Below are 57,671 nucleotides of genomic sequence, written 5' to 3' on the forward strand. Positions count from 1 at the left end.
TCTCGGGTGAGAAGCTCGCACGCCTCGTTGGGCGGCTGGAGTGCGAGACGTGGAGCCTGGCGTTACCCCGCCTCGTGGAGTTTGCGCAGGACTTGGAGTTTGACTCGCCTGCAGTTCGGGCGTATCTGAGCGAGGAACTGGCTAAATTTGAGCTCGCGCGCCTTGGCTCGCTGGTGCTTGGTTGCACACATTTTAACTATTTCAAGGACGTTTTGCGCGAAATTTTGCCTCCGCACGTGCGCATCATCGACGGTATCGACGGCACGCTAAACCGCCTAGCTAGCGAGCTGGGCGGAGGGCTAAAGCTTGCACGCGGCGAGGATTTGCCCTCGCGGGCGGCTAAATTTAACGCGGGCGGCGACGCAAAATTTGATACGAATTCATCGGCGCAAGCCCACAAATTTGACGCGGAAGGGCGAGACGCAGGCGGCAGACAGAGCATAAAGGGTAAGAGCAAGCAAGACGAGGGGGTCGATAAAAGCGCTCGCAGCGAGCAGGACGCAGGAGGGGGCAACGAAAGCTATGTCGGCAAAAATAATGCAGAAGAGTGCTGCAAGAGCGGCGGAGGGTCGGCAGGCGATGCGCACGACGTAGAGCAGTGCGGCGAAGACAAACGCCGCATGTCGCCGCGCGCCGTAGATGCGAATTCGCAGCTCAAGCTTTATTCTCGAGGCGGCGCGGATTTGTCCTTGGAATTTAAGCCGAGAGGCGAAGGAACGGGCATTTCGCGAGTGAATTATCCAAACGGCAACAGCGTGGAATATTTTTGCTCGGGTAGGGCGCTAAATGCGGCGCAGTTACGCAAGGTAGAACTATTTTTAAAGCGGCTCGATGCGATGCGAGGGATCGGCTAGGCTACGCGCCCGTGCGTCGTAGATCCGTAGCGCAGTGGAATTCCAGTGCGTCATAAATCACGTCAAATTAAAATTCCTGTTCATCGCGGATCGCACCACGCAAATTAAAATTTTAATTAAAATTCTAGTGCATCGCAGATCGTGCCTTGAAAGTTAAAATTTTGGCGCATCGTAAATCGTAGCGCAGACTTAAAATTTCGCCGTTTCGTAAATCGTGCCGCATAGACTAAAATTTCGGCGCGCTAAAAAATTTAACTCGGCTTGATGATTTAGAAGCGGCTTAGCGCAGCGCGCAAGCAATAGTGCCTAGCCGTCGTCCGACGCGCGAAAGTTAAAATTTTACGGGGCAAATGCTGCCTTCCGCTGTCCGGCACGTAAATTTAAAATTTAACGCACAACGCCGCCGTACGACTTGAAACCGCATAGCGCAAGCCAAGCGCCGCCGTTGCCACTAATTCTTTGAATTTCATAGCGCGAGCCGAGATCGCTGTTTGCAGGAGTTGCCTCACGCCGCACGAACTGTCGCCGCAAATTTGAAATTTTAAATTTAGACTAGGGCGCGGATAAAATGCGCGCGCGAGTTTAAAATTTAGCGCGCCGCGCAAACCGCCGCCGAGAAAATTTGACTAGCGGCATGTGAGATCGTGAAATTTAGCATGCCGCACTGCGAAATTTCACCGCCGCCGAGTGAAATTTAGACTAGCCGCGCGGCGTAAATTTTAAAATGATTAAATTTCAAGGTGTCGCGAAGCCCGTAAGTCTTTTCTGCGGTAGTCAAAAGCTCGCAGGCTTTAAAATTTGAAATTCCAAAATCCGTAAAGCAAGATTTTGCGCCGTATCATTTCGCAGGCGAGATTTTTACCACAAAATTCAGCGCCGTGGAGGGCAAATTTACTCTGCACCGAAGGCGCAGATTTTAGTTTGAACGTGGAGCATCCGGTATTACCAGACGATTCTTGGATCTGCTCAAGAAAACAGCGTCGTGGGCATGCCTTAAATTAACAGCTTCGACACTATTTTCATCGGCTGGAACTTTCTCTTTATATTTTTCTATGATAGCCTTAGCTTCGTCTAAATGGCTCCTATAATACTCAACCGAATACGCCATACTCTTTTCCTCTACGACCGTTTTAGCGTTCACGCAATTCTTATATGAGCTACTTCCGTCTTTAAGGGTATTGAAATCACACTTCGCTAAAACCTCTTTGGCTTCGTCCAGATGCGCGTCGTAATACTCCTTAGTCTTTACCTCGGTATCGTCACCGCAGCCTACTAATAAAGCAGCTAACACCCCCCCCCCCCCCCAGAGGAACATCTTAGGATTTTTCATTTCATTCTCCTTGTTTGAAATTTATCGGTATTTTACTACCCGTTTACTTTAAAAATTTTAAATTGCGGGCGCACGCGCCGTTTTAACGCAGCCAGTTAAAATTCAGCTTTTAAAATTTGCTCGCGCTTTTTGAAATTTCGTTTTAAAATTTTACTTGCGCGGTGAAATTCTGCGGAGTGAAATTTCGCGAGGCAGATTAGAATTTTGCCTAGTAGAATTCCGCATCGCTGCGGAATTCAAAATTTAAAAGCAAATTTAAAATTTGCGGGAGCTACTCCTCTATCTTTTTACCTGCAAATCGCACGAGAGCCCACGTAACGGCAAGCCCCATCGGCAGCGCGATCCAGACGCTAAGTCCTAGCGCTACGGGTAGATAGCCCGCTACCACGGCGACCGCGCCGACGGATAGAGCGTAAGGCATCTGTGTCTTTACGTGCTCGATATGATCGCAGCCCGCGCCCATCGACGAAAGGATCGTGGTATCCGAAATCGGCGAGCAATGATCGCCGAAAATCGCGCCCGTAAGTACGCCCGAGATATTTACGATCATATAGGCGTGAAGCGCATCGCCAGAAAGCCCGTAGTGAAGTCCCACGGCGTTTGCCAAAGGTATGGCTAGCGGCATTAGAATTCCCATCGTGCCGTAGCTAGTGCCCGTCGAAAAGCTAATGAACGAGCCCAGTACGAAAATCGCTACCGGAAGCAAAAATTTCGGCGTATTTTGGCTTAGCATATCGACTAGATAGCGCGACGTGCCGAGCTCTTTGATGACCGAGCTGAGCGACCATGCAAGCAGCAAGATCACGATCGTGACGATCATCGTCTTCCACCCCTTGATCCACGTAGAGATCGCCTCTCTGACGTCAAAAATTTTACGATAAACGCTCATAAATATAGACACGACCGTAGCAAGAAGCGCCGCTTGGAAAAGCGCGACCGACGAGTTTGCGTTGCCGAACGTCGCCTGAAGCGTCGCAAAGCTTAGCGGAGAGGCTTTTGCGGCCGCGAGAGCATCGCCCTCAAGCTTGCTTAGCCCGCTAAAATAAAAGCTCGCAAACGCACCGCAGATTAGCACTATAAGCGGGATAACGGCGTTTGAAGCTTGCGGCTTGATCCCCTCTTTGGGCTCTAGCGTTTTATCTTCGAGCTCGGCGATGTTAGAATTTTTGGAGTGAATTTCGCCGCTCGCCGCGCGCCTTTCGGCTGAGAGCATCGGTCCGAAATCTCTACGCATGAACGCTACGTAAACCACGAAAGCGAGCATGAAAAGATTGTAGAAGCGATAGGGCATGGTTTGCACGAAGATCGAGAAAGCATTTACGTTTTGCACGCCGATCTGATCATATCCCGCTCTTATCAGAGAGACTTCAAGACCTACCCAGGTAGAAATTAGCGCGATACCGGCAATCGGCGCGGCGGTAGCGTCGATGATGAAAGCGAGCTTTTCGCGGCTAACTCTAAATTTATCGGTAATCGGCCGCATAACGGGGCCTACGATCAGAGCATTTGCGTAGTCGTCGAAAAATACGAAAAGGCCCATAATCCACGTTGAAATTTGCGCTGAGATACCAGTTTTCGCGCGCTTGCTAATCCAAAGCGCTACGGCTTTCGTGCCGCCCGTCCTGCTAATCAGAGCGACCACGCCGCCAATACAAAGCACCTGTAAAAGCACGCCCGCGTTGCCTTTGCTAGCCATCGAGCCCACCACGCGCGCGACCAGATCCGTAAAGCTGCCCACAAGCGCGGAGATCGGATTGTTGCCGACGACTGCAAGCATATAGGTGCCGCTAAAAACGCCGATGAAAAGCGACAGGATCACCTCTTTGGTGATAAAGGCAAGCGCGATCGCCACGACGGGCGGCACCAGCGTCCAGATACCGAAAAGCTCGGCGTTATGCTGCCTGGTCGCGTCATCCACCGCAAACGCGGCAACCGATAAAAACATTAGTAATAGAATTTTTTTCATTTTCTAGCCTTAAAATTTAATGCTTTTCGATAAAAAGCCCGGCCCAGCTCTGCTGCGTCGCCATCGCCTCTACGACATTGATATTTACGCGATGGGGCATCGCTAGGCAGCTTAGCATAATCTGCGCGATGTCCTCTGGCAGGATCGCATCGACCCCCTCATACACGGCCGCGGCGCGCGCTACGTCGCCTTTAAAGCGCACCTCGCTAAACTCGCTCTTACAGATTCCCGGCGCGATCTCCGTCACGCGGATGCCCGTGCCGCGCAGATCGTTGCGGATATTGCGGCTAAACTGCTTGATAAACGCCTTGCTCGCGCCGTAAACGTGGCTACCCGGATAGGGCCACGCGCCCGCAGTCGAGCCGAGATTGAAGATATAGCCGCTTTTGCGCGCGATCATCAGCGGCAGCACCGCCTTGGTCGAATACAGCACGCCTTTGATATTCGTATCGACCATCGTCTCCAAATCCTCTACGGGCGTCTGCGCGATCCCCTCAAGCCCGAGCGCGAGCCCTGCGTTATTTACGAGCACTTCGACGTCTTTGAAATTTTCAGGCAGCGCGCTTACGGCATCAAACACCGCAGCCTTATCGCGAATATCCGCGGCGATAATGTGCGTATTGCCTAGCTCGCCGGCTAGCTTTTGTAGCCGCTCCTTGCGGCGTCCAAGCGCAACGATCTTATAGCCTTGCGCACTAAGCGCCCTAGAAATCGCCTCTCCAAAGCCGCTCGTAGCGCCCGTGATGAATGCCGTATTTTTCATATAATCCCCTTTGCGTAAAATTTTAAATTTAGCGCAATGATAACGCAAAACGGATTTAGAATTTATGAATTTTATCTTGGGGCGCGGACGTGGATAAAATAATGCGAAGACATTAGCGGGTTCTCTTGCGCATGAGCTCGCGATCGGCAGTGGATTCGGCGAGCGCACGGCTAAATTTAAAATTTTGCGCCGTTCGTTTGTCGCAGTTTGCTATAATCACTTAAATTTAGGAAAAAGGCAAATGAGCAAATTTATACGATTTATCTTCGTTAGTATCTGTGTTTGCGCCACTTATGCGGGTCTGAAACATGCTTTTATGCTCTTTATCACGTGGCTCATGTTTAGTGGGGTATATTTTGACGGGCCGGGTGCACTGCTCGCCATACCGCTCACGTTTCTAAGCTCATCAGTTATATTTGATTATTATTGTATTGCGCTGGGTTCTCATCTGCTCTTTTTATCGCTGCTTAAAGGGCGTGGCGTGAAAACGCGGTGGATTTTGCCTTTATTTTTTCTCATAACGCTCGCGTTTTGTAGTTTTTGCGTCTTAATCGGGCATGAAGATTATCAGCGCATAAACGCGCTTTTTGCACTCTTGCTTATCTCTCCTTTTACGCTCATTGCATACGCCATCGTTACGACCGTAATCCTTGCCAAAAATAAAATTTCGGATTATTATCCGATCTTAGTCGCGATAATTTTTGTGCCTATTCATGCCGCCAGCATAGGGATATGGGGATTAGAACGGATATATTTTGGAGTATTTCTAAACGCGACGATACTGGGGATTTTTTATTTCACGGCGAAAATCGGGCGCGTAAATTTGATCGCACACAGACCTACACCCGACAAAATGCAAAATTCTAAAGACCGCGTTATCAAAACGATACAAAGCAGCGCAACATTATTAAACAACGATATTTTAAAGAAGCGCTAAATTTTATCCTTTTTTAGGAATTCTAAATAACACTTTCGTCGCGCGCTACAAGCTTTATATGCTTCCCGATAGATCTGTGCTTTGCCAACAAAACCTTCAAAAACTGCGCCGTTTTGCCTCTTGACGCATTGACGTCGCTATTTGATCAAATTTAGACCCAGCGCGATCTCGTCGTTTTTGGTCACGCCGATACTCTTATTTAGCACATTTGAGCAATCTGCTTAGCTTCAGCTAGCGAGTGCATCGCGAAGGTGCCGCATTGAAATTTATTCAGCTCGGGGATCTCTGCTTGAGAGCCCACGCCTAGAATATATCCCTTCATACTCGCGCTCCACGCCGTCGTGATGTTAATATTTGGTTTTAATAGCAACTACTCCAATAAAATTTCATCTGTCACGCACAAGGTCTTTTGCGTTTTTCGATTTAAAATTTGAGTCGCGAGAATTTCATTCGTCGTTTACGGATACTCAGAATAAATATTGCGGTTATTTTATACGTGCAGAGTAAGATAAAATTTGTAGTTCTCAGGCGTGGCAAAATCAGCACGCCCCGTTTTACAAGCGATAAAATAAAGCGCGTTGGAATCGGCCTTCACTTGAAATTTTATTTAAAAAGCAAATCGGATTTTAGCTTGAAATAAACCTGCTCGCCTTTTAGCTCGCGGACGATTTGTAGTGCGAATTCCATCGCAGTAGCTGGACCTTTCGAAGTCATTATATTTTGATCTTTTACGACATTCGCCGCATTTGTATAGCCTGGGTGAGCGATCTGATTTTCAAAGCCTGGATAGCAAGTGTAAGAGCTTTTTAGCACACCTGCAGTAGCTAGCGCCCACGGAGCAGCACATATTGCGCCAATTTTTGTATTATTTGCATCAAAGTCACGTAGAATCTTACCGAGCTTCTCGCTTTTGGCTAAATTCTCCGCACCGGGCAAGCCTCCCGGTAAAACTATCATAGAAAATTCAGACACCTTAATATCATCCAAAATTTCATCCGCCACAAGCTCAATGCCGTGCGTACCGTGAACGCATTTTTTCTCTAACCCCACAGCTAGAGCATCAATATCTGCACGTCTTAAAATATCAATGATGCTTATCGCCTCGAGCTCCTCAAATCCGTTAGCTAAAACTATTGCCACTTTCAATTTGCACTCCTTATTTTAAATACGAGCCCTGCTCGCTAGGGGCAGTCGAAATTTCAGTGTTGCCACTAGCACGAGATGGACTATCATATAAGAATTCATCGTCGCCCTTTAGATAGCCGATGATATAGCCAACTTCTTCAGCGGTGGTTTTGGCAGCGATAGGCTGCATAATATACTTCATCTTTTTGCCATATTGCCCGTCAGAGGTGTAGCTTGAGATCGCGATTGCAATCTCCTTCGCGCTTAGATCTTTTAGCTTACGAGAGCTGCCATAGGCGCGCTTCTGTCCTTCTGAGCCGTGGCAAGAAGCACAGTTAGCATCGTAGATTACCTTACCTTTTTCCTTGATATAGTTGATGTTACGATTTATTTTTGTGCCACCGCCTATAATGTTGCCTTTGGCATTGGGGGTATTTTTGTAGATATTTACGGTTACATTTTCATCTTTAGAATGCTTTTCGATCAGGGATTTTAGCTCTTTGGCAAACTCACCTTTGGCTTCGAATACATACGTGTCATCACTTGCTTTATCCGCGGCATTTAAACTAAAGGCAAAAAAACATGCTAAAAAAGAAATTTTAAAAATTTTCATAGAAAACCTTGATTTAGAATTTAAAAAGGGCGAAGCAAAAGCTTCGCCCTAATTTTACCCGTATAAGGTAAATAATTAGAAGCTGTATTTAGCCTCAAATCTGATGCGATCTTTTTTCTCATCAAGACCGCCAGCAGCATCGTCAATCTTATAGTGAGAATACCAAGTTTTGAAGCTTAGCTTTTCATTATATTTATAAGAAATTCTACCTACTACCTCATATGCATTATCACCATCTGCTTTACCATCTAGGTAATCGGCACCGATTCTGATACCAGTATCAGGGATAGTATAGCCTGCTACTACATACCAGTAGTGATTTTCGCCACTAAAGTTTCTATAGTCTAACAACTCTTCACCCGGGCTAATGAAAGAGCCTTGATCTTCAAAAGATACAAAAGAAACTTTATCTTTATCATCAGGTTCAAATTTTAAATAACCTGCAGCTAAATCAACGCCAAAGAAACCAGCATTAGCCTCTGCTGCCCAGAAGTCTGCATCACTAGCACCCGCATCTTTATAATCGCCGTCAAAATCAGAGAATGCGTACTGACCTTTTACACCGAGATTGAAATCATCAGAGATATCAAAGTTTAGAGCTAACTCTGCGGCGAAAAGCTGTGCTACGTCCTCTAGAGCATTATACCATAGCTGGAAAGACACTGGATCGTATGAGCCCATAAATCCTATACCGTATAGATTATGATCAGTAGTTAGTTTATTATCTACCGCTGCGCCCCAATCAAGGCTTGAAATATCTCCATCATTCTCTAAAGAATCCATCCAAAAGCCGCTAATTGTCAAGCCCTCGATATCGGTGCTAGTAATCTTAACACCGTCTCCATACATATCATCGGTAAAGAACGAACCTATGCCCTGGCGACCGACTGCAATAGTGGTACCGCCGATAGTGTATCCTAAATAAGCTTTAGCGATATCGAAATCAGAATCTTTGTCGCTTGGATTTTGTGCACCATGATATTGGCTATTTGAAGAAGAAAGCGACTCGCCATTATCTCTATCCAAGAACCTAACGCCCACTACTCCAAAGAAGTTATCATCGATTTTAGCTTTGAAATCTACTTCGGATTTAAATTCCCAAACGCCCTTATTGCTATTTGTTTCATTTTTAAGGTGGTCATGGGTATATCGCATACGAGCGTATCCATTTAGATCCACGTCCTTGATAGCTTCCTCTAACGGAACAGCACTTGCACTCATAGCAAGAGCACCTGCAGCGACTGCTGCCGCTAAACTAAGTTTAACTAGTTTCATTTTGAACTCCTTTAAAAGTTTGTAAGCGCAATAGTAGCACAAAATGACAAATTATATGCTTAAAATAGGCTGAAAAATACTAAAATTTTACCAAATTGTTACCGAGTATTTACCGAAAATCCAAATTTAACGGGCATAAAAAAAGCGAGACCCACACAGGTCTCGCCGATTATTGAAAGGAGTTCTAATTTCGATGTGGGGATTATATCAGGCTGCGGTAAACAGACGGCAACACCTCTTTCTTGTGGGGGAAATTTCATAAAATTTTACGACGTGAAATTTTATGGATAAAATTTCAAGACACAAAATTTGCAAAGCGTGGGTTTTAAAAATCCACGCAACATCTTATCGGTAGAGAATACAGGCACTTAGAACAGGCAGTACGCGAAAAACAGCGAGAAAGAAAATTTATAAAAATTTCGCAATCAAAATTCTAGCGCCAGCTGTATTTCTATAAATATAAAATTTGCGGACAAAATAGCGTTACGCAGTAAGAAATCTTAAGCACGAAGCAAGCGAATAGAAAATGCTAACCTAGCCATATAAGTAAGATGTGCAGCGCAGAATTTCGTGAAATATAAAATTCCACAACTTTTAAAATATAAAATTTATGCAGGCAATCGCGCAAAGAATCAGCGGACTTTAAAGCGCAAGCAAATCGCGCAAGTCCGCTAGATTGAAAACAGGAGCCATTGCCTTCGTAAGAGTAGAGAACAAACACAAAAGCGTTTCACAAAGTAAAAGCAGGCTCGCTTACCTTAAAGGGCGCAGCGGCTAAAAATCGCGTGGGATTAAAAGCTGATATTTTCGCTCTCTGGTACAGCAATAGCGTCGTTTTTATGCATTTGTTTGGTCTCGATTTTACCAATATCATAAGCGCGCGGAGCAACGGAACCCGCTTTGCGCGAGATGACTCGCATATCGGTGATAGCGCCTGAAGCGGTACTTATGTAGGCAGTATCTCCCGCAGCCGCATAATATCTGCTTGCGTGAGCGGTGTAGAGCTCGCCACTGGATAGGTCTTTAAACGTATAGACGTAAGCTGTGGAGCTTTGGCGAGTGTAGTTTACGATCTCGGATTTTAGCGAGCGCAAGTTGCCTGCAGGCGTCGGAGCGGTGTTTACGGCGCAGCCTGCGATGCCAAGAGCCAAAAGCGCGGAAAATATGAAATTTTTCATTCAGTATCCTTATTTGTAAAATTTGAACTTTTAGAGTAGTAGGTTTGGGCTTAAAGTTTGCTTTTTTGAGAGGCATCGAATTGGAATTTAAACGACGATGGATGCGCTTGCGTTGCTGGCATTTGTTTTTGAGAGGCATCGGAGCGGAATTTAAAGAGATCTCTCTTAGCGTTAGGCGAAGCGAGAATGCGCTTTTGGCGATTTTTCTATATATGTGGGGTAGAATTTAGCAGTAATCGCGAGCGAGACTTGGTAGTCGCGTCTAAATCAAACACGGCAGAACCTTAGCTTCTTTTACCTGGCTAGCTTGCATCAGCGCTCTTTGCGGCGCTGACTGCGATATTTGCAAAAATCGGGCTTGAAGGGATCAACTCTCACTTCGCGACTTTTATTCGCACGATCATCATCGCCCTGTGTCTCGCCGTATTCCTACGCTACGCTAAAGCCTGGCAGCCGTTATCGAGCCTAACCCCTCGCAACTGGGTATTTTTGATACTAAGTGGGCTGGCGACGGGTGCATCGTGGCTAGCATATTTCAAAGCCCTACAAATCGGCAAAGCCTATCAAGTAGCACCGATCGATAAACTAAGCGTAGTGCTCGTTGTGATCATAGCCGTGATCTTTTTAGGCGAGCGCCCGAGTCTGCGTGAATGGCTTGCGCTAGCACTCATCGGCGCAGGTGTGATGATGCTGGCGTTTAAATAGGGTAAAATTTGCTTAAATATACTCTTATGGTCTTTTTAGCCGCTACGCTCGCACTACGCTATACACTTTGATCAGATAAACCCACTGCCGCTTCTGCAAAATTGCCGTCCTAAACCGCTATGATCTCTTATGGCTTGACATTTAGCCTACACGATTTCTAGGCATTACCTGAAACGCGCCGGCAAATCGATTTGCCGATACCTTGCTGTAGTTAGGCGGTCTTTAGGGTAATTTTAGTTCTATTTAAAAGCAGTGAGATTAAAAATTTATGAAAAATCAAGAATTTACACTTTAAAATTCTAAAAAATATAGGCTCGCCGTACCATAAAATAAAATCGCATCCGCAAGTTTAAATCGAACTGTAAACTTCTAAATCTACAGTATAGTCGAGCAAGCTAATTACGCAAGATGCGAATTGAAATCTTGCACACTTCCATAGCTCCGCCTAAATTTATACGCTTGCTACGTAGATCATACATTCGCCGCAAGCGGCAGGCTTGTAAAATAATAAGCTAAGGTCGGGAGAAATTTTACTCTCCCTTACCCTTCTTACCCCTCTTACCTTTAGCCTTAGACGATCCCTCTTCTTTAGCTTCGTCTTTCAACTTAGCCGTAGAGTTTTTTACTTTACCATCCTCATTCATAGCTTTATCCATGCTATCATCCATTTTCTCTTGCATCTTTTCCGATTTGGTATTTGCTTTAGCTTTAGCAGATTTGGCGGTATCTTTAGCTTTTTTACTTGCTTTTTGCTTTACGGATTTTAGATCACTTATATCAGTAGTGCCGCTTACGGCAAGATCATCTTTAATAAGCTCAAATCTCTTATCGCCTATGCCTTTAATGTTTTTGATATCCTCGATATCTTTAAATTTATTATCCTTGCGGTAATCTATAATAGCCTGAGCTTTTGCCTCTCCGATACCGGGAAGCGCCATAAGCTCCTCTTTGCTTGCGGTGTTTAAATTTACGGCTGCTAGCATAAATGCAGGAAGCGATAGAAATAATGCGGATTTAAATAGGTTTTTCATTAAAAGTCCTTTAAGATTGAGATATTTGTATTGCCAAATAAAACGTCTCTATTAGCATTGAGAGCTTTTACATACCTATCCCATGTCTATGCTTTAGAATGGATATACCGCCCATATAGCTATTACGCTATCTTGCAATACGGTAAGGATTATATTTGTAGCGGGCTTAAAGGGAGATAAAATTTAAGAGATATATTGAAATTTTATCTGCTCCGATCGTTTTATTAAATAAATACGTTAAATTTTAGCTTGATCTTAAAAAGCGGATAGGCGATAAAGCTAGATAGATTAAATTTAATACTGGGTTGCTTTTTGGCAGTCGCTCCACCGCTAACGGATAAAGCTAGATATATTAAATTTATACGACTCTATCGGTTTGAAGCATGCTTTTTATAGCTTGGATAAAGCTAGATATATTAAATTTATACTGCAAACATTGAAACGAGATTTGGATTTAAATCATGTAAAAAGCTAAGCGGCGGTATTTATGAAATTTAGTCCTACCTTACCGCACACGGAGGCTTTACGAGCGATGTTAGACGCATACGGCGAAGGGATGCTGGTGTTATGAGAGGCACGAATGCTTTACGTGCAAAGCTAGACGAACAATCTTCATAAAATTTAGCCGCATTCATAAGCTTCTTTTGTGTGGCATGCTTTTTACGGGCTTGATTTTTAATAGGGTTTTATCTGCTTATGGGACGTTTCATTATATTAATTAACAATGCTTGCCAAAGCTTTATTTGGCATCTAGTTTAAATCATACACAAAGCTTTATAAGTGCCGGCGGCTTCATAATTTAGATATAAAAGTGCAGCAATGTATTAAAAACGAACGAACGTATAAATCATAAATGAGGCTAAGAGAGGTTAGAATAAAGATCGCACCATAGAAGTTAAAAAGCAAACGCAACAGATAGTATTAAAAAACGATACGAACAAGCAAGTATTATAGAAAAATTTCAATCCGTATCATTTTTCACTCAATATAAGTCAAATTTAATGCAGAGTTTTGAGATTTTGTATTGATGGAGGGCTAGATTTAAAATTTGTATTTACAGAAGGTTCTAAAATCCTAAAGATATTATAGAATTTTAAATTTATCAAGCAATATTTATTGGCTAAAAGAAGCGATAAACTAAAGATGCCGGAATAGAATTTAAATTGAAAATTGTATGGAAAGTTATGGAATTTTAACAAAGCCTGCAGCGACCTACTTTCCCCGTCCGAGTAACGGATAGTATCATCAGCCAGGACGAGCTTAGCTTCTTGGTTCGAGATGGAGCAAGGCGTTTCCTCGTCTGTATAGCCACAGGCAGTGTTAAATAAGGGATTGTCTTATTGTTTGATAGTAAATATCTTGCGAATACGTTACGAGCTTTAGCCCTGTTGTATACGAGCCTTACTCGCTCCTGCCTGTTCGCCTCATATCAAAAATACTTCGTAATCTAACTTGGATTAATCGTAGATTACGGATATCTTTTATAATCTCTTATTTAACACTGCGTTCATCGTTAAAGTCAGATCTTGTTTTATAAAAACAAAGGTTGATAAGGCATAGTAAAAATTTACTATTTCGAATTGAGAACTAATTTTTTGCTAGGCGAGGCAAACGAGCAAAGACGAGGGAGCATACGTATGGTATGTGACCGAAGTCTGCAGCGAAGTTTAACGAAGCATAGTGAAAAATTAGGAATCAATTTTATCCTTAACAAGGAAGTAATGCTTAAAAGATAAGCAAACGAGCTATTAGTACCGGTCAGCTAAAGGACTTTCATCCATTACACATCCGGCCTATCAAACTAGTAGTCTACTAGAGCTCTTAAAAGAAGATTCATCTTGGAGTCGGCTTCGAGCTTAGATGCTTTCAGCTCTTATCGCATCCCGACTTAGCTACCCGGCGGTGCTCTTGGCAGAACAACCGGTACACCAGTGGTCGGTTCAACCCGGTCCTCTCGTACTAGGGTCAACTCTCCTCAATCTTCTTACGCCCACGGCAGATAGGGACCGAACTGTCTCACGACGTTCTGAACCCAGCTCGCGTACCGCTTTAAATGGCGAACAGCCATACCCTTGGGACCTGCTCCAGCCCCAGGATGCGATGAGCCGACATCGAGGTGCCAAACCTCCCCGTCGATGTGAGCTCTTGGGGGAGATCAGCCTGTTATCCCCGGGGTACCTTTTATCCTTTGAGCGATGGCCCTTCCACACAGAACCACCGGATCACTAAGACCGACTTTCGTCTCTGCTCGACGTGTATGTCTCGCAGTTAAGCTGGCTTTTGCCTTTATACTCTGCAAGCGATTTCCAACCGCTTTGAGCCAACCTTTGTAAGCCTCCGTTACATTTTGGGAGGCGACCGCCCCAGTCAAACTACCCACCAGACATTGTCCTACCTAAGGATAACTTAGGCTAGTTAGCTACCCGAATAAAGAAGAGTGGTATCTCAACAATGGCTCATCGTAAACCGAGATCTACGACTCAAAGCCTCCCACCTATCCTGCGCATCTTTATCCAAGTAGCAGTGTCAAGCTATAGTAAAGGTCCACGGGGTCTTTCCGTCTTGCCGCGGGTAGGAGGAATTTTCACCTCCACTACAATTTCACTGGATCCCTCTTTGAGACAGCTCCCATCTCGTTACGCCATTCATGCAGGTCGGTATTTAACCGACAAGGAATTTCGCTACCTTAGGACCGTTATAGTTACGGCCGCCGTTTACTCGGGCTTCGATCAGATGCTTTGCGTAAGCTAACATCATCAATTAACCTTCGAGCACCGGGCAGGCGTCACACCCTATACATCCTCTTACGAGTTAGCAGAGTGCTGTGTTTATGGTAAACAGTCGGGAGGGACTCTTTGTTGTAACCTTCTTCGCTTACGAAGTAAATTCTTAACGAAGCTAGGCACACCTTATACCGAAGATACGGTGCTATTTTGCAGAGTTCCTTAAAGAGAGTTCTTCCACGCGCCTTAGAATACTCATCCCACCCACCTGTGTCGGTTTACGGTACGGGCGATATCAGCTAAACTTAGAAACTTTTCTCGGCTCGATAGTATCATGGATTCTTCATCTACTCCGAAGAGCGTCAGAAGCCTTTCAGATCTCGGATAAAGAGTTACGGATTTGCCTATAACTCAACCTACTTCCTTAGACTAGCACTTCCATCCGCTAGCTCCACTAACTTTAAGCGTCCTTCCGTCGCACACTGATATCGGTATCGGAATATTAACCGATTTTCCATCGCATACCCCTTTCGGACTTTGCTTAGGACCCGACTAACCCTACGATGACGAGCATCGCGTAGGAAACCTTGGGTTTACGGCGAATACGATTCTCACGTATTTTATCGCTACTCATGCCTGCATGCTCACTTCCAACCGCTCCACCGCTCCTTACCGGTACGGCTTCGACGCTGATTGGAACGCTCTCCTACCACAGTGTCTATGAGTATTTATACTTTACTTGGGCTTGTCTTTTTGCTTTTGTTGCTAAATTTTAAAATTCTAAGAAATTTTGAAATTTATAAAATTTAGATCAAGACGTTGCATTTAAATTTGAATGCAAGAAGCGAAGTATCTTTCAAAGAAACATTTTTGCTTTCGCAAAAAGCGTTTCACTTGTTTTGAGCAGATTTAAATGTTGCTGATATTTTTTCGACTAAGGCTAACCGTGTAGGTTGCCGCAGGAGAAAAAATGAAGCTCATTTAAAGATGCCAAAGAGACAAGCTTGGTATAAATAATCATAGACACTATCTAAAGCTTCGGTACTCATTTTAGCCCCGTTATATTTTCCGCGCAAAATCACTAGACCAGTGAGCTATTACGCTATCTTTAAAGGATGGCTGCTTCTAAGCCAACCTCCTGGTTGTTTCAGTAACTTCACATCGTTTTCCACTTAAATGAGATTTGGGGACCTTAGCTGTTAGTCCGGGTTGTTTCCCTCTTGACGACGGATTTTATCACTCGCCGCCTGACTGCCGTGGTTACGCTATAAGTATTCGGAGTTTGATAGGGTTTGGTACATTGGTGTATGCCCTAGCCCATTCAGTGCTCTACCCCTTATAACTACTACACGACGCTATACCTCAATATATTTCGGAGAGAACCAGCTATCACGATGTTTGATTGGCCTTTCACCCCTATCCACAAGTCATCCGGAGCCTTTTCAACGGCCGTCGGTTGGGTCCTCCACCGGCTCTTACACCGGCTTCAACCTGCTCATGGATAGATCACATCGTTTCGGGTCTGCAGCATCTGACTAATCGCCCTATTAAGACTCGCTTTCGCTACGGCTCCGGGTTTCCTTAACCTCGCCAGACACCACAACTCGCAGGCTCATTATGCAAAAGGCAGTCCATCACACTGCTATACTCATTAAAACTAATCGTTAATCGTTACTTCTAAATTTAGACCATAAAGCTCTGTTTGTGTCATTTATGATGAAATTTTATCAGATCAAAATTTAAAATTTCAAATGCGCAGGATTTTTAGATGATTTTTTATGAAACAAGACAAGGCTAGCCGGATCTGGCTGCCGCAGTCGCAGTCTCATAAAAAAGGGCTAAAAAGCCAAGCTGGATTAATTTTAAAGAGTATAGCATAGTGCTCTGAATGATTGTAAGCAAACGGTTTCAGGTTCTATTTCACTCGGCTCACCGCCGTTCTTTTCACCTTTCCCTCACGGTACTTGTACGCTATCGGTCTAGTAGTAGTATTTAGGGTTGGATCGTGGTCGACCCGGCTTCAGACAGGATTTCACGTGTCCCGTCCTACTCAGGATACCGCTAAGTAAGGATGTGATTTCATATACGGGAGTATCACCCTCTATGCCCAACCTTTCCAGATTGTTCTATTATCAGATCCTAGTCTATGTTGCGGTCCTACAACCCCACTAGTAAACTAGTGGTTTGCCCTCTTACGCGTTCGCTCGCCGCTACTAGCGTAATCTCTATTGATTTCTCTTCCTGCGGGTACTTAGATGTTTCAGTTCCCCGCGTTGGCTCCATTAATGGTAACACATATCGCTATGTATTGGGTTGCCCCATTCAGAAATTCCCGGATCAAAGCCCCTTGACGGCTCCCCGAGACTTATCGCAGTCTGGCACGTCTTTCATCGCCTCTACTAGCCAAGGCATCCACCGTTCGCTCTTAGTAGCTTACCTTTTATATATTTTTTACTTCGCAGACCGGCAAAGCCGCTCTTTGCGACGGGGAGCTTCGCTCCCTCGACCCACCTAAAGCACAGCAACGCTTTCGGCGTTGCCGTAAAATTTCTATAAAAGAAATCATTTAGGATTAGATTCGTAAAAAATACTTAGACTATTTTTATTTATATATTCTAATTCGCATTACTTCCTTGCTAAAGATAAAACCGATCTAACTAGGCATTTAGTTTACGGATAAGAGCTTTTAAATATGCCCTATCTTTAAAGCCGAAGCGTTAAATTTATTCTATAGTATTTGATTAACTCGAATTAAGACGGAAAGAGATCAAACTCATAAAGTAAGTTAAGCTCTATAAGCGTGTATTGATCTTAGCTTTTAGCTTTGGATAACATAAAAAGCTAAAGGCTTGGCATCACTTCGAATAATCAAAGCTTTAACAAGTCCTGTAAAATTGTTTTATTAAAACTTGATTGTGACTTTAACAATGGTACTTTAAAGAACGTTTAGGCTAAACCTAAATAGAAAATTTTAAGTTATGGCGGCTTGATCAAATTTGTTAAATTTAACAAACCAAATCTGTTTGGATAAAACCGAGTTAAAATTCTCTATTTAGATCTAACGTCGAATTAAATATGGCGCAAATATCTTATGGTGGAGAATAGCGGGATCGAACCGCTGACCTCCTGCGTGCAAAGCAGGCGCTCTCCCAGCTGAGCTAATTCCCCATTCATCCTTTACTTCGCAGACTAGATGATTAGTCTTTGAGCGAAAGCAACGCTTTGCGCGCCCACCTAAAGTTATAAAGAGTTATTTCGAAATTTTATTTCTCATAGATTATAAATTTAGGTTTTTGTCTAGGCAGTTCAAGGAATTAGACAAATTTTATTAGCCGTCAATCTCTCAAACCTAAACAAGCTCGATTGAGCATGCTTAGAGCTAAGCATAAGCTAGCGCTAAGACTTTATGATAGATACCTTGTGAGAGGATATCTATTTGTACTCTAGAAAGGAGGTGATCCAACCGCAGGTTCTCCTACGGTTACCTTGTTACGACTTCACCCCAGTTCGCTGATTCCACTGTGGAGGGTAGCGAATTTCGCATTCCCGCTTCGAGTGAAATCAACTCCCATGGTGTGACGGGCGGTGAGTACAAGACCCGGGAACGTATTCACCGTAGCATGGCTGATCTACGATTACTAGCGATTCCGGCTTCATGGAGTCGAGTTGCAGACTCCAATCCGAACTGGGACATATTTTTTAGATTTGCTCCATCTTACGATATTGCGTCTTATTGTATATGCCATTGTAGCACGTGTGTCGCCCCGGACATAAGGGCCATGATGACTTGACGTCGTCCACACCTTCCTCCTCCTTACGAAGGCAGTCTCATTAGAGTGCTCGGCCGAACCGTTAGCAACTAATGACGTGGGTTGCGCTCGTTGCGGGACTTAACCCAACATCTCACGACACGAGCTGACGACAGCCGTGCAGCACCTGTCTTAACATTTCTGCAAGCAGACACTCTTCCATCTCTGGATGATTTGTTAGATATCAAGTCCGGGTAAGGTTCTTCGCGTATCTTCGAATTAAACCACATGCTCCACCGCTTGTGCGGGTCCCCGTCTATTCCTTTGAGTTTTAATCTTGCGACCGTACTCCCCAGGCGGTATACTTAATCCGTTAGGTGGATTACTGCCGTGACTAGCACAGCAACAACCGGTATACATCGTTTAGGGCGTGGACTACCAGGGTATCTAATCCTGTTTGCTCCCCACGCTTTCACGCATTAGCGTCAGTTAAGTTCCAGCAGATCGCCTTCGCAATAGGTATTCTTCTTGATATCTACGGATTTTACCCCTACACCAAGAATTCCATCTGCCTCTCCCTTACTCTAGATTATCAGTTTCCCAAGCAGTTTAACGGTTAAGCCGTTAGATTTCACAAGAGACTTGATAATCCGCCTACGCGTCCTTTACGCCCAGTGATTCCGAGTAACGCTTGCACCCTCCGTATTACCGCGGCTGCTGGCACGGAGTTAGCCGGTGCTTATTCGTTAGGTACCGTCATTATTCTTCCCTAACAAAAGGAGTTTACGCTCCGAAAAGTGTCATCCTCCACGCGGCGTTGCTGCGTCAGGGTTTCCCCCATTGCGCAATATTCCCTACTGCTGCCTCCCGTAGGAGTTTGGACCGTGTCTCAGTTCCAATGTGACTGATCATCCTCTCAGACCAGTTACGCGTCATAGCCTCGGTAGGCCGTTACCCCACCGACTAGCTGATACGATATAGTCTCATCCCTTGCCGAAATTCTTTCCCGATTTATCTTATGGTAAAAAGGAGTATGGAGTATTAGCAGTCATTTCTAACTGTTGTCCTCCAGCAAGGGGCAGATTAGCTATATATTACTCACCCGTGCGCCACTAAATTTAAAAGAGCAAGCTCTCTTAAATTCCGTTCGACTTGCATGTATTAGGCACGCCGCCAGCGTTCACTCTGAGCCAGGATCAAACTCTCCATATTTATACTTCTCGCAACGGCAAAGCCGTTACTGCGAGCGGGAGCTTTCGCTCCCTGTACCCACCTAAAGCTACAAAGATTTGCAAAAAACAAGTTTTTCACAAATCATAAATTTCTAAGAATAGCATCAAAAACCAGAGTTTGGCTCAGGTTTTATTCTGCGTCTTAAATTTAATCTATGATTTAAACTCTTTATACTTATACAGGTAGATACGATTATGAAGTTTTTAATCTAAAAACATTATGTTTGTAACATTGTTTTTATGAACTTAAATCCTTTAATGGATCTAATCCATAGGCTCAATCGATCACTTGTTTAGATTTCAAAGATTGACTTAAAGATATTTGTTTTTAACAGTTAAAATTTTAAAAAACGCGTTCGCTAAAAGGCTAAAACTACTAGGACTTAAGAGTTAAGAAAGCAGGTTCGGCTCGGTGCGAAACAGAATTGTGATTATACAAGAGTGATGCTTAAAGGGGGCTGAATAATTGGTGAAAAATTATGAGTTCTTAAACGAAGAAAAAATTCACAAAAGGATAAAATTTTAAAGAAACGCCAAACGTAAAAGCGAGGAAATTTAAAAGTAATCAAACTCAGTATAGCTTCTATATACAAAATTCTACTTTTAAAATTTCCTCATAATTTAAAATTTCTAAAATTCTAATACGCCATCAGCTTTGCGCCGAACGCCCCGCGTACCAAACTCTCGCTTTTATTTGCCAGCCTATCCATCATCTTCTCATACGCAGAAGGCTCCTGCCAGATCGGATCTGCTACGCCGCTAGCCTTTACGAGCGCGCTTTTAGCGTCATCCAAAGAGCCCACCTCGTCAATGAGCCCGACGCCTTTGGCGCCGCTAGCCAAAAACACTCGCGCATTCGCCCACGTATCGCGCTTCCTAATATCCAGCGAGCGCGCCTGCGCCACCTCGCGCGTAAATAGCTCGTAGCTCTCGTCCACCAGAGCTTGCAGACTGGCGCGCTCCGCATCGCTCCATTTTCGCATCATCGTTCCCGCTTCTTTGAGCTCGCCCGCTTTGACGATCTGTTCGGCAAAGCCTAGCTTAGCGGCCGCTTCGCTCACGTCTAAACCCTGCATGATCACACCTATGGAGCCGATGAAGCTACCCGGATTTGCATAAATTTTACTCGCCCACACGCCACCTAGATAGCTGCCGCTCGCCATCGTACCCTTGGCGTAGGCGACGACCGGTTTGCGCGAGTTTAGGGATTTGATAGCCAGCGAAATTTCCACGCTCGGGCTTAGCGCGCCGCCGGGACTATCGATCAGTAGAAGTACTCCTTTGATCGCCTCGTCGTTTTTCAGGGCTTCGATCTTTTCTAAAATTTCGCTATCGTCCATTATCGCGCCGCTTAATGAAAGCTGAGCGAGATTCGCGCCCTTTTGTTGCGCGCTTTCGCCGCCTGCGAAAATCAAAAACAAAATAAGCAGAAAAATCAAGGATTTAAAGTATTTATTGATAAACCCGAGCACGGCGCCGATCGGCGCAAAGATGTTCTTTAGAAATTGCATTTCATTCCTTCGATAAAAAGTGATTTTGCGTTTTTGCTCTGCAAAATGAGCTGTAGCGGCAGCTGAGCTTCGTCGCACTCGATGCCTTCAAAAACGGCGATGTCGGCGAGCTTGCCGGCTCTCAGCTCACCTAAATTTAACCCCAGTGCCGCAGCAGCGTTTCTCGTCGCGCCTAAAATCAGCACTCGCGCCAGCTCTATCAAACCCAGCTCGTCATGCATCATTAAATTTGCGCGTAGCTCGTCTAAAAAGCTTAGGCTAAAATTCGAGCTAAGCCCGTCGGTAGCGATGTTGTAATTAAGCCCGCTTGCGAGCAGCTTTTTAAAGCTTAGTCGCTTTTTGCTAAGCAGGCGGTTGGAGCGCGCGCAGTGCGTGATCGAGTGAAGCTTCGGATCAAAAATGCTAAAATCATCCACCCAAACGCAATGCGTAAAAAGCGTGCGAAGCCCGCTAAAATGCGCTACGAAGCTCTGCGGCGAGTAAAAAGGCGCAGGCGTTGGGTTAAATTTAGCAAGCCAAGTTTTAAATTTACCGCGACCCGTACGCAGCCACTGCCGCTCATACGCGCTCTCCATAAAATGCGTGCTTATAGCAAGTCCGTTTTCGCGGGCAAACTTCGTCGCAAACTCCGTAATCTGGGGGTGCGTCGAATACGGCGAGTGCACCGATACTGCGGAGATGAAAAGCGAGCTTGCAAGCGCCTTCGCGCGCTCAAATCGCTCTTTAAATTTAGAAATATTCTCCGCCGCAACGTCCTTGCTCGCGCCTAAAATTTCATTAAAAAACACGGTTCTAATGCCGCTTTGCGCGCAAGCTTCAGCCTCGCCGCCAAAACTTGAAATTTCGCCGATCGTACCCACGCCGCTTCGCATCATCGCGGCGATCTGCTCCGCGATCAGCCGTCCGCGTGCCGCAGCGTCAAGCTGCTGCCTTGAGGCGATGACGCTGCCTAGCCAATCCAAAAAATCGCCGTAACGCAGCGTGCCTTTGTTTGCGCTAAATTCCAAATGCACGTGCGGATTTATAAACGCAGGCATCGCTATGTCGCCGCCAAAGTCTAAAATTTCGGCTTGCGGGTATCTACGCGCCGCGCTTGCAAAGGTGCAGACCTCGATTATCTTTTTATCAAAGACGATCGCGCCCTCTTTTAAAATTTTAAAATTCTCATCGCAGGCAAGAATCCACTTCGCCCTTAAAATTCTCATCGTTTTCCTTATCTAAAACAGCGCGTGATTTTAGCATAAAATTCTCTTCCGTGCTAAATTTAGAGATAAAATTTTATCGTTTGGGTTTGAGCGGGCAAATTTAGCGCCATAGTAAAAAATAAGCTCGCTTTGGTTATAATTTTCGCTTAAATTTCAAAACAAGGACGCAAAAATGAAAATTATGGTGATTCAAGGACCGAATATCAATATGCTTGGTATGCGCGAGCCCGCTATTTACGGGGTTATGAAGATGGAGGACATCCATAAACAGATGAAGGCGGTCGCCGATCAGAGCGGCAATGAGATCGAGTTTTTCCAGAGCAATTTCGAAGGCGAGATCGTCGATAAGATCCAAGAGTGCTTCGGTACCTGCGACGGCATCATCATCAACCCCGCCGCCTACACGCACACTTCGCTTGCTATCCGCGATGCGCTCGCCGCAGTCAGTCTGCCCGTGATTGAGGTGCATATCTCAAACATAGCTCGCAGGGAGGAGCTTAGACAAAAAAGTCTAATAGCGCCCGTAACAGCGGGTCAGATCATCGGGTTTGGTCCAGTGGGATACCATCTGGCGATGATCGGAATGATTCAAATTTTTGAACAGATCAAAGCTGCCAGAGCCGAACAGAAAGCCAAATAAGTTTGGGATTAAATTTGAAAAATTTTATCCTAAAGGACGAAAATGCCGTTTACCACGAGTGCGGATATAGCTGCGACAACGCGATATTCTTGAGCCTCGCGGGGCGCAAATTTTTCCTCACCGATGCGCGCTATAGCATCGAGGCACGCGAGCTTTGCAAAGATACCGAAGTGATCGAGGTCGAGCGAAATTTGATAAAAGACGCGCGGCTGTTTTTGAGAAAAACGGGCGTCCGCGAGCTTGTTTATAACCCGTACGATTTTAGTGCGGGCGAGTGGGAAGCGCTGAGTAAAGAGCTTGGGATAAGATTTAAGGCGCGGGCGAATTTTTCGCAAATTTCGCGCATAGTAAAATCAGAAGACGAGATAAAAATTTTAAAGCAAGCGGCGCAGCTAGGTGCGGAGAGGTTTGACGAATTTGCCGCGTTCGTGCGCGCCGAGGGCGAAGGCATGAGTGAAGAGGAGCTGTTTTTTAACGCCGAGCTCATCTTTAAGAAAAAGGGCGAGCTTGCGCTTAGCTTTTCGCCTATCGTCGCGATCAACGAAAACGCCGCGAAGGCGCATGCTTTGCCTAGTAAAAAGCGTTTGCGGCAGGGAGATTTGCTCCTGCTTGACGCGGGGGTTAAATTTAATTGCTACTGCTCCGATAGGACGCGTACGGCGTGCTTTGACGAAAATTTTAACTTCGGCAAGGAACAAAATTTTAAAAACGCCAAACGGCAAGAAATTTACGAGATCGTAAAAGAGGCGCAAGCTCTGGCGATCGCTGCGGTCATGCCCGGCAAAAAGGCGAGCGAGATCGACGTGGCAGCTAGGGATTTTATCGCCGCTCAGGGCTACGGCGAGGCGTTTTTTCACAGCACCGGACACGGCGTCGGAGTCGATATACACGAGCTTCCGTTCATCTCAAAGCGCGGAGATACCGTGCTAAAAGAGGGCATGGTCTTTAGCGTGGAGCCTGGGATTTACTTACCCGGCGAGTTTGGCGTGCGTATCGAGGACGTCGTGGTCGTGCGTGAAAACGGGGCTGAAATTTTAAGCGAGCAGATTCGATGAACTTGCGGCTTAAGAAAAACGGATTTTACGAGTGCGCGGACGCGCTGTGCGTCGTAAAAAGCGCTGTTTTCCCGATGAGGCGCCGCGAGCGCAAAAATTTAAAAAATTTATACCTGCTTGGACTCGGCGGGAATTTAGGAGATGTCAGGCGATGCTTCGAGCGATTTTATCGCGTTTTGCAAAGCGACGCGCGCTTTTTCGTAGCGCAAAATTCCTTGATCTTAAAAAACAAGCCGTTCGGCTTTTTAGATCAGCCCGATTTTTTAAACGCCGTAATGCTCGTACAAAGCTCTCTGCCGCCGCTTACATTGCTTAAAATCATGCAGCGCGCGGAGCTGAAATTTGGGCGCAAAAGAAGCTTCAAAAACGCGCCGCGCACGCTGGACGTGGATATTTTATACGCAAGCGCGAAGGTGCGTGCCTGCGAGCAGCTGATGCTGCCGCATCCGGGAGTAAGCGAGCGCATAAGCGTGATTTTGCCACTTGGAGAGATGAAATTTAAAAGAGGACTGATATGCAAACTAAAATCGTAAATTTTTTAAGCGCCAAGGGTGGAGTCGGTAAGAGCGTGATTGCAGCAAATTTCGCCGAAATTCTAAGCGAGCAAGGCTACCGCACGGCGATCATAGAAGCGCCAAATTTAAACAATCAAGAGATCATTTTAAACGCTTTGCAAAGAAAGAGGATTTCGCTACCAAGCGCCATCGCGGTAAAAATTTCTCAAAATTTAACTCTCGTCTCGCCCGCGTTTGCTTCACAAAATCCCGCGTCCTCGCAAAATTCTATTAAAAACGCAAACTCTAGTGCGGACGATTACGTCATGCAAAATTCTATAGGTAGCGCGCAAAACCGGGAGGGCGACGAAAGTATCAGCTCGCACAATTACGCGCAAAAACTCACGAGCTCTGATGGCAAAAACAACTCAGAAAATTCCGCCACTTCAAATTCAATAGCAAATGCTGCAAAAAATTCTACGAATTGTGTAGCCAAAAAACCGCAAAATTGCGAAGATGGATGGAATTTTACAGAATCAGAAAGCCTAAAAAATTTTAAAAGTGATGATTTCACCAAGCAGAATTCAATCCCTGACGAGAATTCTCAAAATTCCGCAAGTAAAGATGAAATGAAAAATTCCGCCCGCTCATCAAATCCCGAAGAAGCCGGGAATTCCGCAAACGCAAAGGCTCACGAAAGCCCCGCTCGCTTCGCAAGCGAGCTAAAAGAGGCGGGAATCTTCGATTTTATTTTGATCGATGCGGGACTTGAGTATCTTGGAGATTTTTTGAGCATCGGCGACGAAAATATCGTGCTGTGCGCGAACGAACCCTGCTCGATCAGCAACACCTACGCGCTTTTAAAGACGCTTGGATCTAGCAAAAAAGAGGTTTTGTTTTTGCTAAATTTCACCGCGAGCGAGGATGATGCCGTGATGATCTACGACAATCTAAAGTCGGTTGCGCACCGCAATATAAGCGAGCTGGGCTTTAAACTGCTAGGCTTTGTGCCGTTTTGCAAACAAGTAGCCGTCTGCTCACAAAATCGCGCGCTTTTTAACTCGCACTATCCGTTTTCGCCCGCTACCATCGCGCTTAAGCAGAGCGTCTCGCGATTTTTGAGCAAGCAGGGCTGCGAACCGATCGATATGAGCGCTTACCGCGGCGTCGGCGGATTTTTACGAAAACTTAGCAACCTAGTATGATTTACAACGAGATTTTAAATAACGTAAATTCTGCCTTTTTAAACGGAATTTTAAAAATTTAATGCTATTCTTAAAGCTAAAATTTTAAATAATATACATAAAAGATAGATTAATCATGCAGTTAAAAGAAATTTTAAAAGACATCAAAATCGCCCGCGACAATCTCAAAAACGTGGGCAAAAGCGCCACGATCTTCGGCTCGGCACGTTTTAGCGAGGATAATCGCTACGTAAAAGACGCGCAAAAGCTCTGCGAGGGGCTCGCTGATTTAGGATACTCGATCATCACCGGAGGCGGTGGCGGCATTATGCAAGGCGCCAACCGAGGCGCATTTGCGAGAGCAAGGACGCACAGCGTGGGCTTTAACATCATGCTGCCGTTTGAGCAAAAAAGCAACGGCTTTTTGACGCAGGGCGCGAAATTTTCGGCATTTGCACCGCGCAAAGGCGCTCTCATCGAAAACAGCGAGATTTTCGTCATCTTTCCTGGCGGCTTTGGAACGCTGGATGAATTTTTTGAAATTTTAGTGCTGGTGCAGACGGGCTTTAAGCGCGCACGGATCTATCTTTACGACGAGGAATTCTACGCACCGCTAATGGAGTTTTTCCACACTTCACTGCTAAAATCTGGCGCGATAAACGAAAGCGATTTGCAAAATTTTAAGCTCTGCGACAGCGTGGATGAAATTTTAACGGATGTGCAACGTAAGGAGAACGGATGAAAATTTTAATCGCGATGAGCGGCGGCGTGGACAGCTCTATGTGCGCGAAGCTGCTGCAGGACGCGGGGCACGAGGTGCAGGGCTGCTATATGAAGCTGCACGCAAAGCCCGGCTATCACGAGGCAAACATCGCCAAGGTCCGCAAGGTGGGTGAGTTTTTGGGTATAAAAATCCACATTTTGGATCTGCAGGATGATTTTAATCGCGACGTTTACGAGCCCTTCGTGCAGGCCTATATCGGCGGTCTTACGCCAAATCCCTGCGCACTGTGTAACCGCCGCATAAAACTCGGCAAGCTCTTGGAATTTGCGCGCGAGCAAGGCTTTGAGCGCCTAGCTACCGGGCACTACGTCCGCATCGAGGATGGGCTTTTAAAAGCCGCCGCAGATCTTAGCAAAGATCAGAGTTATTTTTTAGCAAACATCGATCCCGCAGCGCTTGAGTTTATGCTCTTTCCGCTTGGGGGGATGTATAAAAAGGACGTCAAAGAGGCCGCGCGCGCCTATGCGGAGCTTTCGCAGATCGCTTCTGCGAGCGAAAGCAGCGAGATCTGCTTTGTGGATACTACCTACATCGACGTTTTGAACCGTCATACGGGCACCAAAATGCCCGGCATCGTGCGCGACCGCGCGGGCAACGCCATCGGCACTCACGAGGGCTATATGCACTACACGATCGGCAAGCGCCGGGGTTTTACGGTACACGGCGCGCATGAGCCGCACTTCGTGCTAAGCATCGACCCGCACAAAAACGAGATCGTCGTGGGCGGCAAGGAGGAGCTTGCAACCTACGAGTTCGACACCGAAAATTTCAACAACTTTTTAAGCAGGGATGAAATTTTAAATATGCCGGGTCTCGGCGTTAAGATCCGCTACCGCAGCGCCAAACTCCCCGTTAAAATTTCGCCGCGCGAAGACGGCGGCGTGCATGCCGTGCTGTCCGCACCCGCAGCGGGCATCGCTCCGGCACAGCTCGCGGTTTTTTACGATGAACGCGACCGTGTAGTGGCAAGCGGATTTATAAAATAGCGCTTTGTTTCGCTTCACTTAAAGCTCGCGGGTTTGCAAAACGGCGCTTTGATCGCGCCGCTCGATCTGCACTCGCTCTGCTAAATTTTATATCGAAGTAAGATATTTGCGCTTTTGAATCCAAGCCGCTAAATTTTATCTCGTAAGTTTGAGCATGCAAATTTTATGCGTTCAGCTTTGCAATTTTAGCCTTTTAAATTTACGCTTTGTCGCCGCGTTGCCTGCGCTGCTAGCCAAATTTTACAAAAGTTGCGGTGCTAAAATAAAATTTACGGCGACGCCTTATCCAAGCGCGACGCGACGCAAAGATCGCGATCGATACAAAATATTTCGCGAGCCGTCGCGACGACGCGAAACGAAATTTGCGCGCTCCTTCTTAAAGCGATTTGCAATGAAATTCTAAACCTGTGCTAGAGCCCACGACGACGTTTAAATTTTATAAATTTGTGCCGAAGCAAAATCAAATTTTAAAATTTAGCAGCGCTTTTCATGCTCGAATTGTGCTCAAATCGCGGCTAAAATTCCACTCGCGTCTTTACCTCAAAAAGCAGCTCGCCGTCCACTACCTCAAGCCCGCCGCTCTTTATCATCTCGCGAATTTTGCTCGTGCCAAGGCTACTTTTTTGAAGCAAAATTTCAACCAAGTCTAGATCCCTGATCTCATAAATGCACCGATCTATCAGCTGCGAAGAGCCCAGATCGTCGAAGTAGAAAAATCGCCCGCCATTTGAATAGACCCAGCCGTATAGCCCGCCGTGCACGCCGCCGACCCTGCGCCACTCGTGCGGCAGCTCGAGCGCGAAAAGTCCGCTTTTACGAGCGACCAGCCTGCGAGTGCTGCGACCGCCGCCCCAAACTTCGGCGCCTTCTAAAAAATATATCCGCTCGCCGCTTTGAAATACGCTGCCGCTAAGCGCGCGAACTTCGCCCGCAAAGGGGTTGTCTGCCGCGCGTTTTTGCTTTCCGTCATTCTCGTCGAAATAATAGATGCCGCCAAGGGAGGCAAAAAGCAGATGGTTTGAATGCGCAAGCTGCCTATTTAGCGGAGTATATGGCGCGGCGGCTGGGTCAAATTTTAAATCGTTTGCAAAAACGTCGCCGCTTTTCGCATCCCACAAAAAATAGTCCAACCACTGCCTCAAAAGTTCGTAATGCCCGCCGTTATCGCGCGCGTCAAGGCGCAGGTTTTTAAAATACACGTTCGCGCCGTCCGCGGCATAAACGCCGCTCGCCCTGCCGTCGCTTCCCTCTATCCGGCGCAGGCTCGCGGCATCGGCGCCCGGCAAAATCTCTCCTTTATAAAACGCGCGAGAGCCCTCCGCAGCGTAATACACGCCCGCGATTTGGCGCAGATCCGTAGCGTCTATTCGTTTAAATTTATAAACGTAACTTTGCGGCTTAGGCGCATCCCAAAAAATATGCGCCAAGGTTTCATAAGTGAATTTAAGCGCCCCCAGCGCGTCGTTCCTCACCGCCTCGCCGTCGCAAAAATAGCTAACTTGCCCGTCGCTTACGTATCCGAACGCTACGGCTTTCGTGCGCGCGGGCTCTAGCTCGCTCATCGCGATATTTCCGCAATATACGGCGTTTTTATCCGCCGCGACGTTGGAGCGGTAGCCGGAGCTGAAATCCAAAACCCGAAAGCTCGCCGCGTCCGCGTCCGGTATCGCGAAATAGCCCGCGCCCACCACGAGGGCGTAAATTTCATCTCCTTTTTTATAAAAATCGCTGTATTTGATCTGCTCGTCGTCCCGCGGCGAGTAGTCGTCGCTGGAATTTATAACCGCAAACAGAGCGAGCGCGCTAAAAGCCGCGAATACAAATGTCGCGCCAAGCGCGATCTTGCGCCAAAGTGGCATATCTCGGGGCTCGTCTCGTACAGGCTTGCGATCTGCTTCTGCCTTGCGCGCCCTAGCTTTGCGCTTCTTTTGCGCGCGCTCGTCCTTTAGCTCTTGCGTAAAATCCTCATACATCTTTTGCCTCAAATTTAATCTCGCCGCAGATTGCGCGGCACTTGAAATTGTACAAAAGCGCGGCTAAATTTATGAAATTTAACGCTACGGGCAAATTCTGATTCAACTCTTTGCGGCGCTAATTTATTTTACGAATACCACAAAATCTCTGGCGAATTTTAATTCAAATCGCTTCGTAACCGCACGGAATCGGCGCCGTAACGCTTGCAAACACAAAATCCTCATCGCCCGTATTTTTCATACCGTGGCACTCTCCGCTTTTGGAAATGATTAGATCGCCCGCACAGATCGGTACCTCCTCGCCCTTGCTCGGATAAAACACGCCGCGTCCGCTTAAGCAAATCCACACGTCATCGCCGTCTGGGTGGATATGAGGCGCTACGACCTGGCCGCGTTTGACGATCCAAACCGCGCCGCAAGTGGCCTCTGTAGTAAAAAATGTCGTTTTTACGGCTCGCTCGTCGCTACAAATAGCATCTTTTATATGAAAAATTCTTTGCATTTTCTCTCCTTTAAGTTCACCGCATCCGGCGCGGTTTCGGCGGAATTTTAGCATTCTTTTTGTGCAGCGAAAGTGAAATTTCAAGCGCCAAACTCGCAACGCAACCTTAAATAAAAACTCTAAATTCTCGTTTTGCTGTGCGATTTTTTTTGAGGATTGAAGATCGCATCTAAAAGCAAGAAAACGCATAAGCAGGGTATTTGCGGATAGAATTTCGGCTTTAATTTAAGACGAAATTTTAAAAATTCTTATAAATTTAAAGCCGACCTACGAGATAAATTTATTAAATTTGATATGAGCTTTGCTTGCGCGCTTTTGCCACCCAGCTTAAAGCCCAATCGTAGCTTTTATCAAAAACCTCGCGTGGCGCAGACTTTACGGCAAGCGCCAAGTCGGTTTATAAAGCTAAATCGGCTTATAAATAGATGCTACTACCTCCGGCTTGTTTTAGCAGATACGCATTTTGTGCCTCGAATTTTTGCACATTTTACGATAATATTTTATGGTGCGTTATACACTGATCGCGGAACAAGCGGTGCCCAAAGAGATAGTGCTAGAATTTTGCACTATCTCTTAAATTTCAAAACTATTTTATTTTGCTTGGATCCAGCGCGATCTCGTCGTTTTTGATCACGCCAATCCCTTTATTTAGCACGTTTTGCGCGATCTGTTTAGCTTCTGCTAACGAGTGCATCGCGAAGGTGCCGCACTGAAATTTATTCAGCTCGGGGATATCCGCCTGAGAGCCTACGCCCAAAATATCCTTCATACTCGCGCTCCACGCCGTCGCGACAGCACTCTCGCTAGGCGCGCCGATCACGCTCATATAAAAGCCCGTGCGACACCCCATCGGCGAGATGTCGATGATCTCGACGTCCGCGCTATTTAGATGCTCGCGCATAAAGCCCGCGAAAAGATGCTCCAGCGTGTGAGTGCCGCGCTCACTCATGATCTCTAAATTCGGGCGGCAAAACCGCAGATCATAGACGCTGATCTTATCACCGCTTTTGGTGCGCATGCTCTTTGCGAGCCGCACGCCAGGGGCATTCATGCGGGTATGATCGACCTTAAAACTATCTAACAATGGCATATTTTCTCCTTAAATTCAGATCGCGGCGATTTTAACATAAAATTTCGCACTTTCAGGCGCACAGACGAAATTTTGGCTACAATTACGTTTATTTTAAGGAGAATTAATGCCCTACATAAACGTTAAAATCACCAAAGAGCGCGGAGGCTTAAGTCGCGAACAAAAAGCAAGGCTCGTCAAGAATCTCACCGACGCCCTCGTAGCCGTGCTGGGTAGGGGCGAGAAAACCACGGTCGTTACGATAGATGAAATATCCACTGATGACTATGCGATCGGCGGGCGGCTAGTAAGCGAAATCAGAAAGCGGCAGAGCTAAGCTCGCGCGTCAGACTAAATTTGAAAAGCGAAATTTTAGAATTTTAAAATTTTCATGTAAAATTCTACGTGGCAGGCTCCGCTTTTAAGGGAATAAAATTTGCGATAATCCCCGCTTGCAAGATGAAATTTTACGCTAAATTCCATGCTGTAAAATTCAAAAAACCAACCGAGCGGAAATTTTAAAGCGGATCTAATGGTGAAATTCTTTGAAAAATAGACAAGATAGAATTTATGCAAGTTTTAAAAATTTTACTAGATAAAATTTAAGCCTCGCAAAGTTTAAAATTTCGTAAAAATAAATAGACGATTTCTTAGCGAATTAGCGTTCCCAAATTAGTTTTTTGCCGAAAGTTAGAGTATTATCGGTCATTTTCATCCAATCAATTCTGATCGTAAAAAAATCGGTCTCCATCGCGCGAGCAAACGGGAAGCGCTTAAGATATAGCGAGGTTTCGCGCTCATCCGCGCTACGGATATGGCCGCAAATCTGCACGCCTTTGATCCTACCTACAAATTTCGTATCCAGCGCGACCGTAGCTGCAACTCCGCGGTTGGCAAAGACTGCTTTGATATGCTCGGAGTCGTTCGCGCTTGCGATGATGAGCTCCTTATTTTGCGGATCGTAGGCGTAAAATGCACTGCAGCAATATGGCAGATTATTGCGCAAAACTCCGAGAGATAGGAGTTTCATCCTGCCTAAAAACTCGTCGAATTTATCCTGAGCGGCACACATTTTAAGCCTCCTTTTTGCTAAATTATACAATGATTTTCTTTTATTAGCTATAATCGCGAGCCAAAATTAGGAGAATTTTTATGGAAAATTATAAAAAAGTAAAAGAGATGTTTTTGATGCAGCAAGCCCTAAACGACGAAACAAATGGCGTGGGCTGGGAGGACGGCTATACAAAAAACGGCAAACTTATCAACTGGAAGCGCTGCATTTACATGGAATGCGCAGAGCTCATCGATAGCTTTGCGTGGAAGCATTGGAAAAATATCTCTGCAGCGCCGGACGTGAATAATATCGTCATCGAGATCGTTGATATTTGGCACTTCGTGATGAGCTATATTCTAGAGCAATATTACGGTAGCAAAAATATCGATCACATCGTAAGCGACGTCACGGCTGTAAGCGGATTTGCGGAATTTAGCTCCTACGCCTACGACGTGCGCGAATACAGCATCTACGAGATCGTAAACGACATCGAGCTCATCATCCACGAAACGAGCGGATTTGAGCTGCAAATCGGCGAGCTGCTGACCGACTTTTTTCGCGTCGCGATTAAATGCGGAGTGAGCTTAGACATACTTTTTGCCAAATATATCGGCAAAAACGTGCTGAATAAATTCCGCCAAAATAACGGCTACAAAGAGGGCAGCTACCGCAAAATCTGGGGAGACCTTGAGGATAACGAGGTGCTAATCGAGGTGCTATCAAAAGGCGCAGTAAGCGCAAACGAAATTTACGAGCAATTGCAAAAGATCTACGACGCGACGAGGTGAAGTCGTGGATTTGCTTGCGAAATTTATCTTTAAAATTTTAAAATTTCATCTATAAAATTTCGGCATGCAAATTTTAAAAAAGGGCTTTGATTTGGAATTCTGCAATTTTGCGCCTGAAATTTTACGCAATGTCAGCTTATTTATAAGAGGCAAAAATTCTGCGTAGCAAGCAAATAAATATTCGCAGCAGGCAAAAACATAGCTAGATCTGGCCTCTTTTTTACGCACTATAAATGAGCAGATTAAACGCGGGCGGCAAGCGATCAAAGCATAAATTCCGTATTATAAGGCGAGATGGACCGGCTAAAGCAAGCGAATGAGCCAAGCGAGCGGATTAATGAGGCACGTTTCGTGCGGCAGTCAAAATAAATCTCAGCTCAAATTCCGTCGCAAAAGTCGCTAAAATAACGCAAATAGGAGCATATATGGGTAGAATTTTTAATTTGGCAAAGCAGGATTTTTTTACGCGCAAGTTTATTTTGCTCTCGCTACTACCACTTGTGTGCTCGCTCATAATCTTAGGTACGCTCGCATTTTTCGGCGGCAAAGAGCTTTTTGACGCACTTTCGCAGGGCGCGCAAAGCGGCGATTTTAGCTTCTTGGACGAGCAGCGCTTCCCGGTAATTGCAAAAATTCTAAGCTTTGCTGCTACGAAGTGGATTATCGGTGCGATTTTTTCGGTGTTTGCTAGCTTTGCAGTGCTGATGCTTAGCGTGTTTTGTGCGCTTATCATAGCAGGATTTCTGACGCCCGCAGTCACTAAAGAGATCAACGCACGCCACTACCACCTAAGTCGCACAGACGAAGCGAGCACGGCGCGAGTGCTAAAGCTGATGAGCCTTGAAATTTTAAAATTTTTAGCAATCTTATTTATCTGTTCGGTGCTTTTGTTTGTGCCGGTTATAAATTTATTCATCATCAACGTGCCGTTTTTTTATATCTATTACAAGCTGGTTCTAATCGACGTCGCTTCAAACGCGTTAAGCGCGAAAAGCTTCGAGCGCTCTTATAAAATGGGTGGCGGATATAAATTTGCCCTAAGCGCTTTTATTTTTTACCTGCTGTGTTTGGTCCCGCTGGTAGGATTATTTTTCCAGCTATTTTTCATCATCTTTTTGACGCACGTAGTGCTGATAGACGAAAGCACCCGCAATAAAAATCGCTAAAGATTAACTAAAATCAATGAAAAATTTTGAAATTTTCATAAAATAGTGCGAAATTTTTTAAGAAAGGATTTCTATGAAATCAGGCGATATTTACATTTGCAATATATGTTCGCTAAAAAGTAGCGACGATGAAAACGCGGTCTTTATCAAGGCGCATAAAAACGGCGAGACGGTGCATATCTGCACATCCTGCATGCCTAGCGTCATCCATGGCTCAGGCATGGTCGTAAAAAGCAACTCCGAGATCGAAGAAGAGCTTCAAGACGCTGCAAACTAGCTGCTAGCACCACTTACTGCGGCGCGTTTTAATTTGCTTGTAAATCTTCGCGCCGCAAAATTCTAAAATTCTAAAATTCTAAAATTCTAAAATTCTAAAATTCTAAAATTCGGTCTGCTAGGTTTTCCACCAAAATACTGTACAGCAAAATTCCGCGCTTAAAATTATAAAATTTTATACAGCAAATTCTGTGCACTAAGCCTATCCCACATAAGAATTTTCGCGTTATAAGCTTGACGCTAAAATTCCTTGAGCCGAAACTAAAGTCTGAAAAATTTTAAAATCCGTGCAGCCGCTTAATCTCTGCGCTGATCGGCTTTTTTTGGCCTGATTTGGTCACACTTACGTAGATTGCGATCGCGCTGGTTACGTGCAGGCACTCGCGAAATCCGTCCTCGCCCAGCCGTAGCGCTGCGACCTCAATCTGCACGCGGATAGAGGTATTTCCCACGCTTAGGACTTTTGCGTAGCAGCTGATGACATCGCCGATAAATACGGGCTGCTTGAAAGTTACCTCCTGCATCGAGATCGTCACGACCCGCTCGGGCGCTATCTCGCGCGCCGCCGTTGCGCCCGCTAAATCGATCTGGCTAAGTATCCAGCCGCCGAAAATATTGCCCGAGCTATTCGTATCCTTAGGCAGCGCTACGACCTTGATGCGCGGCTCGCCGAAATCGTCTAAGTTTAAATCGCTCATTTTTACTCCTTAAATTTAAAAATCTCGCATTTTAACCGCGCAAATTTAACACTTTTTCGATACAATCGGCAGAAATCTATGCCGAAATTTTAAAATTTTAAGCGGATGCGAGGATGGAATTTTGCTCTCGAAGCAGACACATTCCGCTCGTAAAAAGACGATAAAAACGGCAAAAAGGATACGCGATGAACGATTTTGCAAAACTTAACGAGATGGCGGCGAGCGCTAAGGCGCGACTAAACGCCCTCTACGACGAGCCACACGCCGAGCTGATCACGCGCGGGCTAGAAATTTGCGGCTTTGAGTCTGGCGATACTGCGCGCATCGCCGTGCTGCGCCGAATCGTTGATCTCAAAGAGGATCCGCTGCTGCAAGAATTTCGCCGCTTAGGCTACGATGAGGCGCGCCAGCGCGAGCTAAAGAGCAAAATGTATGATTTCACGCGCGAAATACACGAGGGCATGCACGCAGCGCTCATCGCCGAGGCGGGCGCGCAGGGGATTTTGCAGCCCTTTTATCTGGAGCTTTTAAAGGGTGTACACCGCATCGGGCTCGTGCTAAGCGATACGCAAAAAAGCTGGCAAGCCCTAATCATCGAAGGCACGAACAAGCGCTGGGAAAAGGAATTTAGCTCGCTTGCGCAGGCGAAGGAATTTTTGCTGCAGGAGGAGCTGTTTATGCGCACGCCTCACGGCGAGATCTGTGAGCGCTGCTACGGCGCAGTAGTGCAGCGCGACGGCAAACCCCAAATGGTGCCCTATGCCGTGGCCTTCGCGGATGAGACGGCAAAGCTGCAGAGCGAATTTAGCGATCTTTTGGAGCGTCTGGTGACGCTAGCCGAAGATGAGAGCGAGCTAGCTTACGTCGCGTATCTGTCCAAGCTCAAACAGGCCTTTTGCGAGAGAGATTCTAACGCGGTGATCGGCGCGTGGCGGGATGCGGAGATCGCGTGGATGGATATAAAAACGCCGCTTCAGATCGGGCATCCGCTCGAATACTACGAGGACGCCTACACGCACGCAGTCGCGCTGGAATGGGACGTCAGACTTGCAGGCGCGTATGAGTTTAACGCGGAGGAATTTAAAGCGCGCGTAAGCGAGAGTTTTGAGCGCGCGTATGAAAAAATCGGCGCGAACAATGCCGTCATGCACTCGCTCGTGCTCTCAAACATCGCCAAAACCCAGCTTTACGTTTGCGCGCCGCTGATCTACTACGGAGCCGATCTGAACGGGCTCTTTTCGGCGCAGGTCGTACCCAATGACGAATTCGTAAGCACCAACTGCGGCAAGAAAATTTTCGCCTTCGTAAATTTCGTCTATGAAAGCGCCAAGGCTAGACCTTTTATGCGGCTAAGCAGCGAAATTTTCGACCTTGAGTATCTAAATTTCGGACGCGAAATTTTATTTAAAAAGCCGCAAATTTGGCGCCGCGTCTACGAAATATCGACGATCGGGCATGAGTTCGGGCATATATTTTTCATCGACGCGGACACTGAGGCGCGCATGAACCGCTCGGGGCTTTTCAAGCTCATCGAGGAGTACAAGGCGACTACGGGCGGGCTCGTGAGCTTCTTTTTCCACGAGGAGGAGGAGTTTTGCCTGCCGGTGCTGGATGAGCTGATCCGCCGCGCCGTGGGGCTCATCGCGTGGCAGCAGGTGGAGGAGCTCAAGCCCTACTACTGCGAGGCGTTGATACATCTGAGCTTGCTTTTTGCATCGGGCGTTTTGAAATTTGAACGCGGGCATCTGGCAGTTAAATTTGACCGCGCAGGCTATGAGAGCTTCAAAGCCGCGTGCCTGCAAAACTACGAGGAGCTGGCGCGGCTTTATTGCGACAAAAAGGACGCGGCGGAATTTTTATCGCGCTTTGCGGAGCTTAGCGGCGGTGTGTACCTGCCGCGCGAGGCGCAGGTGCGGGAGTTTGTGGAGTTTTACTACTCGCGCTACGAAGCGATCGGCAACGAAACGGATCCTAGCAATGAACGAGCAAAGTGGCTTTAAAATTTCAGCTCCGAACCGCGCCTTAAACATGAGAAGCGAGTAAAATTCTGCCGTTAAATTTTCTTAAAATTCTGTTTTAAAATTTTATCGGAGCTTCAAAATACGACGTTGAAAAAAATGCATAAATTTAACCCAAATTTATGTGGCAAAAGCCGTAATTTAAATTTAACGCGGACGCAGTCCGCATCGCTAGCGTCGCGCGGGTGGGGGCAAGGGGGCGCCCCGCTAACTCTGAGTGCCGCCCCCTTACGAATATCGCGCATAATGCACCCAGACGCTAAGCTATATCCATAAAATTTTGTAAAAATTTACAAAATAAAATTTTATCTCTAAATTTACAGCTTGCGAAATTTATACTGTGTTTTCTATTTCTTTTGGGGCAGGAAGGGGTCCCATTGCGAGGTCACACTTCTTGCAGGACGCCGTCTCCGCAGCACCGCATTGCTCTGCTCGCCCACAAACCCCACCTAACCCCCGATGACACTAGCGGTGCGGACTGCGTCCGAGTATTTTTATTTAACGGCTTGCGCTACATACTTTGATTTTAAAATTCCTCGCTGCAAAATTCTAAATTTAGTAGTAGAATTCCGCACTGGGGAATTATAAATTTCTATTCGCAGACTATGCGCGGAGTTATTTCGGGATTTTAAAATTCCGCGGAATTTTAAGGGGAAACCATGAGATATTTTAAAAATTTACTCTCCGATTTAAGGAGCGGCAGACTCGCGCTGCATCCGATTTTGCTCGCGACGACGTTTTGTGTAATAAGAATATCAGGGCTTTATCTGGTAAGTGAGAAGCTTCAAGACTACCATGATTTAGATATATTGGAATGGTTTTCTATTTGTCTACTTTACGATTTTACGCAATGTGTTTGCTTCGTGGCAATAGGTGCACATTTTGCTTTTACTGCAGGGCGCTCAAACAAAAATAATCAAAACACAAACGATGATAACGCCAGCAATCAAGCTCTCGGGTTACAACGCCTAGCAATATTGCGCGCTACTTTATACTCATTTATTTTTATTGCGTGTGTGGTAGGCTATCTTACCGCGGATATAAACTACCAAAAATTAAATGTCTTGAATTATTTTCTACCCGCCATGCTAACAAGTGCTCTCATATATTTAATCGCAATCCAAAACTTCATGCCAGTGGCATGGTTTGATATCAATACGGCAAACTATGCAGAAATATTTTCGGTACTCTTGCGCTGGGCTAGCGTGGTGTTAGCGATAGGTTTAGCGCTAATATGGCCGCCAGCTTTGTCATCTTATTTTAGATACGCCTACAAAAAGCGCCTAGCAGAGGAGATGTGCGAGGCGTAACGGCGAGCTGAACGCAGAATTTTAGCCAAAATTTTACGCCGTCAGCCGCAGCTTAAATTTACCCCAGGCGTAGCCTGCACCGCTTAAAGCGTCGTCGGAAGCCAGGTGGGTTTGTGGGCAAGCAGAGCAATGCGGTGCTGCGGAGGCGGCGTCCTGCGAGAAGTGTGACCTCGCAATGGGAGCCCCTTTTCGCCCCAAGATATGCATATCACGGATTAAAATTTAAACGGAATTTTATAAAGGCGAAGCGCCGCTTTTAAATTTACGTCGAAAATTCTAAGAATTTGTGCTATACGATACATATTTCCGTAAGGGGGCGGCGCTCGGAGTTGCGAGGCGCGCCCGCCCCCTTACCAACCCCCACCTGCGCGACGCTAGCGGTGCGGACTGCGTCCGCGTTAAATTTTACCAAGTAGCGAAATAAACTGCGCGCTCTTGCAAAACGAGCATAGCGACGCAAGGCTCAGCCTGTGGCGTTTCTTACGCGCGCAGCGAAGCAGAGTAAGTAACACCCCTAAGAGAAAACATTGCCGCGAGTAAATTCCAAAGATAGAATTTTACATAGCGAAATTCTAGAATTTTAAATTTATATCACGAATTTTACGAGCCTTAAATTTAAAAGCAAAGCTCTAAATTTCAACGTCCAGATCCACGGGCTCGATCTGCAGCCCGCACAGATCCGCGAGATGCTGCACCGCGGCGTCCGTCTCGGCGTTTTTGGGAAGGACGATATGAAAGCCGCGATCAAACGCCAAGAAAAAATTCTCCCCGCCCGCAGCGATTCGATTTAGCGAGCGCGCGGCAAATTTCTCGCTTGCGCGCGGCTCGCCCTTTGAAAATGAAATTTCATCCTCGCCCGCGATAAATTCCATCTCTATGTTTGAGTCTTGCGCGAGCTTAGCAGCATCCAGATGCTTTCTTAGCATGCGGCGGTAAAATTTCGGATAAAAAATAAGCCACGCCGCACCCAAAACAACCGACGCGATGCTTGCAATCGGCGCTGTTTTTAAAAGCCCGTCGATGATGATGCCAACGAGCAAAAACTCAAATGGTATGGCGTAGGTGCTGATGAGGCGCTGCTTGCGCGCCTTTTTGCTATAAAGCAGCATAAATTTATTGAGATTATCGACGTCGCGATTGGTGATACGTACTTTCATATTTTTCCTTTAATTTTTCCGTAATTGTAGCGAAGCCGCCTTAAATTTGCGTCCGTTAACTTCCGTGAGATAAAATCCCGTTTTTAAAGGAGATAGCTTGAAATCTTTATTAAAAATCAACGGATTTTTGCCGTTTTTGGCGATTATGTTTATCAACGCAAGCGTCGATCTGGGCCATAAAATCACGATTCAAAACGTCCTTGTCAAAAGCGCTGATTCCGGCGCTCTCATCGCTCTAACATCGCTTGTAAATTTGCTGATTTTGCTGCCTTACGTATTTCTTTTTAGCGCCAGCGGCTATCTCAACGATAAATTCTCGCGTACCCGCATTACGCGGATCTGCGCGAAACTCGGCGTCGCGCTTACCGCGCTCATTACGCTAGGTTATCTGTGCGGATGGTTTTATTTCGCATTTTTTATGACGATTCTGCTTGCGGCGCAAAGCGCGATCTACTCGCCCGCCAAATACGGCCTGATTAAAAAGATCGTCGGCGCGAAAAATTTAGGTGCGGCAAACGGCCTCGTGCAGGCGCTTACCATCATCGCGATTCTGCTTTCATCGCTTGTTTTTTCGGTGATTTTCGAGCTGTTTGCAGCTCGCAGCAGCGACGCGGGCGAGCTGATGAGCTCGGTTTGGTTCATCGGCGTGCTTTTGGTTGCGGGCTCCGCGCTTGAAACATATTACTCGTATAAAATTCCATTCTTCGACGCTGCGCAACCGCAGGCGGAATTTAATAAAGACGACTATCTTAAGCTTCGCTATCTAAGGCAAAATTTAAATTTTGTGCTAAAAGACAAAAACGTCCTGCTCTGCACGCTGGGACTTGCGATGTTTTGGGCAGTCTCGCAGCTCGTGATCGCGACCTTCCCGGCTCACTACAAGAGCCTTAGCGGCAGCGATAACGTAATGGTGATCCAAGTGATCTTAGCTCTTAGTGCGATCGGAATCGCGCTAGGCTCGATCTTTGCGGGCAGCTACTGTAAAAAACATATCGAGCTCGGTATCGTGCCGTTCGGCGCATTCGGGCTCGCGCTCGCGCTAATGGTGCTAGCCAACGCGCACTCGGTATTTTGGCTCGGCACGGCATCGTTTTTCTTCGGATTTAGCGGCGGAATTTTCATCGTGCCGCTCAACGCCGTTATTCAGTTTTTTACCGCCGATGAGCGCATGGGACGGGTGCTCGCGGGTTCAAATTTTATCCAAAATATCTTTATGGTGCTGTTTTTGCTCATCGCCATCATCTTGGTGCATTTTGCGGTCGCCAGCGGCGAAATTTTCGTTATGGCTGCTCTTTGCGTTCTTATCTGCGGGATCTTCGGCGCGAAATATTTGCCGCAGCTTTTCGTTAGAATTTTACTCATTCCGTTTATGAAATTCGGCTACCAGGTCCACGTAGACGGTATCGAAAACATCCCGCAAAAAGGCGGTGTACTGCTTTTAGGAAACCATATCAGCTGGATCGATTGGGCGGTGGTGCAGCTTGCGTGCCCGCGCGGGGTGCGCTTCGTGATGCATCGCAGCTACTACGATCTGTGGTATTTGAAGTGGTTTTTTAAAATTTTCCGCGTCATTCCGATCGGAGCAGGCGTGAGCAAAAGCGCGATCGAAAGTATCCGCGAGGCGCTAAATGCTGGTGAAGTAGTGGGGCTCTTTCCAGAAGGCCACATCAGCTACAACGGCCGCATAGACGAGTTTCAGGGCGGATTTGAGCTAGCCGCGCACGATACGAACTCCGTAATCGTGCCTTTTTATATCAGAGGGCTTTGGGGATCGACGTTTTCGCGCGCCAGCGAGCATTATAAAAGAACGATCTCGCAAAGCGGCAAAAACGCACTTCGCGTAAGCTTCGGCGCGCCGATTGAGGCAAATTCTAAGGCGCACGAGGTAAAGCGTGCGGTAACGGAGCTGTCGTTTTTCAGCTGGGGCAAATACCTCGCAAGCCTAAAGCCGCTTGCCTACAACTGGCTAAATCAAGCCAAAAGATCGCCTTTTAAGCGCGTAGCGGTCGATAGCACGGGAGTGAGCTTCACAAATTTAGCGATGATGAGCGCCGTTTTGATACTTCGCAAAAGGCTAAAGAGTCGCATAAGTAGTGAGGAAAACGTCGGTATCATTTTGCCTAGCTCGGTCATCGCAAGCGCCGTAAATTTAACGCTTTTTGCGATGGGCAAAACGAGCGTAAATTTAAACTACACGCTAAGCGAGGAAAATTTAATCTACTGTGCGGATAAAGCAAACATCCGCACGATCATCAGCTCCCGCAAATTCGTAGAAAAGCTCAAATCAAAGGGCTTTGAGCTGGAAAGCTCGATCGGCGATCGGCTCGTGTACCTTGAGGATCTAAGCGAGGGCGTCTCTAAAAACGAGCGCATAGCCTGCGCGCTAAAATCGCTGCTAATGCCTAAAATTTTATTTCGCGCGCTGTATTTTAAGCCGCACGCGATAGATGACGTAGCGACCATTTTATTTAGCAGCGGCAGCGAAGGAAAGCCTAAAGGCGTGGTTCTGACGCATAAAAATATAATGGCGAACGTCCGTCAAATTTCAGAGCTCATAAACGCCACCGAGCACGATGCGATTTTAGCGTCGCTGCCGATCTTTCACTGCTTCGGACTTACCGTAACGACGCTCTTTCCGCTAAACGATGGAATTTTAAGCATCCACGTGCCCGATCCTACGGACGCCTTTAGCGTCGGCAAGATGAGCGCAAAATACGGCGCTACGATAATGTTCGGTACGTCGACGTTTTTTAGGCTCTACACCAAAAATAAAAGGCTCAATCCTCTAATGTTGGGAAGCATTCGCCTAGCGATTGCGGGCGCGGAGAAGCTAAACGAAAACGTCCGCAAGGAATTTAAGATAAAATTCGGCATCGAAATTTACGAGGGCTACGGCACGACCGAGACTGCGCCGGTGGTGAGCGTAAATACACCGAACGTCCTCGAGCCCGATTTTTTCAAAGAGCTTTACTTCAACCGCGAAAAGAGCGTCGGCTTGCCGCTTGCGGGCACGGTCATAAAGATCACCGATCCAGCTTCGCTGCAGCCGCTGCCAAACGGCCAGGAGGGGCTTATCTTAATCGGCGGACATCAGGTTATGAAGGAGTACTACGATGAGCCGGCAAAAACCGCAGAAGCAATCGCGCAGATAAACGGCGTGCGCTACTACAAGAGCGGCGACATCGGCTATATCGACGACGATGGGTTTTTATTTATCACCGACCGCCTTTCGCGCTTTGCCAAAATCGGTGGCGAGATGATCAGCCTGGGCGCGGTAGAGAGCGCCGTGGGCGAAATTTTAGGCGAAAGCGCGATCTATTCGTGCGTGAACCTAAAAGACGAGAAAAAGGGCGAAAAGATCGCTCTGCTTTACGTGGGCGAGGCGAGCGAGGATGAAATTTCGCGCCGCCTAAAGGACTCTGCGCTGGCGCCGATAATGCAGCCAAGCGTCGTGAAAAAGGTGGAGCAAATCCCGGTGCTAGGTAGCGGCAAGGTAAATCTCAAAGCGGTAAAGGATTTGGCGATAGAGCTCGGGCTGTAAATTTTAAAGCCTTAAAATTTGCGTTCTAAATTTTAAATTTACGCCCTACTGCGCTATTTGCGCGAAGTAGCGTAAAGAGCAAAATTTCTCTTTTAAATTTATGCTTTGTCGTGCTGCATAGTTTTGCGCTTTTCGCTCCTAGCATCGGGCGATCTCGCGGGCTAGCTGCGGTTTATTTAAAAAACGACAGCTGTACGCGGTTGTAGCGTTAAATTTATGCTAAATTTTACGGACAAACGGCAGCCGCTCGATGCGTGGATAGATAAAATTCTTATATCAGACGGCTGGCTAAATTTCACGGCAGAGCTGCGGTGAGAATTTTAACGGCGGGCGCGTGGAAGGAAATTTCAATGGCGTATGTGCGGCGAGAAATTTTAGCGACGATGCCGCTCACTTCACTTTTTATAAAATTTACAAATTTTATTTCCCGAGCGTGCGCCGATTATTATGCCGACGAGGTTTATAAACCGCGACGCAAATTCCCAGCTTCATTCTTCCGCCGTCACAGAGGCTAAAATTTTATCTGCTCACGCTACGTACGCCCTTCAAGTCGGCCTGTATTTACGCTAGCGCAGAGTATCGCGCAGCTCTAAATTTAAAAGATAAATTTCATTCGTGCAGATTAAAATTTTAAAATTTCAAAGCCCAATCTGTTTAAATTTAACCGAAGTCGGCAGAGCTAAATTTTAAAAAGGTCTAAGCTTTAAGGATTTTAAAAAAGATGAAAGTGCCGCGAAGCGCACGCTTCACGGCAAATTTAAAGGAGGACTATTTAAAAGATGGAGCGATCTGCGCTACCCACGCCTCAATGCGGCTCTCGGTGAGGTCGCTTTGATTGTCATTATCTAGCGCGAGGCCAACGAATTTGCCGTCCACTACGGCCTTGCTCTCGTCGAATTCATATCCGTCGGTAGGCACTGCGCCTACGATATTTGCACCCGCTTTTTTGAAGTTATCGTATAGCTCGCGCATTGCGTTGCAGTAGGCGTCGCTGTAGCTTGAGCTATCGCCCATGCCAAAAATCGCGACAGTCTTGCCTGAGACATCAAGGGCTGAGAAATCAAAGCCCGCCCAGTCGTCCTGCAACTCGCCGTCGTTCCACGTGGAGCTGCCGATGATGAGCGCAGTATATTTATTTAGATCTGCAGGCGCAATGTCTGCAACGTTTTTAAGCTCGTTTTCTATGCCTAGCTTTTCGGAGATCAGCTTCGCGGCGTCCTCGGTATTGCCCATCGAGCTTCCAAAAATAATTCCAACCATTTGGTATCCTTTTAATAAATTTTGTCGGTAAGCTTGTATGGTACTAATTTCATAATGAAATTTCCCTTAAAGCATTCGCTTTTTATCTCGACGTGGCGGTTAAAATTTTCATTTTTTGGATATACAAGATACACGGCGTCGAGGTTTGCTCCGCGGCAAAGCTCTAGCGCTTTTTTTATATCATTATCATAAATGGCTGGATTTTGAGGTAGAATTTTCTTAAAGCTCGTAACCACACCTAGGCTAAAACCGCTCTTGCGAACTACGATGAGCTCGCCCGATTTGCCCACAAGTTGCAGCTGTGCGCCTGCATTGCGAAGCGCGATTTTGCAAAATACGAAGTTGCAAAACGCATCGTCTCCATTTAGCAGCAATCCGCTACGCAGACTCACGATCGCGCGAGTTAGCTTATAAGCGGGCTTAGCGGCAAATATGGGCAGCTGCATGCCGCGCAGATAAGCAAAGATTATCGCGTTATCCGCTGCGCAAAATTTCACGGCGGGTTTGAAACGGTAAATTTTACGAGCCCCGCGCCCAAGCTCGGAAGCGATAAAATTTAAAAATGCCGCTCGAAACTGCGAAGCGCCCTTTAAATTTGCGGGCGGAATTCTATCATCCGCATTAACGTTAAAATTATATAGAGCTAGCATCGCTCGCGCTCGCGAAGCCGCATTATAATCCCGCAGCGCCTCTGGCACAATCTCGCGCCCGTTCGCATCAAAGCCAAAAATCTCGCCGCAAAAGAATTTTTTATTAAAAGCTTCGGCATTTAAAATTTCATTATCAATAAGCTCATTATCGCGCCGTAGATCCGCTTTTTGGCGTTTTTTGCGCGTCGCGATATCTCGTTTTGACGCGGCAGTATCTCGTAATAAAGCTGATTTTTCGGCCGAACGCTTAGCGCAGAAAAAATTATTTTGTACTAAGTCAGTGTCGTAAAAAGCCCTTGCTGTCAAATTCCTATTTGCGCCGTCTTTTTGCGCACTCTTTGCAACGCACGACTTAGAGACATTATGATTAAGCACGCCCGATTTACCGATTGAAAACTTTTTAAATTTGCCGCTAAATTTCTTACTTTCGGCGTGCGCAAAGCAAGTAGCGTTAAATTTGCTAGAATTTAAAGAATTCTTGGAATTTAGCTTGCCTGTTTCATCGTCGTAAGCATTTGATTGCGGCGTAGTGCGCGATTTTTTAACCGCTTGCTTGGGCTTGCCGGCATTATTTAAATTCCTTAGAATTTTAATCATCTTCGCAAGGTCTGCAACCGAATTCTTGATTTAAATTGAAAACCTTACAGTATTCGCAAAATACGCAGCTGACGCTTCTTTTAGCGCATACGAGCGGGATTTTGCGCTTTTTTACTTCGCCTTTGATTTTTTTCATCGTGTTGTGGTTTAAAAAGCTCGTAAGCATAACGACGCACTCGGTATCTTGCGGGATCGGCTTGCGATTTACGCGATTTTCGTTTCGTGCGTCCCAGTGTTCGATATTGCTCGCGCCAAGGTCTTTTAAAACCGCCTTAATGGGCGTAATCTCATCTGCTCCTATAACTAAAACGTTCATTTAATCCCCTTCTATGATTGATAGTCGTTATTATAACAGAGAAAGATTAAATTTAACTGATAATGTATATAAAAATTTGAAATTATAAGCCGGAATTTTACCGGCTCATATTTGATATTTACTCGCTTAAAGCTAGACTTACTGCCGCATCGATGTGGATCTGCGTAGTATCAAATAGCCACGCGGCGGTATCTGCTTGCGATACGAGCAGCCCGATCTCCGTGCAGCCCAGTATCACGCCCTGCGCACCGCGAGCTCTAAGCCCTTCAATGATCTGCAAAAATTTCTCTTTGGAGTGCGGTAAGATTTTACCAAAGCAAAGCTCGTCAAAAATGATCTCATTTACCGCCTCCATCTCGTCCGCATTTGGCACGAGTACCTCCACGCCGCCATCTATCAAGCGCTGTTTGTAAAAATCCTGCGTCATCGTGTAAATCGTGCCGAGCAGCCCTACTTTTTGCACGCCACGTTTTCGCAGCTCACTTAACGTGGCGTCCGCGATATGCACGAAAGGCACGGAGATAGCGGCATTTATCGCCTCATAGCACTTATGCATCGTGTTAGTGCAAAGAAAAATATAATCCGCTCCGCCGCTTTGCAAAACTCGCGCGTGACGAGCTAAAATTTCACCTGCCCTGCCCCACTCATTATCTCTTTGGCACCGCTCGATCTCGTCAAAATTTAGACTACTTAGCAGAATTTCACCGCTACTTAGCCCGCCTAGACGCTCGTTAATTTTGCGATTGATCCCATCATAATAGGTAATCGTAGATTCGTAACTCATGCCGCCGATTAGTCCGATTTTTTTCATGGATTTTCCTTTTGGAATTTAACGAAATTCCTGGGTCACAAATTCTGCGACCCAGAATTCTAAAAACTAACTACAACGCTTAAGCATTCTCGCTCGCAGCGTCCGTAGAGGCAACCTCATCGCCGAAATCGGCATTCGCAAGCCGTTTTAGCTGGCGGTAGCGCCTCATCGCGTCGGCTTTGTTTGCCTCATAAAGCTTGCTCGCGTGCTCCGGATCGATCTTTTTAAGCGCGTTGTAGCGCACTTCGTTTAGCAAAAATTCCTCATAAAGGCTCCAATCCGGCTCTTTGGATGAAATTTTAAGCGGATTTTTGCCCTCCGCCGCGAGTCGCGGATCGAAAGTGTAGGTCGGCCAATAGCCGCATTTGCTCGCAAGCTCGGCTTGATCGCCGGAGCTGCCCATGCCGCCTTTGATACCGTGCGCGATACACGGCGAATACGCGATGATGAGACTAGGTCCCGGGTAGGCCTCCGCCGCCATGATCGCTTTTAGCGTCGCGGCTTGGTTTGCGTTGGAATTTACCTGCGCGACGAAGATGTTGCCGTAGGTCATCGCGATCTGGCCGAGGTCTTTTTTCTGAACGCGCTTGCCGCCTGCAGTAAACTGCGCTATAGAGCCGCGGCGGCTAGCTTTAGAGCTCTGCCCGCCCGTGTTTGAGTAAACCTCAGTATCCAGCACCAGCACGTTTACGTCCTCGCCGGTAGCCAGCACGTGATCGAGCCCGCCGTAGCCGATGTCGTAAGCCCAGCCGTCGCCGCCGATAATCCACTGAGATTTTTTGTTTAGATACTGCTTCAGCTCTAAAATTTCACGAACCCCGGGCGCATCCAAATTTTGCTCCAGTAGCGGCACGAGCCTATCTCTAATCTGAGCGGATTTTAGCGTATCGTTTCTGTTTTCGATCCAGTCGTGATAAAGCGCCTTTAGCGCGTTTGGCACGCTTGAGAGCGAACCCAGCATTAGATCCTCGATCTTATGGCGCAGAGTCTCGCTTGCGATCTTCATTCCCAGCCCGAACTCGGCGTTGTCCTCAAAAAGCGAGTTCGCCCACGCGACGCCGCGGCCGTTCTCATCCTTGCGGTACGGCATCGAAGGCGCCGATCCGCCGTAGATCGAGCTACAGCCCGTGGCGTTGGCTACGATCATATGATCGCCGAAAAGTCGCGTGATCAGCGTGATATACGGCGTCTCGCCGCATCCCGGACATGCGCCGTGAAATTCAAAAAACGGACGCGCAAATCCCACGCCCTTGACGCTTGATCTGTCCATCAAATCGTCTTTGTATCTTACGTGCTCGAATAAAAAGTCTGCGCTTTCTTGCTCGCCCTTCGCGAGTTCTTCTTCAAGCGGCACCATGACGAGCGATTTTTCTTTACTCGGGCAGTTTTCGGCGCAAAGCGCGCAGCCCGTGCAATCTAGCGGGCTTACTTGGATCTTATATTTTAGCCCCTTCAGCTCCTTGCCCTTGGCTTCTAGCAGGTGATCTTTTAAATTTAAAGGCGCGGCAGCCTCGTCCTTTTCGTCTAGTAAAAATGCCCTGATTACGGCGTGCGGGCAGACGAAGGCGCACTGGTTGCACTGGATGCAGTTTTGCTCGATCCATTTAGGCACCACAACGCCCACGCCGCGTTTTTCAAATCGCGTCGTGCCCGCGTCAAACCCGCCGTCCTCGTGCCCTAAAAACGCCGAGACCGGCAAGCTATCTCCGCGCGCCGCGTTCATCGGTTTTACGATCTTTTCTATAAATTCGTCGCCCTTGTATTTGTCATCCGCACCCGCTGCGTCATCTTTTAAATTTGCCCACGCGGGATCGATCGCTACCTGCACCAAGGCGTCCGCTCCCCTATCTATCGCGTCGCAGTTCATCGCCACGACCGCTTCGCCCTTTTTGGCGTAGGTTTTCTTGGCGTATTCCTTCATATAGCTCTGCGCCTGCTCGAACGGAATGATGCCGCTAAGCTTGAAAAACGCCGATTGCATGATCGTGTTCGTACGGCCTCCGAGCCCTATCTCGCGTGCTAGCTTGGTGGCATTTAGGATGTAAAATTTTACCCGTCTGACAGCTAGAATTTTTTTGACCTTGTTCGGAAGCTTTGCCGCCGTCTGTTCGGCATCCCAGATGGAATTTAAAAGAAAGGTCCCTCCCTCGCGGATGCCCCCGATGACGTCGTAGATATCCAGATACGCAGCGACCGAGCAAGCGACGAAATGCGGATTTGAGACGAGATAGGTCGAGCGGATCGGTCTCTTGCCGAAACGTAGGTGCGAGCGCGTGTAGCCGCCCGATTTTTTGCTGTCGTAGGCGAAATACGCCTGCGCATAAAGCTCGGTTTTATCGCCGATGATTTTGACGGAATTTTTATTCGCGCCTACGGTGCCGTCCGCACCCAGGCCGTAAAATAAGCACTCGGTCTCATCCTCGTAGCCGAGCGAAATTTTATCTCCCACGGGTAGAGATAGATGTGTCACGTCGTCGTCGATGCCGATCGTAAAGCCGTTTCTAGGCTCGTCCGCCTTTAAATTTTCATACACGGCGATTAGCTGCGCTGGATCAACGTCTTTAGAGCTTAGCCCATACCTACCGCCCACGATGAGCGGAGCGTCCTCGCGCCCGTAAAATGCGGCTTTTATGTCCAGATACAGCGGCTCGCCGAGGCTGCCCGGCTCCTTCGTGCGGTCGAGCACGGCGATCTTTTTAACGCTTTTAGGCATCGCAGCGAAGAGATATTTGAGGCTAAAAGGCCTGTAGAGGTGTACTTTTAGCACGCCTACCTTCTCGCCCTTCGCGTTTAGATGATCGACCACCTCTTCAAGGGCTTGATTGACCGAGCCCATCGCGACGATCACGCGCTGCGGCTCGCTTGCGCCGTAATAAACGAAAGGCGCGTACGACCGCCCCGTGATCTTTGAAATTTCGCTCATATACTCCGCGACAATGTCCGGAAGCGCGTCGTAAAATTTATTCGTTAGCTCGCGCGTCTGAAAATATACGTCGTCGTTTTGCGCCGTGCCGCGAGTTTTAGGATGTTCGGAATTTAGCGCGTTCTCTCTAAATTTACGCACGGCCTCGCGATCGAGCAAGCGATCAAACTCGGCATAGTCCATCACTTCGATCTTTTGAATTTCATGGCTCGTGCGAAATCCGTCAAAAAAGTGCAAAAACGGCACTCGCCCCTTAATCGCCGCAAGATGCGCGATACCGCCCAGATCCATCACCTCCTGCACGCTGTCGCTTGCAAGCATCGCAAAGCCGCTTTGGCGACAGGCGTAGACGTCTTGATGATCGCCGAAAATTGAAAGAGCCTGCGCCGCAAGCGCGCGCGCCGCGACGTGAATGACGCCCGGAAGCATCTGGCCTGCGATCTTGTACATATTTGGGATTTTTAGCAAAAGCCCCTGCGATGCGGTGTACGTCGTCGTAAGCGCGCCCGCTTGGAGTGAGCCGTGCACGGTGCCCGCCGCGCCGCCTTCGCTTTGCATCTCGACTACCTTAACGGGCATGCCGAAGAGGTTTTTCTTGCCCTGCGAAGCCCAAATATCGGTGTAATCCGCCATAGGCGAGCTAGGCGTGATCGGATAGATGCCCGCGACCTCGGTAAAGGCGTATGAGACGTAAGCCGCCGCCTCGTTTCCGTCCATCGTTTTCATAACTTTTGCCATTTTTAGTTCCTTTGGAATTATCAAATTTCACTAATTTTACATATTTATTGCTTAAAAATTTAAATGCTTCGCAAACCGAATAAAATTCTAAAGCTTTATCACAGTAGGCGGGCTACAAGCGCGATCTGCTGGCAGTTTTAGACGAGCATTGCGGACGATTTGAAACGGGGTCTTTCGCCGCTTTGAAAATAAAATTTTGCGTACTTTAAGCGCAGATCGCAAACAGTGGGCAGAGATTAAATGCAAATTTAGCCGTCTGGCTTGAAATTCTGACCCAAATATCAAATGACGGGAATGCGCGAAAATTAAGAAATTTAAAAATGCACTTGCCACAAGATAAAAAGACCTCATATCGCAACAAGACTGGATAATAAAATTTAGCCACTACAAAGCCTCAACTGCTATACACATCCAAACTCGACGTAGCGAAATTTTATTTATGGCTTGTAACATCGCGGTACATAAAATTTCAGTGCATTCTGCCAAATATAAGAAATTTTACTGCCTCCTGCCAAGCGCAGCGCAAATTTCATTTTAAATTTTCATCGATCGATCGCTACGTGAATTTTACCACACGCGACTTTGCGTTTTGAGCGTAAATTCTATTTCCGCAAGCTGCGCGGAGGATAAATTTAGCTATAATCCTCCGTTTAGAATCTAGCGCGGCACGTATATACGGCGCGGAATTTTAAAATTTTAAAATTCCAAGCAGAACTCGAAAAGCTAAAAACCGCTAAATGCGCTAAATTTAAAGTCTAATTTTAAAAGCCAGAAAGAGAAAACCGATGAACGTCCATAAAATCGCTTACACGAGAGTTATCGCGCTGGCGTTTGCCGCCTTTATTTTTAACACGACGGAATTTATCCCTGTGGCGCTGCTAAGCGATATCGCGGCGGATTTTAGCATGGACGTTACGAGCACGGGTCTAATCATCACGATCTACGCGTGGGCGGTGAGTATCCTTTCGCTGCCGCTGATGCTGCTAACCTCGAAGCTCGAGCGCAAGAGGCTACTTTTGCGGCTTTTCGTGCTATTTACGCTAAGCCACGTCCTGGCCGCCATTGCGTGGAATTTCGTCGTTTTGGTAATCGCACGACTTGGCATCGCGATTTCGCATGCGATCTTTTGGTCGATCACTTCATCGCTCGTCGTGCGCCTAGCGCCGATAAATAAAGGCTCGCAGGCTATCGGCATGCTGGCTCTTGGGACATCGCTAGCCATGGTTTTGGGGCTTCCTTTGGGACGCGTGGTCGGCGAGCTTTTCGGCTGGAGGATTACGTTTTTTGCAATCGGCGCGCTTGCGGCGGCGGAGGCGCTGTTTCTTTGGAAAATTTTACCGTTTTTGCCAAGCAGGCGCGCGGGCTCTCTTGCGAGCTTGCCGATGCTTGCAAGGCGCCCGATGTTGCTTGCTTTGTATCTGCTGACGTTTTTGATCGTAGGCGCGCATTTTACGACCTACAGCTACGTCGAGCCATTCGTGGCGAAATTTAATCCCGCAGGGGGTCACTTCGTAACCTACGTTTTGCTTGCATTCGGCGCTTCGGGAATCGCCGCAAGCGTGCTTTTTTCGAAGCTTTACCGCCCTTTTCCAAACGCATTTTTGATCTGTTCGATCCTTTTTATCCTAGCCTCGGTGCTGACGCTAAAAGTTTTTGTCGCAAATGACGTAGCGCTACTGCTCGCGGCTTTCGTCTGGGGAGTGGGAATTTTTGGCTTTGGGCTTTGTTTGCAGATTAGGGTTTTGGCGCTGGCTCCCGACGCTACCGACGTCGCGATATCGATCTACTCGGCGATCTATAACGTAGGTATCGGCGGCGGAGCGCTTTTGGGACATCAAATCGCAACGAGATTCGGGCTTGAGCACATAGGCGAGGCGGGCGCTATACTAGGTGCGCTAGGGCTTGCAAGCTACCTCTACGTAAGCGCGAAATTCGCGCAGACAAATAGCGCGTAGGCTAAATTTGCGAAAGAATTTTAACAAGCTCGGAAGTACCATTTTTAAAGCTTGCGTTTTAGAAAATAACAGCTTTATGGGTCTAAATTTTTAAAAATTTATCCCTCGCAACCAGCTAAATTTGCAGATAAAATTTAATCTCGCGCTTAATTACACCGTTTATAATATGCATTTCTTGCAACGACACGTCTTTGCCGTCAAGCGCAATATCCGAAGTGCTTAAATTTAGCGTCGGTATCGTCGCGATCGATAAAACCTTAAGATTTTTTATCAATTCTCCCTTGATATAATTTATGTGATTTTAAAAAGCAATTTTAGAAGCTATTTGATCGGGAAATGTTTTAGTTGATGTAAAAATGGGCATAAATTTAATCTCGATAAGAATTTAACAAGTTTGTTGCGACGCGAATGCTACACTTTGTAAAAAAATACTTAAAGGCTATTTTTTATCGCATCTTCTAAAATATTTTTCGTCTTATTAGTATGTGCTGTGTTGAGATGAACTAATTTTTTTAAGTCTTTTTTCTGATACGCTTCTATTATCGCCTTGTGCTCCTCATTTGAGGATTTTATATGAGTTTTTTTATAAAACAAAGACAGTGAAACATATGGGATTGCCGCCATTATAAGGGTTTCGACGATATTAAACGTCCTGCTGCCGCTTTCGCTCTGCCAAAAGCATCGATGAAAATTGGCATTTAACAAAGCCCATTCGTTTAAATCTGTGCAAGTTTCGATCTGCTCTTGGATATTAATTGCTTTTTGTAGATACTCAGTATCATATTTTTCAAACGCATCCGTTATAAGTTTGCTTTCCAATAAAATTCTGAGTTCATAAATTTCTTTTGCTTCCTTGTAGCAAAGCCCCTTTACAATTGCGCCTTTAAATGGATCGAAACTGATTAACCCTTTTGCCGTCAGAATTTTTAGCGCTTCCCTTACCGGCGTAGCACTAACGTTAAATCTCTTTGAAATTTCATTTTGTTTTAGCTTGGAGCCGGATTTTATATTTCCGTTTAAAATATCTTGACTAAGACTATGGACTATAAATTCTGTTGTGGTGATAGGACGATCCGAATTGAGATGTATCATTTATTCTCCGTTTTTTAGGAGTATTATACAAAAATAATATAAAAACAATCCAGATCGATGCCTTAGAAATTTCCAAATTCTTTTTTTATCTGTTCCAAATTCATGTTGTTTGCCAACAAAAGCATCAACAAAAGCCTCGCTTTAATCGGCGATAACCAGCCAGACATTATACAACCGATACTTTGTAAATCCATCTCCGAGCCCTTATAACCGTATGTCTTAGTAGCACAAATCCCACTACCGGTGCGAGAAGCGACGACGACCGGAATTTGAGCACCTCTTAGTTTATCCACCATATCATATGATACGTGTCCGGCACCTACGCCACTAATTATGATACCACTATAATTAGCACGTAAGGCGAGCTCAATCATTTCACCCTCACAACCTAAATAGCTTTGTATAATCTCTACTTTAGGAAATTTGACGTCAGGCAAAGGATAAATTTGACGCGATACGGCAGGAGTTATAAATTTTACTCCATTCTCTATCACAAGCCCCTGAATACCGGCATTTATCGATACAAAAGTTTGCAGAGAAAAGGTATTGCTCTTATGAACCCATAGTGCACTATGAATCGTATCGTTTAGTACTACCAGCACACCCCGATCTCTACTTTGCGGACTAATAGCGGTTAACACGCTAGCATATATATTGCCGGCACCATCCGAGCTAATAGAATCGGCATTTCGCATAGCGCCGGTAATAACCAACGGAGCATGCTCATCCCAAACTAAATTTAAAAAGAACGCGCTTTCTTCTAGCGTATCGGTTCCTTGCGTAATGACTACGCCTACTGCTCCTTTAGCAATCTGCTCTTTCGCCCATTTATAAACTTCTACGAGATCTTGTACCTTTAAACTACCGCTAGGAAGAGCCAGTAAGGTTTTGGCCTCTATTTGCACCATCTCCCTCAAAGCAGGTACTGCACCTACTAACTGTTCTGCACTAAAGCTAGGTTTAACTCCGCCTTGTCCACCGTTCGCGCTCATACAAATCGTACCGCCCAATGCGCCGACTGCAATTTTTGGCTTTGACATTTTTTGCTCCTTCGCTTTTTTAGTTTGGGAAATTATACCATATTTTAAAATTTTTCAATACAAAATACTAAATATTATATATAATTTTTTAAAAAAATGTTATAATGCTCAACGAAATTTTTAAAAAGGAGTTAACAATGTTAGTCGCAGCTCAATGCGTCATGATTTTTACGCTTATCTTAATGATAAGCGGTAAGACGCCGTTATATACTACGGCTATAGTCGGTTCGGCAATTAGCGCGCTAGTAGCAGGATTTCCGGTAACAGGGCCAAAAAATGTCGTATCTTTGGCCTCTCTTATTATCGGAGGTTTAAATCCGGTTATTGCCGATATGACAGGAATTTTAATGTTTATCGGCGTTATGCAAGCAAGTGGCTTCATGGACGTAATTATTCGAAGTATTGTAAGACTAGGAAATAGGCTGGGTGGCGGCGTAGGTGTAGCGACTGCCGGCGGTATAGCGGCTGCGGTAATAGGTATGCTTACCGGTTTTACGCAACCGGCTATTACTGCAGTCATAACCGGTACGGCATCCGTGAAGCTTGGAGTAGATCCTAATAAATCCGCTGGTATTCACGGACATGCCGGTATTTTAGGCAACTACGGCGGTTTTACTCATCCTACGCAAGTAGCCGTCGTAGCGGTATCAAATATCGGATTCGGACTAATTAACGTTATAGGTACGTTCGTCGGACTTTGTGTTTTTGCCTGCGCTTTTTTTAGATTAAAAAGAATGCGAAGCGGCACAACGCTTAGCAAAGAGGATATCGAGCGCATTTCAAAAGAATTTGAAGCAAAGGCTGACGAAGCTCCAGTTTGGAAAGCGTTTTTGCCTTTTATTGTGCTTTTCATCGGCTTTATTGCGGGATTTCCAGTCTTTGTAGTAGGTATTGCAAGTGCGATTATTACGATTTTACTTTCCGTTTTAAATTTTCAAGAAGGCGAGAAAAATATGCTAGAAGGCGTCGGCAAGATAGCTACTCCACTTGTGGCTACGATAGGCTTTTTATTTATGAGCGGTGTTATAAAGCAAATCGGATTGGCTGATCTTATCGGTCAAATTTTTACTCCGATGCTAACTCATGCACCTATACAAAGTATGCTAATAGTATCGGCGTTAGCGGGTTTTGTAACCCAGAGTAATGCTGCGTCAGTAGCCATAACCATACCATTTTTGCAAGCCGCTCTTTCGCTAGGTACAGCGACGCCTTTATCGTTAGCCGTTATGGCTGCAGGCGGTAGCGCTATGATGCAATACTATCTCACGGGAGGTCCCGTCGCAGCGCTAGCAACCGTAATTCCGGTAATTCCGGGATCGGAATTAAAAGCGGCGAATAAATTCCAACGCCCAAATATGCTATTTGGACTATTGGTGTTATTCATTTTGTCATTTATATTTTCGATATTTTAAATTCATATAAACCGTCGGTTAAATCTAGCCGACGGTTTAGCTTTGACCTATTATTAAACCTAAATATTTTATAAAATTTGGCAGTGTGGTAAATTTATACTGTTTAAATTTTATTTTATAAACCCGACCTGCGGTAAAATTTCAGCTAGCGCCGCGTCCTTTTTCTCGTTAAATTTGACCTTGTTTTGCTCGAAAAGATTGTTTCCGTGCGCGTCGATCGAGACGATGAGCGGGCCAAACTCCTTCACGCGGCACTTCCACAGCGTCTCGGGCATCCCAAGCTCCGTCCAGTCAGCACTCTCGATCTGTTCGACCTGCGTCGCGGCGACCACCGCGCAGCCCGCGGGAAATACGCAGTGTATCGCGCCAAACTCCTTGCAGCCGCTCATCGTGCCCTCGCCCATGCCGCCTTTGCCCACTATCAGGCGCACACCCGTTTTAGCGATAAATTCGCGCTCGAATTTCTCCATACGCATGCTAGTCGTCGGCCCGACCGAGACCATCTCAAAGCTTTTATCACCCGTTTTTCTGATGATCGGTCCCGCGTGCAGGATAGCGCCGCCTCTGATATCTAGCGGCAGCTCGCGACCTTCCTGCACGACGCGTCTGTGCGGCACGTCACGGCAGGTGACGATGTGTCCGCTGAGGTATATGACGTCGCCGATTTTGATGTCGGCCAGATCCTCGGCCTTGATCGGCGTGGTTAAAATTTTCTTACTCATAGCGCGAACTCCTTGTGCGATTTTACGTCGAAATTTAGCTCCGCATCCCAGACGATATGGCCTTTGCGGTGCGACCAGCAGCCTACGTTTACTGCAACGGCGATGACGCTTGGGTGGCGAGCGCAGTTTTCGATATGCACGCCCATGACCGAGCTTGTGCCGCTCATGCCTTGCGGGCCTAGGCCGATTTTATTGATGCCCTCTTCGAGCAGTTTTTCGGTTAGCGCGGCTCGGTCGTTTGGATTGCGCGAGCCTAGCGGTCTCATCAATGCTTTTTTAGATAGCAAGGATGCCACGTCGATCGAGGTGCCCACGCCTACGCCCACTAGCAGCGGCGGACAGGCGTTTATGCCGTAGCTGGTCATTATGTCCATAACGAATTTCACAACCCCCTCGTAGCCCATGCCAGGCATCAGCACGGTCGCCTTGCCGGGTAGGCTACAGCCGCCGCCCGCCATATAGGTGTGTATCTCGCACTCGCTGCTTTGCGGCACGATCTCCCAAAATACGCTCGGCGTGCCCTTGCCGACGTTTTTGCCGGTGTTGTACTCGTCAAATGTCTCGACGCTGTTGTGACGCAGCGGAGCCTCGCGCGTCGCTCGCAGTACCGCCTCTCGCAGCAGCTCCTCAAGCTCGCCGATGAGCGGGAAGTTCGCTCCGCAGCGCACGAAAAACTGGATCACGCCCGTATCCTGACAGGATGGACGGTCTAGCTGCTTAGCTAGGCGCTGGTTTTCAAACATCGTTTTGTAGATTTCTCTCGCTAGCGGCTGCGTCTCGCGCTCGGCGAGCTCGCTTAGCTTCGCCGTCACGTCGTCAGGCAACACCTTGCCCGTGTAGCCGACGAATTTCGCCATGACCTCTGTCATTTTTTGCACGGCTTTTTCTTTATCCATTGCTTCTCCTTTTTTCAAATTTTTCATACACGCCCGCTAGGACGCAGCCCGCAGCGTAGCAGAGCAGGTCGGCAAAATCAAACGTCCCGCCGATCATTACTTTTAAAATTTTATTTTCTATGCCTAAAATTTGCACCGCACCAAAATACTGCGCAAGCTCCAAAGCCGCCGCAAACGCGAAAATTTTAAGCGCTAAATTTGACGGCGGCGCGGCAAATGCAGCCCGCGCCAAAGCGTAAAGCAAGATGACGGCCAAAATGTCGCCCGCGTAGTGGCGCAAAAAACCGCCTTTTACGCAGATCGCGATGTAAATTTCAGCCGCCAAAATCAAAACCGCCGCGGCTAAGAACGCTAGCCTCGTCCTCGC

The 57,671-nt window shown here is 46.6% G+C and carries 46 protein-coding genes, 1 tRNA gene, 3 rRNA genes and 1 pseudogene (2 of these 51 running past the window's edge); 19 read left to right on the forward strand and 32 right to left on the reverse strand.

What is annotated here, in order from left to right; all coding sequences use genetic code 11:
• Window positions 1-854, forward strand: partial view of a glutamate racemase gene (murI, locus tag CGRAC_RS12630; protein ID WP_005871037.1) — the 3' portion only. The gene continues 349 nt to the left of window position 1, outside the view; only the last 854 of its 1,203 coding nucleotides appear in the window; its start codon lies off the left edge, out of view; the stop codon is at window positions 852-854.
• 916 nt (window positions 855-1,770) lie between these two features.
• On the opposite strand, the gene CGRAC_RS09965 is transcribed toward murI, so the two are convergent.
• The 3 genes from CGRAC_RS09965 to CGRAC_RS09975 form a co-directional block, all read right to left on the reverse strand.
• Window positions 1,771-2,145 carry an EexN family lipoprotein gene (locus CGRAC_RS09965; RefSeq protein ID WP_115587560.1) on the reverse strand — a complete coding sequence of 125 codons (375 nt, stop codon included), beginning with the start codon at window positions 2,143-2,145 and terminating at the stop codon, window positions 1,771-1,773.
• 310 nt (window positions 2,146-2,455) lie between these two features.
• The gene (locus CGRAC_RS09970) at window positions 2,456-4,150 is read right to left on the reverse strand and encodes a Na+/H+ antiporter NhaC family protein (RefSeq protein WP_005871030.1); all 1,695 of its coding nucleotides are present in this window, start codon (window positions 4,148-4,150) and stop codon (window positions 2,456-2,458) included.
• Window positions 4,151-4,166: 16 nt separating this feature from the next.
• Window positions 4,167-4,913 (reverse strand): SDR family NAD(P)-dependent oxidoreductase, encoded by a 747-nt coding sequence (locus CGRAC_RS09975; protein ID WP_040303930.1) that lies wholly within the window; start codon window positions 4,911-4,913, stop codon window positions 4,167-4,169.
• A gap of 241 nt (window positions 4,914-5,154) precedes the next feature.
• Here CGRAC_RS09975 and CGRAC_RS09980 point away from each other — a divergent pair, with 241 nt between their 5' ends.
• Entirely contained in the window at window positions 5,155-5,850 is a 696-nt protein-coding gene (locus CGRAC_RS09980; protein ID WP_040303927.1) for an LTA synthase family protein, read from the forward strand.
• A gap of 199 nt (window positions 5,851-6,049) precedes the next feature.
• On the opposite strand, the gene CGRAC_RS12960 is transcribed toward CGRAC_RS09980, so the two are convergent.
• The 5 genes from CGRAC_RS12960 to CGRAC_RS10000 form a co-directional block, all read right to left on the reverse strand.
• Window positions 6,050-6,172 carry a hypothetical protein gene (locus CGRAC_RS12960; protein WP_407637287.1) on the reverse strand — a complete coding sequence of 41 codons (123 nt, stop codon included), beginning with the start codon at window positions 6,170-6,172 and terminating at the stop codon, window positions 6,050-6,052.
• Window positions 6,173-6,453: 281 nt separating this feature from the next.
• Entirely contained in the window at window positions 6,454-6,996 is a 543-nt protein-coding gene (locus tag CGRAC_RS09985; protein ID WP_005871021.1) for a DJ-1 family glyoxalase III, read from the reverse strand.
• A 10-nt stretch (window positions 6,997-7,006) separates the two neighbouring features.
• Window positions 7,007-7,588 (reverse strand): c-type cytochrome, encoded by a 582-nt coding sequence (locus tag CGRAC_RS09990; RefSeq protein WP_005871018.1) that lies wholly within the window; start codon window positions 7,586-7,588, stop codon window positions 7,007-7,009.
• A gap of 75 nt (window positions 7,589-7,663) precedes the next feature.
• Window positions 7,664-8,863 carry an OprD family outer membrane porin gene (locus CGRAC_RS09995; RefSeq protein WP_005871017.1) on the reverse strand — a complete coding sequence of 400 codons (1,200 nt, stop codon included), beginning with the start codon at window positions 8,861-8,863 and terminating at the stop codon, window positions 7,664-7,666.
• Between the two features lie 791 nt (window positions 8,864-9,654).
• Window positions 9,655-10,041 carry a hypothetical protein gene (locus CGRAC_RS10000; protein WP_005871014.1) on the reverse strand — a complete coding sequence of 129 codons (387 nt, stop codon included), beginning with the start codon at window positions 10,039-10,041 and terminating at the stop codon, window positions 9,655-9,657.
• Window positions 10,042-10,347: 306 nt separating this feature from the next.
• On the opposite strand from CGRAC_RS10000, the pseudogene CGRAC_RS10005 reads away from it, so the two are divergent.
• Window positions 10,348-10,746, forward strand: a pseudogene (locus CGRAC_RS10005) (EamA family transporter); the annotation flags it as partial.
• 530 nt (window positions 10,747-11,276) lie between these two features.
• Here CGRAC_RS10005 and CGRAC_RS12965 read toward each other — a convergent pair.
• The 7 genes from CGRAC_RS12965 to mqnF all read right to left on the reverse strand — a co-directional run bounded on the left by CGRAC_RS12965 (window position 11,277) and on the right by mqnF (window position 22,197).
• A complete protein-coding gene (locus CGRAC_RS12965) occupies window positions 11,277-11,777 on the reverse strand; it encodes a ComEA family DNA-binding protein (RefSeq protein WP_069435693.1) in 501 nt (166 codons plus the stop codon).
• Between the two features lie 1,199 nt (window positions 11,778-12,976).
• A 5S ribosomal RNA gene (rrf, locus tag CGRAC_RS10015) occupies window positions 12,977-13,093 on the reverse strand.
• 412 nt (window positions 13,094-13,505) lie between these two features.
• Window positions 13,506-16,939: ribosomal RNA gene (locus CGRAC_RS10020) — 23S ribosomal RNA — on the reverse strand.
• Between the two features lie 653 nt (window positions 16,940-17,592).
• Window positions 17,593-17,668 (reverse strand) — tRNA-Ala (locus tag CGRAC_RS10025).
• A gap of 279 nt (window positions 17,669-17,947) precedes the next feature.
• Window positions 17,948-19,461: ribosomal RNA gene (locus CGRAC_RS10030) — 16S ribosomal RNA — on the reverse strand.
• The 16S, 23S and 5S rRNA genes sit together here with 1 tRNA gene alongside, the layout of an rRNA operon.
• Window positions 19,462-20,119: 658 nt before the next feature.
• The gene (gene sppA, locus CGRAC_RS10035; protein WP_005869939.1) at window positions 20,120-20,992 is read right to left on the reverse strand and encodes a signal peptide peptidase SppA; all 873 of its coding nucleotides are present in this window, start codon (window positions 20,990-20,992) and stop codon (window positions 20,120-20,122) included.
• Window positions 20,980-22,197: an aminofutalosine deaminase family hydrolase gene (mqnF, locus tag CGRAC_RS10040; protein WP_005869938.1), complete on the reverse strand. Its 1,218-nt coding sequence runs from the start codon at window positions 22,195-22,197 to the stop codon at window positions 20,980-20,982. The genes sppA and mqnF overlap by 13 nt, the downstream gene beginning before the upstream one ends.
• 172 nt (window positions 22,198-22,369) lie before the next feature.
• Between mqnF and aroQ the strand changes: the two genes are divergently transcribed.
• The 6 genes from aroQ (at window position 22,370) to mnmA (ending at window position 27,340) form a co-directional block, all read left to right on the forward strand.
• A complete protein-coding gene (aroQ, locus tag CGRAC_RS10045; RefSeq protein WP_005869936.1) occupies window positions 22,370-22,837 on the forward strand; it encodes a type II 3-dehydroquinate dehydratase in 468 nt (155 codons plus the stop codon).
• Window positions 22,838-22,851: 14 nt separating this feature from the next.
• Window positions 22,852-23,892 carry a M24 family metallopeptidase gene (locus CGRAC_RS10050; protein ID WP_040303513.1) on the forward strand — a complete coding sequence of 347 codons (1,041 nt, stop codon included), beginning with the start codon at window positions 22,852-22,854 and terminating at the stop codon, window positions 23,890-23,892.
• Window positions 23,889-24,425 (forward strand): 2-amino-4-hydroxy-6-hydroxymethyldihydropteridine diphosphokinase, encoded by a 537-nt coding sequence (gene folK, locus CGRAC_RS10055; RefSeq protein ID WP_005869934.1) that lies wholly within the window; start codon window positions 23,889-23,891, stop codon window positions 24,423-24,425. Before CGRAC_RS10050 ends, folK begins: the two co-directional genes overlap by 4 nt.
• Complete coding sequence (locus tag CGRAC_RS10060; RefSeq protein ID WP_005869928.1) at window positions 24,407-25,591, forward strand: nucleotide-binding protein; 1,185 nt, start codon at window positions 24,407-24,409, stop codon at window positions 25,589-25,591. Before folK ends, CGRAC_RS10060 begins: the two co-directional genes overlap by 19 nt.
• 115 nt (window positions 25,592-25,706) lie before the next feature.
• The gene (locus tag CGRAC_RS10065; protein WP_005869927.1) at window positions 25,707-26,312 is read left to right on the forward strand and encodes an LOG family protein; all 606 of its coding nucleotides are present in this window, start codon (window positions 25,707-25,709) and stop codon (window positions 26,310-26,312) included.
• Window positions 26,309-27,340 carry a tRNA 2-thiouridine(34) synthase MnmA gene (gene mnmA, locus CGRAC_RS10070; protein WP_005869926.1) on the forward strand — a complete coding sequence of 344 codons (1,032 nt, stop codon included), beginning with the start codon at window positions 26,309-26,311 and terminating at the stop codon, window positions 27,338-27,340. The genes CGRAC_RS10065 and mnmA overlap by 4 nt, the downstream gene beginning before the upstream one ends.
• Before the next feature lie 515 nt (window positions 27,341-27,855).
• Here mnmA and CGRAC_RS10080 read toward each other — a convergent pair.
• The 3 genes from CGRAC_RS10080 to luxS all read right to left on the reverse strand — a co-directional run bounded on the left by CGRAC_RS10080 (window position 27,856) and on the right by luxS (window position 30,905).
• Window positions 27,856-29,313 carry a DKNYY domain-containing protein gene (locus CGRAC_RS10080; RefSeq protein ID WP_005869922.1) on the reverse strand — a complete coding sequence of 486 codons (1,458 nt, stop codon included), beginning with the start codon at window positions 29,311-29,313 and terminating at the stop codon, window positions 27,856-27,858.
• A 163-nt stretch (window positions 29,314-29,476) separates the two neighbouring features.
• Window positions 29,477-29,815: a cupin domain-containing protein gene (locus tag CGRAC_RS10085; RefSeq protein WP_040303516.1), complete on the reverse strand. Its 339-nt coding sequence runs from the start codon at window positions 29,813-29,815 to the stop codon at window positions 29,477-29,479.
• Between the two features lie 586 nt (window positions 29,816-30,401).
• Window positions 30,402-30,905, reverse strand: a complete 504-nt coding sequence (gene luxS, locus CGRAC_RS10090) for an S-ribosylhomocysteine lyase (RefSeq protein ID WP_005869916.1) — start codon at window positions 30,903-30,905, stop codon at window positions 30,402-30,404.
• A 106-nt stretch (window positions 30,906-31,011) separates the two neighbouring features.
• Here luxS and CGRAC_RS10095 point away from each other — a divergent pair, with 106 nt between their 5' ends.
• On the forward strand, window positions 31,012-31,221 hold the full coding sequence (locus tag CGRAC_RS10095) for a tautomerase family protein (protein ID WP_050346352.1): 210 nt from the start codon (window positions 31,012-31,014) through the stop codon (window positions 31,219-31,221).
• Between the two features lie 321 nt (window positions 31,222-31,542).
• On the opposite strand, the gene CGRAC_RS10105 is transcribed toward CGRAC_RS10095, so the two are convergent.
• On the reverse strand, window positions 31,543-31,956 hold the full coding sequence (locus CGRAC_RS10105) for a hypothetical protein (protein WP_005869910.1): 414 nt from the start codon (window positions 31,954-31,956) through the stop codon (window positions 31,543-31,545).
• Window positions 31,957-32,036: 80 nt separating this feature from the next.
• Here CGRAC_RS10105 and dut point away from each other — a divergent pair, with 80 nt between their 5' ends.
• The 3 genes from dut to CGRAC_RS10125 all read left to right on the forward strand — a co-directional run bounded on the left by dut (window position 32,037) and on the right by CGRAC_RS10125 (window position 34,169).
• On the forward strand, window positions 32,037-32,726 hold the full coding sequence (dut, locus tag CGRAC_RS10110; RefSeq protein WP_005869908.1) for a dUTPase: 690 nt from the start codon (window positions 32,037-32,039) through the stop codon (window positions 32,724-32,726).
• Between the two features lie 425 nt (window positions 32,727-33,151).
• Window positions 33,152-33,892 (forward strand): EI24 domain-containing protein, encoded by a 741-nt coding sequence (locus CGRAC_RS10120; RefSeq protein ID WP_005869904.1) that lies wholly within the window; start codon window positions 33,152-33,154, stop codon window positions 33,890-33,892.
• A 73-nt stretch (window positions 33,893-33,965) separates the two neighbouring features.
• Window positions 33,966-34,169 carry a hypothetical protein gene (locus tag CGRAC_RS10125; protein ID WP_005869903.1) on the forward strand — a complete coding sequence of 68 codons (204 nt, stop codon included), beginning with the start codon at window positions 33,966-33,968 and terminating at the stop codon, window positions 34,167-34,169.
• 277 nt (window positions 34,170-34,446) lie between these two features.
• On the opposite strand, the gene CGRAC_RS10130 is transcribed toward CGRAC_RS10125, so the two are convergent.
• Complete coding sequence (locus tag CGRAC_RS10130; protein ID WP_005868959.1) at window positions 34,447-34,866, reverse strand: acyl-CoA thioesterase; 420 nt, start codon at window positions 34,864-34,866, stop codon at window positions 34,447-34,449.
• A 185-nt stretch (window positions 34,867-35,051) separates the two neighbouring features.
• Between CGRAC_RS10130 and ciaB the strand changes: the two genes are divergently transcribed.
• From ciaB to CGRAC_RS10140, 3 genes are all read left to right on the forward strand, one after another.
• Window positions 35,052-36,866 (forward strand): invasion protein CiaB, encoded by a 1,815-nt coding sequence (gene ciaB, locus CGRAC_RS10135; RefSeq protein WP_005868961.1) that lies wholly within the window; start codon window positions 35,052-35,054, stop codon window positions 36,864-36,866.
• 395 nt (window positions 36,867-37,261) lie between these two features.
• Window positions 37,262-37,408, forward strand: coding sequence for a hypothetical protein (locus tag CGRAC_RS12085; RefSeq protein ID WP_156187209.1), 147 nt, complete (start codon window positions 37,262-37,264; stop codon window positions 37,406-37,408).
• Window positions 37,409-37,543: 135 nt separating this feature from the next.
• Window positions 37,544-38,194 carry a hypothetical protein gene (locus CGRAC_RS10140; RefSeq protein ID WP_005870792.1) on the forward strand — a complete coding sequence of 217 codons (651 nt, stop codon included), beginning with the start codon at window positions 37,544-37,546 and terminating at the stop codon, window positions 38,192-38,194.
• 629 nt (window positions 38,195-38,823) lie between these two features.
• Here the strand turns inward: CGRAC_RS10140 and CGRAC_RS10145 are convergent.
• A complete protein-coding gene (locus tag CGRAC_RS10145) occupies window positions 38,824-39,351 on the reverse strand; it encodes a hypothetical protein (RefSeq protein ID WP_005870796.1) in 528 nt (175 codons plus the stop codon).
• A gap of 97 nt (window positions 39,352-39,448) precedes the next feature.
• On the opposite strand from CGRAC_RS10145, the gene CGRAC_RS10150 reads away from it, so the two are divergent.
• Window positions 39,449-42,892 carry an acyl-[ACP]--phospholipid O-acyltransferase gene (locus CGRAC_RS10150; RefSeq protein WP_005870799.1) on the forward strand — a complete coding sequence of 1,148 codons (3,444 nt, stop codon included), beginning with the start codon at window positions 39,449-39,451 and terminating at the stop codon, window positions 42,890-42,892.
• Between the two features lie 768 nt (window positions 42,893-43,660).
• Here the strand turns inward: CGRAC_RS10150 and fldA are convergent.
• The 5 genes from fldA to nifJ all read right to left on the reverse strand — a co-directional run bounded on the left by fldA (window position 43,661) and on the right by nifJ (window position 50,187).
• Window positions 43,661-44,152: a flavodoxin FldA gene (gene fldA, locus CGRAC_RS10155; protein WP_005870803.1), complete on the reverse strand. Its 492-nt coding sequence runs from the start codon at window positions 44,150-44,152 to the stop codon at window positions 43,661-43,663.
• Between the two features lie 11 nt (window positions 44,153-44,163).
• On the reverse strand, window positions 44,164-45,399 hold the full coding sequence (locus tag CGRAC_RS10160) for a hypothetical protein (RefSeq protein ID WP_005870805.1): 1,236 nt from the start codon (window positions 45,397-45,399) through the stop codon (window positions 44,164-44,166).
• Entirely contained in the window at window positions 45,392-45,715 is a 324-nt protein-coding gene (locus CGRAC_RS10165) for a DUF2325 domain-containing protein (protein ID WP_005870807.1), read from the reverse strand. Before CGRAC_RS10165 ends, CGRAC_RS10160 begins: the two co-directional genes overlap by 8 nt.
• A 118-nt stretch (window positions 45,716-45,833) precedes the next feature.
• Window positions 45,834-46,526, reverse strand: coding sequence for an aspartate/glutamate racemase family protein (locus CGRAC_RS10170; RefSeq protein ID WP_005870809.1), 693 nt, complete (start codon window positions 46,524-46,526; stop codon window positions 45,834-45,836).
• 79 nt (window positions 46,527-46,605) lie between these two features.
• Window positions 46,606-50,187 (reverse strand): pyruvate:ferredoxin (flavodoxin) oxidoreductase, encoded by a 3,582-nt coding sequence (nifJ, locus tag CGRAC_RS10175; protein WP_005870812.1) that lies wholly within the window; start codon window positions 50,185-50,187, stop codon window positions 46,606-46,608.
• A gap of 785 nt (window positions 50,188-50,972) precedes the next feature.
• Here nifJ and CGRAC_RS10180 point away from each other — a divergent pair.
• Entirely contained in the window at window positions 50,973-52,142 is a 1,170-nt protein-coding gene (locus CGRAC_RS10180; RefSeq protein WP_005870817.1) for a sugar transporter, read from the forward strand.
• Between the two features lie 115 nt (window positions 52,143-52,257).
• Here the strand turns inward: CGRAC_RS10180 and CGRAC_RS12090 are convergent, their stop codons facing one another.
• From CGRAC_RS12090 to CGRAC_RS10190, 3 genes are all read right to left on the reverse strand, one after another.
• Complete coding sequence (locus CGRAC_RS12090) at window positions 52,258-52,416, reverse strand: hypothetical protein (protein ID WP_005870819.1); 159 nt, start codon at window positions 52,414-52,416, stop codon at window positions 52,258-52,260.
• Between the two features lie 158 nt (window positions 52,417-52,574).
• Window positions 52,575-53,234: a GntR family transcriptional regulator gene (locus tag CGRAC_RS10185; RefSeq protein ID WP_005870820.1), complete on the reverse strand. Its 660-nt coding sequence runs from the start codon at window positions 53,232-53,234 to the stop codon at window positions 52,575-52,577.
• Window positions 53,235-53,296: 62 nt separating this feature from the next.
• Entirely contained in the window at window positions 53,297-54,274 is a 978-nt protein-coding gene (locus tag CGRAC_RS10190) for an asparaginase (RefSeq protein ID WP_005870821.1), read from the reverse strand.
• A 137-nt stretch (window positions 54,275-54,411) separates the two neighbouring features.
• Between CGRAC_RS10190 and CGRAC_RS10195 the strand changes: the two genes are divergently transcribed.
• On the forward strand, window positions 54,412-55,686 hold the full coding sequence (locus CGRAC_RS10195; RefSeq protein WP_005870822.1) for a transporter permease: 1,275 nt from the start codon (window positions 54,412-54,414) through the stop codon (window positions 55,684-55,686).
• A 110-nt stretch (window positions 55,687-55,796) separates the two neighbouring features.
• On the opposite strand, the gene ttdB is transcribed toward CGRAC_RS10195, so the two are convergent.
• The 3 genes in view from ttdB to CGRAC_RS10210 are tightly spaced (each overlapping or abutting the next) and all read right to left on the reverse strand, a layout consistent with a single transcriptional unit that may run on beyond the window.
• On the reverse strand, window positions 55,797-56,408 hold the full coding sequence (gene ttdB, locus CGRAC_RS10200; RefSeq protein WP_005870823.1) for a L(+)-tartrate dehydratase subunit beta: 612 nt from the start codon (window positions 56,406-56,408) through the stop codon (window positions 55,797-55,799).
• Window positions 56,405-57,304, reverse strand: coding sequence for a L(+)-tartrate dehydratase subunit alpha (ttdA, locus tag CGRAC_RS10205; protein ID WP_005870824.1), 900 nt, complete (start codon window positions 57,302-57,304; stop codon window positions 56,405-56,407). The genes ttdB and ttdA overlap by 4 nt, the downstream gene beginning before the upstream one ends.
• Window positions 57,297-57,671, reverse strand: partial view of a DUF2809 domain-containing protein gene (locus tag CGRAC_RS10210; RefSeq protein WP_050346353.1) — the 3' portion only. 87 nt of this gene lie beyond the right edge of the window; 375 of the gene's 462 nt are visible here — the last part of the coding sequence; its start codon lies off the right edge, out of view; its stop codon occupies window positions 57,297-57,299. Before CGRAC_RS10210 ends, ttdA begins: the two co-directional genes overlap by 8 nt.

It is taken from the genome of Campylobacter gracilis (assembly GCF_001190745.1).
Classification (GTDB): Bacteria; Campylobacterota; Campylobacteria; order Campylobacterales; family Campylobacteraceae; genus Campylobacter_B; species Campylobacter_B gracilis.

Coding starts and splice junctions, on each gene's coding strand:
- CGRAC_RS09975 (WP_040303930.1), bottom strand. CDS start 4,913: ATGAAAAATACGGCATTCATCACGGGCGCTACGAGCGGCTTTGGAGAG.
- CGRAC_RS10190 (WP_005870821.1), bottom strand. CDS start 54,274: ATGTCAAAGCCAAAAATTGCAGTCGGCGCATTGGGCGGTACGATTTGT.
- CGRAC_RS10195 (WP_005870822.1), top strand. CDS start 54,412: ATGTTAGTCGCAGCTCAATGCGTCATGATTTTTACGCTTATCTTAATG.
- CGRAC_RS09995 (WP_005871017.1), bottom strand. CDS start 8,863: ATGAAACTAGTTAAACTTAGTTTAGCGGCAGCAGTCGCTGCAGGTGCT.
- CGRAC_RS10145 (WP_005870796.1), bottom strand. CDS start 39,351: ATGAAAGTACGTATCACCAATCGCGACGTCGATAATCTCAATAAATTT.
- CGRAC_RS12960 (WP_407637287.1), bottom strand. CDS start 6,172: ATGAAGGGATATATTCTAGGCGTGGGCTCTCAAGCAGAGATCCCCGAG.
- sppA (WP_005869939.1), bottom strand. CDS start 20,992: ATGCAATTTCTAAAGAACATCTTTGCGCCGATCGGCGCCGTGCTCGGG.
- ttdB (WP_005870823.1), bottom strand. CDS start 56,408: ATGAGTAAGAAAATTTTAACCACGCCGATCAAGGCCGAGGATCTGGCC.
- CGRAC_RS12965 (WP_069435693.1), bottom strand. CDS start 11,777: ATGAAAAACCTATTTAAATCCGCATTATTTCTATCGCTTCCTGCATTT.
- CGRAC_RS10000 (WP_005871014.1), bottom strand. CDS start 10,041: ATGAAAAATTTCATATTTTCCGCGCTTTTGGCTCTTGGCATCGCAGGC.
- CGRAC_RS10165 (WP_005870807.1), bottom strand. CDS start 45,715: ATGAACGTTTTAGTTATAGGAGCAGATGAGATTACGCCCATTAAGGCG.
- ciaB (WP_005868961.1), top strand. CDS start 35,052: ATGAACGATTTTGCAAAACTTAACGAGATGGCGGCGAGCGCTAAGGCG.
- CGRAC_RS10130 (WP_005868959.1), bottom strand. CDS start 34,866: ATGAGCGATTTAAACTTAGACGATTTCGGCGAGCCGCGCATCAAGGTC.
- mnmA (WP_005869926.1), top strand. CDS start 26,309: ATGAAAATTTTAATCGCGATGAGCGGCGGCGTGGACAGCTCTATGTGC.
- CGRAC_RS09990 (WP_005871018.1), bottom strand. CDS start 7,588: ATGAAAATTTTTAAAATTTCTTTTTTAGCATGTTTTTTTGCCTTTAGT.
- mqnF (WP_005869938.1), bottom strand. CDS start 22,197: ATGAGAATTTTAAGGGCGAAGTGGATTCTTGCCTGCGATGAGAATTTT.
- CGRAC_RS10080 (WP_005869922.1), bottom strand. CDS start 29,313: ATGTATGAGGATTTTACGCAAGAGCTAAAGGACGAGCGCGCGCAAAAG.
- aroQ (WP_005869936.1), top strand. CDS start 22,370: ATGAAAATTATGGTGATTCAAGGACCGAATATCAATATGCTTGGTATG.
- CGRAC_RS10185 (WP_005870820.1), bottom strand. CDS start 53,234: ATGATACATCTCAATTCGGATCGTCCTATCACCACAACAGAATTTATA.
- ttdA (WP_005870824.1), bottom strand. CDS start 57,304: ATGGATAAAGAAAAAGCCGTGCAAAAAATGACAGAGGTCATGGCGAAA.
- CGRAC_RS10180 (WP_005870817.1), top strand. CDS start 50,973: ATGAACGTCCATAAAATCGCTTACACGAGAGTTATCGCGCTGGCGTTT.
- CGRAC_RS10065 (WP_005869927.1), top strand. CDS start 25,707: ATGCAGTTAAAAGAAATTTTAAAAGACATCAAAATCGCCCGCGACAAT.
- CGRAC_RS10140 (WP_005870792.1), top strand. CDS start 37,544: ATGAGATATTTTAAAAATTTACTCTCCGATTTAAGGAGCGGCAGACTC.
- folK (WP_005869934.1), top strand. CDS start 23,889: ATGAACTTGCGGCTTAAGAAAAACGGATTTTACGAGTGCGCGGACGCG.
- CGRAC_RS10160 (WP_005870805.1), bottom strand. CDS start 45,399: ATGATTAAAATTCTAAGGAATTTAAATAATGCCGGCAAGCCCAAGCAA.
- CGRAC_RS09980 (WP_040303927.1), top strand. CDS start 5,155: ATGAGCAAATTTATACGATTTATCTTCGTTAGTATCTGTGTTTGCGCC.
- CGRAC_RS09970 (WP_005871030.1), bottom strand. CDS start 4,150: ATGAAAAAAATTCTATTACTAATGTTTTTATCGGTTGCCGCGTTTGCG.
- luxS (WP_005869916.1), bottom strand. CDS start 30,905: ATGCCATTGTTAGATAGTTTTAAGGTCGATCATACCCGCATGAATGCC.
- nifJ (WP_005870812.1), bottom strand. CDS start 50,187: ATGGCAAAAGTTATGAAAACGATGGACGGAAACGAGGCGGCGGCTTAC.
- CGRAC_RS10085 (WP_040303516.1), bottom strand. CDS start 29,815: ATGCAAAGAATTTTTCATATAAAAGATGCTATTTGTAGCGACGAGCGA.
- CGRAC_RS10095 (WP_050346352.1), top strand. CDS start 31,012: ATGCCCTACATAAACGTTAAAATCACCAAAGAGCGCGGAGGCTTAAGT.
- CGRAC_RS10120 (WP_005869904.1), top strand. CDS start 33,152: ATGGGTAGAATTTTTAATTTGGCAAAGCAGGATTTTTTTACGCGCAAG.
- CGRAC_RS10105 (WP_005869910.1), bottom strand. CDS start 31,956: ATGTGTGCCGCTCAGGATAAATTCGACGAGTTTTTAGGCAGGATGAAA.
- CGRAC_RS10170 (WP_005870809.1), bottom strand. CDS start 46,526: ATGAAAAAAATCGGACTAATCGGCGGCATGAGTTACGAATCTACGATT.
- CGRAC_RS10125 (WP_005869903.1), top strand. CDS start 33,966: ATGAAATCAGGCGATATTTACATTTGCAATATATGTTCGCTAAAAAGT.
- fldA (WP_005870803.1), bottom strand. CDS start 44,152: ATGGTTGGAATTATTTTTGGAAGCTCGATGGGCAATACCGAGGACGCC.
- dut (WP_005869908.1), top strand. CDS start 32,037: ATGGAAAATTATAAAAAAGTAAAAGAGATGTTTTTGATGCAGCAAGCC.
- CGRAC_RS10060 (WP_005869928.1), top strand. CDS start 24,407: ATGCAAACTAAAATCGTAAATTTTTTAAGCGCCAAGGGTGGAGTCGGT.